The 57541-nt window shown below is 42.5% G+C and carries 59 protein-coding genes and 1 rRNA gene (1 of these 60 cut by a window edge); 23 read left to right on the top strand and 37 right to left on the bottom strand.

All coding sequences use genetic code 11. The features are described from left to right. Positions 1 to 44: 44 nt before the first annotated feature. From AC5YCI_RS09670 to AC5YCI_RS09685, 4 genes are all read right to left on the bottom strand, one after another. Positions 45 to 1581: ribosomal RNA gene (locus tag AC5YCI_RS09670) — 16S ribosomal RNA — on the bottom strand. 338 nt (positions 1582 to 1919) lie between these two features. Next, complete coding sequence (locus AC5YCI_RS09675) at positions 1920 to 2996, bottom strand: DUF6670 family protein (RefSeq protein ID WP_496175497.1); 1077 nt, start codon at positions 2994 to 2996, stop codon at positions 1920 to 1922. An 18-nt stretch (positions 2997 to 3014) separates the two neighbouring features. Next, on the bottom strand, positions 3015 to 3839 hold the full coding sequence (gene pssA, locus AC5YCI_RS09680; RefSeq protein WP_496129836.1) for a CDP-diacylglycerol--serine O-phosphatidyltransferase: 825 nt from the start codon (positions 3837 to 3839) through the stop codon (positions 3015 to 3017). Positions 3840 to 3893: 54 nt separating this feature from the next. Continuing rightward, positions 3894 to 4751 (bottom strand): 23S rRNA (adenine(2030)-N(6))-methyltransferase RlmJ, encoded by an 858-nt coding sequence (locus AC5YCI_RS09685; protein ID WP_496129835.1) that lies wholly within the window; start codon positions 4749 to 4751, stop codon positions 3894 to 3896. Between the two features lie 116 nt (positions 4752 to 4867). Between AC5YCI_RS09685 and AC5YCI_RS09690 the strand changes: the two genes are divergently transcribed. Further along, positions 4868 to 5470, top strand: coding sequence for a 2OG-Fe(II) oxygenase (locus AC5YCI_RS09690; RefSeq protein ID WP_496129834.1), 603 nt, complete (start codon positions 4868 to 4870; stop codon positions 5468 to 5470). A 66-nt stretch (positions 5471 to 5536) separates the two neighbouring features. Beyond that, positions 5537 to 6064, top strand: a complete 528-nt coding sequence (locus AC5YCI_RS09695) for a hypothetical protein (RefSeq protein WP_496129833.1) — start codon at positions 5537 to 5539, stop codon at positions 6062 to 6064. Between the two features lie 26 nt (positions 6065 to 6090). On the opposite strand, the gene AC5YCI_RS09700 is transcribed toward AC5YCI_RS09695, so the two are convergent. From AC5YCI_RS09700 to AC5YCI_RS09720, 5 genes are all read right to left on the bottom strand, one after another. Beyond that, positions 6091 to 6342 carry a DUF2789 family protein gene (locus AC5YCI_RS09700; protein WP_496129832.1) on the bottom strand — a complete coding sequence of 84 codons (252 nt, stop codon included), beginning with the start codon at positions 6340 to 6342 and terminating at the stop codon, positions 6091 to 6093. A 119-nt stretch (positions 6343 to 6461) separates the two neighbouring features. Further along, positions 6462 to 6710, bottom strand: coding sequence for a DUF2789 family protein (locus AC5YCI_RS09705; RefSeq protein ID WP_496129831.1), 249 nt, complete (start codon positions 6708 to 6710; stop codon positions 6462 to 6464). Positions 6711 to 6859: 149 nt separating this feature from the next. Further along, the gene (locus tag AC5YCI_RS09710; protein ID WP_496129830.1) at positions 6860 to 7846 is read right to left on the bottom strand and encodes a malate dehydrogenase; all 987 of its coding nucleotides are present in this window, start codon (positions 7844 to 7846) and stop codon (positions 6860 to 6862) included. A gap of 169 nt (positions 7847 to 8015) precedes the next feature. Next, positions 8016 to 8654 (bottom strand): ribonuclease T2 family protein, encoded by a 639-nt coding sequence (locus AC5YCI_RS09715; RefSeq protein WP_496129829.1) that lies wholly within the window; start codon positions 8652 to 8654, stop codon positions 8016 to 8018. A gap of 4 nt (positions 8655 to 8658) precedes the next feature. Then, positions 8659 to 10623 carry a lytic transglycosylase domain-containing protein gene (locus AC5YCI_RS09720; protein WP_496129839.1) on the bottom strand — a complete coding sequence of 655 codons (1965 nt, stop codon included), beginning with the start codon at positions 10621 to 10623 and terminating at the stop codon, positions 8659 to 8661. A gap of 312 nt (positions 10624 to 10935) precedes the next feature. Here AC5YCI_RS09720 and miaB point away from each other — a divergent pair, with 312 nt between their 5' ends. Genes miaB through ybeY form a run of 3 tightly spaced genes read left to right on the top strand, consistent with a single transcriptional unit; the run spans position 10936 to position 14013 of the window. Next, the gene (gene miaB / locus AC5YCI_RS09725; protein ID WP_496129828.1) at positions 10936 to 12390 is read left to right on the top strand and encodes a tRNA (N6-isopentenyl adenosine(37)-C2)-methylthiotransferase MiaB; all 1455 of its coding nucleotides are present in this window, start codon (positions 10936 to 10938) and stop codon (positions 12388 to 12390) included. Between the two features lie 41 nt (positions 12391 to 12431). Beyond that, on the top strand, positions 12432 to 13514 hold the full coding sequence (locus tag AC5YCI_RS09730) for a PhoH family protein (protein WP_496129827.1): 1083 nt from the start codon (positions 12432 to 12434) through the stop codon (positions 13512 to 13514). A 16-nt stretch (positions 13515 to 13530) separates the two neighbouring features. Next, entirely contained in the window at positions 13531 to 14013 is a 483-nt protein-coding gene (ybeY, locus tag AC5YCI_RS09735) for an rRNA maturation RNase YbeY (protein WP_496129826.1), read from the top strand. Positions 14014 to 14055: 42 nt separating this feature from the next. Here ybeY and AC5YCI_RS09740 read toward each other — a convergent pair whose 3' ends face one another. Beyond that, positions 14056 to 14931: an energy transducer TonB gene (locus tag AC5YCI_RS09740; RefSeq protein WP_496129825.1), complete on the bottom strand. Its 876-nt coding sequence runs from the start codon at positions 14929 to 14931 to the stop codon at positions 14056 to 14058. A gap of 188 nt (positions 14932 to 15119) precedes the next feature. On the opposite strand from AC5YCI_RS09740, the gene AC5YCI_RS09745 reads away from it, so the two are divergent. The 4 genes from AC5YCI_RS09745 (at position 15120) to AC5YCI_RS09760 (ending at position 17879) form a co-directional block, all read left to right on the top strand. Further along, complete coding sequence (locus AC5YCI_RS09745) at positions 15120 to 15800, top strand: hypothetical protein (RefSeq protein WP_496129824.1); 681 nt, start codon at positions 15120 to 15122, stop codon at positions 15798 to 15800. Between the two features lie 131 nt (positions 15801 to 15931). Continuing rightward, complete coding sequence (locus AC5YCI_RS09750) at positions 15932 to 16639, top strand: DUF3108 domain-containing protein (protein ID WP_496129823.1); 708 nt, start codon at positions 15932 to 15934, stop codon at positions 16637 to 16639. A 75-nt stretch (positions 16640 to 16714) separates the two neighbouring features. Then, a complete protein-coding gene (locus tag AC5YCI_RS09755; protein ID WP_496129822.1) occupies positions 16715 to 17290 on the top strand; it encodes a xanthine phosphoribosyltransferase in 576 nt (191 codons plus the stop codon). A 199-nt stretch (positions 17291 to 17489) separates the two neighbouring features. Continuing rightward, positions 17490 to 17879 carry a hypothetical protein gene (locus AC5YCI_RS09760; protein ID WP_496129821.1) on the top strand — a complete coding sequence of 130 codons (390 nt, stop codon included), beginning with the start codon at positions 17490 to 17492 and terminating at the stop codon, positions 17877 to 17879. A 9-nt stretch (positions 17880 to 17888) separates the two neighbouring features. Here AC5YCI_RS09760 and wrbA read toward each other — a convergent pair whose 3' ends face one another. After that, positions 17889 to 18494 (bottom strand): NAD(P)H:quinone oxidoreductase, encoded by a 606-nt coding sequence (gene wrbA, locus AC5YCI_RS09765; protein WP_496175498.1) that lies wholly within the window; start codon positions 18492 to 18494, stop codon positions 17889 to 17891. Positions 18495 to 18604: 110 nt separating this feature from the next. On the opposite strand from wrbA, the gene AC5YCI_RS09770 reads away from it, so the two are divergent. Continuing rightward, a complete protein-coding gene (locus AC5YCI_RS09770; protein WP_496129819.1) occupies positions 18605 to 19852 on the top strand; it encodes a YihY family inner membrane protein in 1248 nt (415 codons plus the stop codon). Positions 19853 to 19898: 46 nt separating this feature from the next. Here the strand turns inward: AC5YCI_RS09770 and AC5YCI_RS09775 are convergent, their stop codons facing one another. The 5 genes from AC5YCI_RS09775 to AC5YCI_RS09795 form a co-directional block, all read right to left on the bottom strand. After that, a complete protein-coding gene (locus AC5YCI_RS09775) occupies positions 19899 to 20303 on the bottom strand; it encodes an ExbD/TolR family protein (protein ID WP_496129818.1) in 405 nt (134 codons plus the stop codon). Next, entirely contained in the window at positions 20303 to 20923 is a 621-nt protein-coding gene (locus AC5YCI_RS09780; RefSeq protein ID WP_496129817.1) for a MotA/TolQ/ExbB proton channel family protein, read from the bottom strand. The genes AC5YCI_RS09775 and AC5YCI_RS09780 overlap by 1 nt, the downstream gene beginning before the upstream one ends. Positions 20924 to 20943: 20 nt before the next feature. Next, positions 20944 to 21768, bottom strand: coding sequence for a TonB family protein (locus AC5YCI_RS09785; protein WP_496129816.1), 825 nt, complete (start codon positions 21766 to 21768; stop codon positions 20944 to 20946). 210 nt (positions 21769 to 21978) lie between these two features. Beyond that, complete coding sequence (gene purU / locus AC5YCI_RS09790; protein ID WP_496129815.1) at positions 21979 to 22845, bottom strand: formyltetrahydrofolate deformylase; 867 nt, start codon at positions 22843 to 22845, stop codon at positions 21979 to 21981. Between the two features lie 80 nt (positions 22846 to 22925). After that, positions 22926 to 23624 (bottom strand): TetR/AcrR family transcriptional regulator, encoded by a 699-nt coding sequence (locus AC5YCI_RS09795; RefSeq protein ID WP_496175499.1) that lies wholly within the window; start codon positions 23622 to 23624, stop codon positions 22926 to 22928. A gap of 105 nt (positions 23625 to 23729) precedes the next feature. Between AC5YCI_RS09795 and AC5YCI_RS09800 the strand changes: the two genes are divergently transcribed. The 4 genes from AC5YCI_RS09800 to AC5YCI_RS09815 all read left to right on the top strand — a co-directional run bounded on the left by AC5YCI_RS09800 (position 23730) and on the right by AC5YCI_RS09815 (position 27605). Next, on the top strand, positions 23730 to 25178 hold the full coding sequence (locus AC5YCI_RS09800) for a coniferyl aldehyde dehydrogenase (protein WP_496129813.1): 1449 nt from the start codon (positions 23730 to 23732) through the stop codon (positions 25176 to 25178). A 163-nt stretch (positions 25179 to 25341) separates the two neighbouring features. Continuing rightward, entirely contained in the window at positions 25342 to 25578 is a 237-nt protein-coding gene (gene rpmB / locus AC5YCI_RS09805) for a 50S ribosomal protein L28 (protein ID WP_000048256.1), read from the top strand. 12 nt (positions 25579 to 25590) lie between these two features. Beyond that, complete coding sequence (gene rpmG / locus AC5YCI_RS09810; RefSeq protein WP_003654787.1) at positions 25591 to 25746, top strand: 50S ribosomal protein L33; 156 nt, start codon at positions 25591 to 25593, stop codon at positions 25744 to 25746. Positions 25747 to 25889: 143 nt separating this feature from the next. Then, positions 25890 to 27605, top strand: coding sequence for a cation:proton antiporter (locus AC5YCI_RS09815; protein WP_496129812.1), 1716 nt, complete (start codon positions 25890 to 25892; stop codon positions 27603 to 27605). Positions 27606 to 27643: 38 nt separating this feature from the next. On the opposite strand, the gene AC5YCI_RS09820 is transcribed toward AC5YCI_RS09815, so the two are convergent. The 10 genes from AC5YCI_RS09820 to AC5YCI_RS09865 form a co-directional block, all read right to left on the bottom strand. Then, a complete protein-coding gene (locus AC5YCI_RS09820; protein ID WP_496129811.1) occupies positions 27644 to 27922 on the bottom strand; it encodes a hypothetical protein in 279 nt (92 codons plus the stop codon). A 97-nt stretch (positions 27923 to 28019) separates the two neighbouring features. Next, positions 28020 to 28523: a DUF6586 family protein gene (locus tag AC5YCI_RS09825; RefSeq protein WP_168401930.1), complete on the bottom strand. Its 504-nt coding sequence runs from the start codon at positions 28521 to 28523 to the stop codon at positions 28020 to 28022. Between the two features lie 182 nt (positions 28524 to 28705). Further along, complete coding sequence (locus AC5YCI_RS09830; protein WP_496175500.1) at positions 28706 to 28960, bottom strand: RNA recognition motif domain-containing protein; 255 nt, start codon at positions 28958 to 28960, stop codon at positions 28706 to 28708. A gap of 77 nt (positions 28961 to 29037) precedes the next feature. Then, entirely contained in the window at positions 29038 to 31026 is a 1989-nt protein-coding gene (locus AC5YCI_RS09835) for an ATP-dependent helicase (protein ID WP_496129809.1), read from the bottom strand. 50 nt (positions 31027 to 31076) lie between these two features. Beyond that, positions 31077 to 32207: a glycerate kinase family protein gene (locus tag AC5YCI_RS09840; protein WP_496129808.1), complete on the bottom strand. Its 1131-nt coding sequence runs from the start codon at positions 32205 to 32207 to the stop codon at positions 31077 to 31079. A gap of 43 nt (positions 32208 to 32250) precedes the next feature. Continuing rightward, positions 32251 to 33009 (bottom strand): hypothetical protein, encoded by a 759-nt coding sequence (locus AC5YCI_RS09845; RefSeq protein ID WP_496129807.1) that lies wholly within the window; start codon positions 33007 to 33009, stop codon positions 32251 to 32253. 96 nt (positions 33010 to 33105) lie between these two features. Continuing rightward, complete coding sequence (gene topA / locus AC5YCI_RS09850) at positions 33106 to 35745, bottom strand: type I DNA topoisomerase (RefSeq protein ID WP_496129806.1); 2640 nt, start codon at positions 35743 to 35745, stop codon at positions 33106 to 33108. A 31-nt stretch (positions 35746 to 35776) separates the two neighbouring features. After that, positions 35777 to 36226 carry an ammonium transporter gene (locus AC5YCI_RS09855; protein ID WP_496129805.1) on the bottom strand — a complete coding sequence of 150 codons (450 nt, stop codon included), beginning with the start codon at positions 36224 to 36226 and terminating at the stop codon, positions 35777 to 35779. Positions 36227 to 36366: 140 nt separating this feature from the next. Beyond that, complete coding sequence (locus AC5YCI_RS09860; RefSeq protein ID WP_496129804.1) at positions 36367 to 37380, bottom strand: hypothetical protein; 1014 nt, start codon at positions 37378 to 37380, stop codon at positions 36367 to 36369. Between the two features lie 117 nt (positions 37381 to 37497). Further along, positions 37498 to 37743: a SlyX family protein gene (locus tag AC5YCI_RS09865; RefSeq protein WP_496129803.1), complete on the bottom strand. Its 246-nt coding sequence runs from the start codon at positions 37741 to 37743 to the stop codon at positions 37498 to 37500. 33 nt (positions 37744 to 37776) lie between these two features. Between AC5YCI_RS09865 and AC5YCI_RS09870 the strand changes: the two genes are divergently transcribed. Further along, positions 37777 to 39675 carry an ATP-binding cassette domain-containing protein gene (locus tag AC5YCI_RS09870; RefSeq protein WP_496129802.1) on the top strand — a complete coding sequence of 633 codons (1899 nt, stop codon included), beginning with the start codon at positions 37777 to 37779 and terminating at the stop codon, positions 39673 to 39675. A gap of 53 nt (positions 39676 to 39728) precedes the next feature. Here AC5YCI_RS09870 and ureG read toward each other — a convergent pair whose 3' ends face one another. The 8 genes from ureG to AC5YCI_RS09910 all read right to left on the bottom strand — a co-directional run bounded on the left by ureG (position 39729) and on the right by AC5YCI_RS09910 (position 46007). Further along, on the bottom strand, positions 39729 to 40343 hold the full coding sequence (gene ureG, locus AC5YCI_RS09875; RefSeq protein ID WP_496129801.1) for an urease accessory protein UreG: 615 nt from the start codon (positions 40341 to 40343) through the stop codon (positions 39729 to 39731). 131 nt (positions 40344 to 40474) lie between these two features. Beyond that, positions 40475 to 41140 carry an urease accessory protein UreF gene (locus AC5YCI_RS09880; RefSeq protein ID WP_496129800.1) on the bottom strand — a complete coding sequence of 222 codons (666 nt, stop codon included), beginning with the start codon at positions 41138 to 41140 and terminating at the stop codon, positions 40475 to 40477. Further along, the gene (ureE, locus tag AC5YCI_RS09885; RefSeq protein WP_496175501.1) at positions 41127 to 41609 is read right to left on the bottom strand and encodes an urease accessory protein UreE; all 483 of its coding nucleotides are present in this window, start codon (positions 41607 to 41609) and stop codon (positions 41127 to 41129) included. Before ureE ends, AC5YCI_RS09880 begins: the two co-directional genes overlap by 14 nt. 110 nt (positions 41610 to 41719) lie before the next feature. Beyond that, on the bottom strand, positions 41720 to 42430 hold the full coding sequence (locus AC5YCI_RS09890) for a hypothetical protein (RefSeq protein ID WP_496129798.1): 711 nt from the start codon (positions 42428 to 42430) through the stop codon (positions 41720 to 41722). Between the two features lie 203 nt (positions 42431 to 42633). Continuing rightward, positions 42634 to 44334 (bottom strand): urease subunit alpha, encoded by a 1701-nt coding sequence (gene ureC / locus AC5YCI_RS09895; RefSeq protein ID WP_496129797.1) that lies wholly within the window; start codon positions 44332 to 44334, stop codon positions 42634 to 42636. Between the two features lie 10 nt (positions 44335 to 44344). Next, positions 44345 to 44653 (bottom strand): urease subunit beta, encoded by a 309-nt coding sequence (locus AC5YCI_RS09900; protein WP_122901019.1) that lies wholly within the window; start codon positions 44651 to 44653, stop codon positions 44345 to 44347. Positions 44654 to 44662: 9 nt separating this feature from the next. Further along, positions 44663 to 44965: an urease subunit gamma gene (gene ureA / locus AC5YCI_RS09905; RefSeq protein WP_496129796.1), complete on the bottom strand. Its 303-nt coding sequence runs from the start codon at positions 44963 to 44965 to the stop codon at positions 44663 to 44665. 166 nt (positions 44966 to 45131) lie between these two features. Next, positions 45132 to 46007 carry an urease accessory protein UreD gene (locus AC5YCI_RS09910; protein ID WP_496129795.1) on the bottom strand — a complete coding sequence of 292 codons (876 nt, stop codon included), beginning with the start codon at positions 46005 to 46007 and terminating at the stop codon, positions 45132 to 45134. 148 nt (positions 46008 to 46155) lie between these two features. On the opposite strand from AC5YCI_RS09910, the gene lpxL reads away from it, so the two are divergent. After that, positions 46156 to 47091, top strand: coding sequence for an LpxL/LpxP family Kdo(2)-lipid IV(A) lauroyl/palmitoleoyl acyltransferase (gene lpxL / locus AC5YCI_RS09915; protein ID WP_496129794.1), 936 nt, complete (start codon positions 46156 to 46158; stop codon positions 47089 to 47091). Positions 47092 to 47105: 14 nt separating this feature from the next. Continuing rightward, positions 47106 to 48212, top strand: a complete 1107-nt coding sequence (locus AC5YCI_RS09920) for a glycosyltransferase family 4 protein (RefSeq protein ID WP_496129793.1) — start codon at positions 47106 to 47108, stop codon at positions 48210 to 48212. 265 nt (positions 48213 to 48477) lie between these two features. On the opposite strand, the gene AC5YCI_RS09925 is transcribed toward AC5YCI_RS09920, so the two are convergent. After that, entirely contained in the window at positions 48478 to 49605 is a 1128-nt protein-coding gene (locus AC5YCI_RS09925; protein WP_496129792.1) for an endonuclease/exonuclease/phosphatase family protein, read from the bottom strand. Positions 49606 to 49794: 189 nt separating this feature from the next. On the opposite strand from AC5YCI_RS09925, the gene asd reads away from it, so the two are divergent. The 5 genes from asd (at position 49795) to truA (ending at position 55664) form a co-directional block, all read left to right on the top strand. After that, positions 49795 to 50913 carry an aspartate-semialdehyde dehydrogenase gene (gene asd / locus AC5YCI_RS09930; protein ID WP_496129791.1) on the top strand — a complete coding sequence of 373 codons (1119 nt, stop codon included), beginning with the start codon at positions 49795 to 49797 and terminating at the stop codon, positions 50911 to 50913. A 140-nt stretch (positions 50914 to 51053) separates the two neighbouring features. Further along, the gene (locus AC5YCI_RS09935; RefSeq protein ID WP_496175502.1) at positions 51054 to 52361 is read left to right on the top strand and encodes a type IV pilus assembly protein FimV; all 1308 of its coding nucleotides are present in this window, start codon (positions 51054 to 51056) and stop codon (positions 52359 to 52361) included. Between the two features lie 78 nt (positions 52362 to 52439). After that, a complete protein-coding gene (gene fimV / locus AC5YCI_RS09940; RefSeq protein ID WP_496129789.1) occupies positions 52440 to 53828 on the top strand; it encodes a T4P machinery localization factor FimV in 1389 nt (462 codons plus the stop codon). Positions 53829 to 53884: 56 nt separating this feature from the next. Further along, positions 53885 to 54859 (top strand): asparaginase, encoded by a 975-nt coding sequence (locus AC5YCI_RS09945; protein WP_496129788.1) that lies wholly within the window; start codon positions 53885 to 53887, stop codon positions 54857 to 54859. Positions 54860 to 54866: 7 nt separating this feature from the next. Continuing rightward, positions 54867 to 55664: a tRNA pseudouridine(38-40) synthase TruA gene (truA, locus tag AC5YCI_RS09950; protein ID WP_496129787.1), complete on the top strand. Its 798-nt coding sequence runs from the start codon at positions 54867 to 54869 to the stop codon at positions 55662 to 55664. Positions 55665 to 55746: 82 nt separating this feature from the next. Here the strand turns inward: truA and AC5YCI_RS09955 are convergent, their stop codons facing one another. Continuing rightward, positions 55747 to 56754, bottom strand: a complete 1008-nt coding sequence (locus AC5YCI_RS09955) for an AraC family transcriptional regulator (protein ID WP_496129838.1) — start codon at positions 56752 to 56754, stop codon at positions 55747 to 55749. Positions 56755 to 56975: 221 nt separating this feature from the next. Here AC5YCI_RS09955 and infA point away from each other — a divergent pair, with 221 nt between their 5' ends. After that, positions 56976 to 57197, top strand: a complete 222-nt coding sequence (gene infA, locus AC5YCI_RS09960) for a translation initiation factor IF-1 (RefSeq protein ID WP_001284370.1) — start codon at positions 56976 to 56978, stop codon at positions 57195 to 57197. A gap of 50 nt (positions 57198 to 57247) precedes the next feature. On the opposite strand, the gene AC5YCI_RS09965 is transcribed toward infA, so the two are convergent. Continuing rightward, positions 57248 to 57541, bottom strand: the 3' portion of a protein-coding gene (locus tag AC5YCI_RS09965; protein WP_496129786.1) for a lysozyme inhibitor LprI family protein. Its footprint extends 75 nt past the window's final position; the window shows 294 of its 369 coding nt (coding positions 76-369); its start codon lies off the right edge, out of view — the gene reads right to left on this strand; the stop codon is at positions 57248 to 57250.

The raw sequence follows: 57541 nt of genomic DNA on the forward strand, positions 1-57541 counted from the left end.
AAGAACAACTTGTTGTGGATTCTTACCGGTCGCCAATCTTTCGTTAAGGAGGTGATCCAGCCGCAGGTTCCCCTACGGCTACCTTGTTACGACTTCACCCCAGTCATCGGCCACACCGTGGTAAGCGTCCTCCTTACGGTTAGACTACCTACTTCTGGTGCAACAAACTCCCATGGTGTGACGGGCGGTGTGTACAAGGCCCGGGAACGTATTCACCGCGGCATTCTGATCCGCGATTACTAGCGATTCCGACTTCATGGAGTCGAGTTGCAGACTCCAATCCGGACTACGATCGGCTTTTTGAGATTAGCATCCTCTCGCGAGGTAGCAACCCTTTGTACCGACCATTGTAGCACGTGTGTAGCCCTGGTCGTAAGGGCCATGATGACTTGACGTCGTCCCCGCCTTCCTCCAGTTTGTCACTGGCAGTATCCTTAAAGTTCCCACCCGAAGTGCTGGCAAATAAGGAAAAGGGTTGCGCTCGTTGCGGGACTTAACCCAACATCTCACGACACGAGCTGACGACAGCCATGCAGCACCTGTATCAGAGTTCCCGAAGGCACCAATCCATCTCTGGAAAGTTCTCTGTATGTCAAGACCAGGTAAGGTTCTTCGCGTTGCATCGAATTAAACCACATGCTCCACCGCTTGTGCGGGCCCCCGTCAATTCATTTGAGTTTTAGTCTTGCGACCGTACTCCCCAGGCGGTCTACTTATCGCGTTAGCTGCGCCACTAAAGCCTCAAAGGCCCCAACGGCTAGTAGACATCGTTTACGGCATGGACTACCAGGGTATCTAATCCTGTTTGCTCCCCATGCTTTCGTACCTCAGCGTCAGTATTAGGCCAGATGGCTGCCTTCGCCATCGGTATTCCTCCAGATCTCTACGCATTTCACCGCTACACCTGGAATTCTACCATCCTCTCCCATACTCTAGCTTCCCAGTATCGAATGCAATTCCTAAGTTAAGCTCAGGGATTTCACATCCGACTTAAAAAGCCGCCTACGCACGCTTTACGCCCAGTAAATCCGATTAACGCTCGCACCCTCTGTATTACCGCGGCTGCTGGCACAGAGTTAGCCGGTGCTTATTCTGCGAGTAACGTCCACTATCCTAGAGTATTAATCTAAGTAGCCTCCTCCTCGCTTAAAGTGCTTTACAACCAAAAGGCCTTCTTCACACACGCGGCATGGCTGGATCAGGCTTTCGCCCATTGTCCAATATTCCCCACTGCTGCCTCCCGTAGGAGTCTGGGCCGTGTCTCAGTCCCAGTGTGGCGGATCATCCTCTCAGACCCGCTACAGATCGTCGCCTTGGTAGGCCTTTACCCCACCAACTAGCTAATCCGACTTAGGCTCATCCATTAACGCAAGGTCCGAAGATCCCCTGCTTTCCCCCGTAGGGCGTATGCGGTATTAGCAGTCGTTTCCAACTGTTGTCCCCCATTAATGGGCAGATTCCTAAGCATTACTCACCCGTCCGCCGCTGAATCCAGTAGCAAGCTACCTTCATCCGCTCGACTTGCATGTGTTAAGCCTGCCGCCAGCGTTCAATCTGAGCCATGATCAAACTCTTCAGTTTAAAATCAATAGTGCCTATAGGGCACCAATCTTGGCTCATCAATTACTGACAAAAAATTTGCTCAAATAAACTTCGAGAAATTCTTACCAATTATCAATGAAAATATATTCGATTGATCAACCAGTAAAAATCCACACAAGTTGTTCTTCATAATCTCTTAATGATTTTCTTGCATCTTCGTCAGAAGCAAGTAGTCGGCTATAATACTCTTATTCTCACAAGAGTCAAGCGATTTATTTCAATCACCGCCGATGGATGGGCATTATAGAGAGATTTAATCGTCTTGCAAGTGATTTAAGTTAAAAAGATAAATTTTGAGTTGTTGATTGTATATTAAATCACCAACCATCTTCTTTAGCGATAATCACCATAGGACTAAAAGCCAAATCACACTGTGTTTGATCTTGTTTTAGCTCTTGGTATTTTAAACTGCGACAATCTACATATTCACAATAGCCATGCTCACCTTCAAATTTTTGGCCATTAATGACGACTTGATAGGAGAAGCTACCGACAAAACCTGCTGCTAAGCCAAATTTAAAATCACCACGACTTTGTCCACAAATGTCTATCTTAATGTCATGTTGTTGCAATGACCAACAAAACACTCGTGGTAAATACATAGATTGATCATTAGGGGTTCTTACACATGGATATAATCTTTGAATCTCTAAACACAAATTTTTATCAAAGATCTGTACTTGTCCGGTCGCAATATTTTTTAGATACAAGCGTGAGTAGAGAACTAAATTAAACTGATCCCGCAATTGCAGCACAATCAATTGTTGGGTATCACTGAGCGGAATCAGTTGATAAATATAAAAAGCTAAAGGTAGCCAACTAAAGTCGATAGCCCGACCATATTCCACCACACCCAATTGATCAATAGCATAAACTTGATCTTTATAAATCACTTGTCCCTGACACTGACAAGGGAGCGACCAATACTGACCTAATGACCAACGTAGCTGACAAAAATAACTGACCAGATCTAAGCTTTGGATGTTCAGCTTAAAACTCAGCTCTGGATCCCGCCTCTCTAATTTTAAATAAGGCAATTTCCCTGAAAGCTGTTCACGCTCAGCAAATTGAAATTGTTGCTCTTGAAATGAACAGTCTTGAGCAATGTCATAGGCATGAAAATGCCCCACACTATGCATACTACTGCTCGCGAGTACAGTTGCCACTTGTAAAGGCTTCTGGATATTAAGATGCGGCTGTTGAAAAATTGGCGCCCGAGGCTGACCAATTAAGCTGTAGAAATTAAGATAATGTAGTGGTGCAGGTAAATTTGGAATTTTTATTGCTTGGTGAATAATTTTATAACGCCCTTGTTGGGCATGCAGCGCTACGGGCTGAGGTGGAGCCTGATAAAATTGTTTAGAACGATCGATTAAATCCTGAAACAACTGCATATCAAGCTCCTTATCTTGTTATGCGTGGTGATTCTTTCTCGCCATAAATGTTGTTACAAAACCAGATAATGCATAAATGACCGAGATCACCAAAATACCTACTGGAATGTTATACGTTACCGCAGCAAGAATAAACACTGCAAGAGGTAGCACGGCAAATGGTACCCGCTTACGGTCAACAGTCTTAAATGAATAATATTTAATATTGGATATCATCAAAAGACCCGCAACCACAATCGAGACTGCATTAACAATTTGAACACCCAAATCACTTAAATCAAAGATTTCTGGCGTATTTAAGCCCACCCAAACCAAGGTCACCATCATGATGGCTGCTAAAGGACTGGCAACCCCAATAAAGTAACGTTTATCCACTACACCAATTTGAACATTAAAACGGGCTAAGCGAAAAGCAGCACAAGCCGTATAGACAAAGCAAGCTGCTAAACCTAAACGACCTAAGTCATTTAAACTCCAGCTATACATTAAAATTGCGGGGGCAACACCAAAGGCCAGTAAATCTGACAATGAGTCAAACTGCTCACCAAAGGCACTTTGTGCCCCTATAGCACGTGCCACACGACCATCTAAACCATCAAGCAATGCAGCCACAAAAATTGCATAAATGGCTTGTTGAAACTCCCCATTCATACTGGCAATAATCGAATAAAAGCCTGATAACAACGCTGCGGTTGTTATCAGATTTGGCCACAGATAGATACCACGACGCTTCACCTTACGCCCTTCATGAGTTTGTTCTTCTTCCACCACTTCAAACGTAATCCCATCATGATCGTGATCTTGAGAACTATATTCTCCCTCAGGCTTCGATTGATTTGTCATTATTTTCTATCCTAACTGTAACCATTTTTCTCTAACTAAATCTTGAGTCAGTGCTTATTCGCCGACTAACCAACGCACCGCAGCATGACCACCATTTTCGCTCATGCGTAAATGTGGGAATAACCATTGTAAAGCTTCATCTGCATCTTGAGAGAATTTCCAAGGTGGATTGATCACCAGTAAACCACAGCCGTTTAAGCCCACAGGGGTGTCATCTGGCCACACACAGACTTCACAGACCAATTGACGACGAATGCCTGTTTTGTACATTTTCTTTTCAAAGCGCTCAATCATGGCACGGTCTTTAATTGGGTACCAAATTGCAAATACGCCTGTTGGCCATTTTTTGTAAGCGGCAACAATCAGCTCAACCAATTGTGGGAAGTCCTTACGCTCTAATTCGTAAGGTGGATCAATCATCACCAAGCCGCGTTTTTCTTTCGGTGGAATCACCCCTAATAAACCTTCGTAAGCGTCACGCTCATGTAAACCTGCGCGCTTGTCACGAATGTTCATATATAGCTGTTGAAATACATCACGCTGCATTTCAAAAATAGTGGCTTTATCGGTGTCGCGCATGCCTTCTAAAGCAAACCACGGCGAACCAGGGTAAGCACCTTTACCTGAACCCTCACGCATTTTTTCAACAATATCTAAATACTGTTTTACACCCTCAGGTGCATTACGTTTAATCGAGTCATCAAGCTTGACTAAACGGTGAATACCATTTAAAAATTCGCCTGATTTTTGTGCTGCTGAAGTTGATAAATCATATTTACCCGCACCACCATGTGTATCGATATAGCGATATGGCTTATCTTTTTGATTAAGGCGAGTCAAAATCTGAAGCAATAAAACGTGCTTCATGACATCGGCAAAGTTGCCTGCATGGAAATGGTGTCGGTAATTCATGTTTCATTCAATTCCTAAGATCAACACGTATTTTAGCATGAAAAAGTGTTTCTTTCCGAGCCGATTCTTGCTCTAGAATAGCTGACCTTTTTTCGTGATGTATAGAGAGTTTGTATATGGACGCAGCCACAATCCCTTTAGGTTGGAACATTGATCAAATCCTCGATGATTTAGATCAACACGGATTGAGTATTATTGATGCCGCCTACCCTCAACACTATCAGCAAGCAGTCGTACAAGAATGCTTATTACATTTAGATGAGTTTCGCAACGCCGCCATTCAAAATGGTGTAGTCAGTGATATTAGAAGCGACCATATTTTATGGCTTAAACCAGAACTTCAAGTCTCCGATCAACATAGCCAGACTCTAGCTGCCTTAGCACATCATTTAAACCGCGCCTTTTATTTGGGCATTAAAGATGTAGAAGCACATTTTGCCTGCTATAACGCTGGCGAGTTTTATGCGCTGCACCGTGATAATCCGCAAGGCAAAAATGGTCGTATGATTTCAAGCGTGTATTATTTGCATGAACATTGGCAAAATGATTGGGGCGGTGAATTACGCTTGCAAGATAAACACGGTGCTTGGCATATTATCAAGCCTCAACCTAACCGTATTGCACTGTTCCAAAGTGATTTACTACATGAAGTTTTAGCTTCCAAACAACAACGCCTCTCCATTACTGCTTGGTTACGTAGTGACAACTCGATCTTTTAAGCCTTTAAATTTTTAGAATCAGCCTCATAATAGGCTGCATATTGTAAGCAATTGAGGATAAAGCCAATGCGTATGACCACCAAACAAATTATTCAACGTATTGGTGAAACAGATCAATTATTTTTGCAGGGCAATACCCCAGAACTTGCGTTAGAGCGTGGTGATCTACGTTTGCAATTGGTCACTCTTAGCCAAGTACGTCAAGAACAGGTGCATTTTTTACAAGAAGCCATTGTGCTATTAGAGCAAGGCCGCATTGAGTTTGAAGAAATTGAGATGATTTTGTATATCAAGCTATCTTTGCATTTGGCCAAAGCCTATATGTTGTTCTTTGAGCTAACGCGCGAAAAGCATTATGCGCTGATTACACAGCAAATTATGAAAGCCTTGACCCAAGCCGAACATAGCGATGTATTCTTCTTCTTGGCTTATGCTTCAGCAGCCAAAGAAGAGCCAGCAATGACCCGTTATTGGTTAAAGAAATATAGTCAAAGCAAAGATTTTGATTTTGATTTGGTACATCAGCACCCGTGTTTTAATGCTTACCGTGAACAAGAGTGGTTTCATCAAATTTTAAAAGCCAAAATGCATTAAAAAAACGCCTCTAATGAGGCGTTTTTTTATGCAGTTTGTAAGCGGTAGGCATCTAGATGTAATTGTTGATTCAATTCATCCACCCAAATTGCCCAATCATCATCTTGTACCAAATGACTAATGAGCAATGAGCGCTGACCTTTATTCCAAAAAGGCGCATCGTGTAGAGAAACTGCCGCAGGCAATTGGTGAGTGCGCACGTAAAGTTCAATAGCTGCAGGACTGTTAGCAAGACCCAATTGTGAAAATAACAGCTCTAAAGATGGTTTATGTTGCATAATTAGCGCCTCTTATCAATTTATTTGTCATTTATTATGTGTATAACTTATAAGAAAGCGTAAAAAAAACCTAGTCATTTTGACTAGGTTTGTTGTTTCAATTTGTACAACCATAGCATCTATACATCTTTACCATCATTTTGGTGCAACAAAGCATTGAGTTCATCTACTACAATCGCCCAATCGTCGTCTTTTTTCCAGTGACTAATAATAAAGTCACGTTGCGACGGACTCCAAAATGGCGCTTTATGTAAGGGCATGTTCTGATCTAATTGATGATCACTAATAAATGCATCAATGTCAGCTTGATTGCTGTCTAAGCCAAGTTGCTGAAACAATAATTCTAAAGTGGGTTGTTCATCAAACATATTCTGATCCTGTCAAGTCATCACTTGCTTCTACACTAACGGGCTTTGGATTTAAGATCAGCTACAACACGTTTGCAGGGTGTTATTTTTTGTACATAAAAAAAGCACCCCAACAGGAGTGCTCTTTTTTAATTTAGTTAAAAACTAAATTATTTAAGCATGTCAGCAATTGCTGCGCGCTCGCCTTCTAACTCGTCAAGCGTGAATTGGATACGCTCACGGCTGAATTCGTCGATTTCAAGACCTTGAACGATCTTGTATTCGCCATTTTCGCAAGTTACAGGGAAACCGAACATTACGCCTTCAGGGATACCATAAGAACCGTCAGAAGGAATACCCATCGTTACCCATTCGCCGTTTGTGCCAAGCGCCCAATCACGCATATGGTCAATTGCAGCGTTTGCAGCAGATGCAGCAGAAGATAAACCACGCGCTTCGATGATCGCAGCACCACGTTTACCAACAGTTGGAAGGAACACATCTTTGTTCCATTCAGCATCGTTGATTTTGTCTTTTAAGCTTTCGCCGTTTACTGTAGCAAAACGGTAGTCAGCATACATTGTTGGAGAGTGGTTACCCCAAACAGTCATTGTTTTGATATCAGAAACTGCAACATTTGCTTTTTGAGCAAGTTGGCTTAACGCACGGTTGTGGTCAAGACGTAACATTGCTGTGAAGTTTTTCGCTGGAAGATCTGGAGCAGATTTCATTGCGATGTAAGCATTCGTGTTCGCAGGGTTACCTACAACAAGAACTTTAACGTCACGGCTTGCAACTTCGTTCAGTGCTTGGCCTTGACCGATAAAGATCTTACCATTTTCAGTAAGTAATTCAGCACGTTCCATACCTGGACCACGTGGACGTGAACCAACAAGAAGCGCGTAATCAGCATCTTTAAATGCAACTTTAGGATCATCAGTACCGATCATGCCAGCCAATAATGGGAAAGCACAGTCGTCAAGTTCCATCATTACGCCTTTAAGCGCAGCTTGAGCTTTCTCAAAAGGAACTTCTAATAATTGAAGGATAACTGGTTGGTCTTTACCCAACATTTCACCGCTAGCAATACGGAATAATAAGCTGTAACCGATTTGACCAGCAGCGCCAGTAACGGCAACGCGAACAGGTTGCTTCATGTAATTATCTCCAATCGAGGATCGTCATAATGATTAAATAGCTGTTCTATTTAATCTTAATAAGCATAAACGGCAAAGATTGTACTCCAATCCTTCGCCAGATGCATGTAAAACAGAATGCATTTCCACAAAAGTATGATAGAAAATATAAATAAATTTTCAAAAAAACTTAGTACGCCCCTTTTATGTAATAGCGTGTTGGGCAATTCGATTGAACCGGTTGTGGACAGGCTTTGTACTGTCCTTTGGCGTTATAACACACTCGAACTTCGGTCAGATAGCTCATATGACGTTGACTTTGACAGTGAAAATGCAGTGCTTTGCTAGTGAGCTGCGGATTTAATCTTAAAAATTCTTGCTGAATATGACTGGCTGAGACTTGATAGGTTTCAGCCCGCGAAAGATCAGTCGGAACTTTTAAACGATCCGCATAATTAATAATGGCACGGAAATACTGACTGGCATTCATAGGGACACAGCCCCCCACACTGTTCCAAAGTTGCAAGCGTGCGGGTTCATCGGGCATGACCCGTGCTACCACTTTGGCTTGTAAGGGGGGTAAGGTGGCCGATGATGTGGTCCGACAACGCGCTGACATGTGTTCAGGATATAAACCCACAATATTTAAAGAATACCCCTCTAAACATTTGCGCTTCTTACTTTGACTACTGTTGAGATGACACATCGCAGGTGTCATCTGAATTTGCATTACATAACCCGTGACAGGCGTGCCTGCATTAACCTGAGAAGCTAAGCCCCAAGTCAATAATGCCAAGCTAAAACCTGTCCAATAGTTCAAATCATTCATCCTCTTAAGGAGTACTCATACGCATTGGGATGCTAGTCATACGTTGACTGATGGGTTTAGCACCCTGCCCCAACAACATGCCGTAATGCGTGGCATTGGTCATGACATGTTTGACATAGTCACGTGTTTCTAGCAAAGGAATTGATTCTGTATATTGATCTGCAGCTAAAGATTGTGTCTCTGGTTGCCAACGACGGGCACGGTTAGGTCCAGCATTGTAACCTGCTGTGGCCAGTACCGCATTTTGACTCAATTGCTGATGAATCATCGATAAATAAAACGTGCCATAACGTAAATTGGTGTTTGGATCCGTTAAGGCCGCAGGGTTATAGGCTTCACCCATATTTTTAGCCACCAATTTGGCCGTATCTGGCATAATTTGCATTAACCCCCCAGCCCCAACATGTGAACGTGCGCCTGTATTAAAACGACTTTCTTGACGCATGAGTCCATAAGCCCATGCAGGATCTATACCAGCACGGTAGCTATGATTGACCACTAAATCTTTATGCGGTGTAGCAAAACGATAATTATAGTTATGTTTTTTAACAGTACGGTCAGCCGCATAGATTGCACGGTCGTACCAGCCCATATCGGTGGCGCGTTTGGCAGCGGCCAACAATAAGCCATCGTCATGTTTTAGGTACGCTTGGCGAACCGCCCAATTCCACTCACGATTAACATAACTATCTGCTGCACCCACGCTACGCAAGGCAAAAGCTCGATTAAAATGAATGTCTTGGCTTAAACGCACCACATCACTTTGACTTGGCTCACTACTTAACGGTAGTTTGGGTGCTTCACCAACGCGCGCTTTGGCCAACAAATTATGATAATCATCGCCTTGCGCTAGGCGCTTATAAATCTCTTGAGCAGTGCGTTTGGATTTACTGTCACCACGTTGCTCAGATGCACGCGCTAACCAATATTGCCAACGATCTTCTTGACGCTGCGTTGGGCTCATAGCATCAATCGCGCGGATTAAAGCTTCCCAATGGCTAAAACGAATGGCTTGACGGGCATAAATTTCAGCCTCTTCTGCACTAAATGGCAAACCATAACTGGCGTCTAAATATTTAATCACATCGGCTTTAAAGTTATTTTTCATCACCGTTGTACCGCCAATATAGCCCACGGCGCGGTACAGTGCGCGTTGTACATCTTGCGGTGTACCTTCTGCAGCACGTGGTACTGAGGCAATCGCAGTATCTAAATCGCTATCGGCTAAACGTCCCATGGCATAAATTAAATAGGCGTGATCAATATTGCTGGCTTTAGGGGCTGACCATAAATAATTCAGTGGATTAGCCTGAATTTGATTGAGCTGCGCTAGTGATAAATTCATGCCCATGGTTTGTGCTGTTGCAATCGCTTGCCCAGCTTGACCGGCGCGCAGCTGCACCCACACTCGCTGCTGCCGATCTTGTGTGGTCATCAGCGGACTTGATAACATCATACGACCTAAACCGGTACAGGATTCAGGTTGCGTATTGGTGGCCAACCAGACATCTTTATATTCAGCAAATACTAAGGGATCACCCATTTTGGCTCTGACTTGCGCGATGGCACAACTTTCTGCTTGATCGGCATTATGCACATACTGCAATACAGGCTGGGCCGGGGCAAAATCGGCCATTTTGACTTTTTCTTCCACATAGTCCGCACTTAATTTTTCTGCCATGGCTGAGTTTGGATAGCGCTGTGCGAAACTCATAATTGCTTGAGGACTTTGTGAGGCTAAATTACGGTTGAGTAACCAATATTCAGGATAGTAGCCCAGCACATCATTTTGCATCGAGACCTGATATTGGCGTAATAATTCGGTGTTACCCGCATTAGCGGCACGTAAGGCATCATTGAATTGTTGTTCTGCTGCTGTTGCACAGCCCGCAACGGCAATTGATGCGACCCCCAATGCCAGTTTTAAATGCTTTTTATGTTGGATCATGATGTTACTGAAGGTAGACATACGCTGCTGTTTCGTCATTTGGGTTTCGCCTGAGTCGTTTCACTCACCATTTTCGGCTAGTTTAAATACTCTGAGTTAAGTCGTGTGTTGAGTTGTGTAACCTTATGATTACACAATATTAATTTTCAGACATTTTTTATCCATAAATCAATCTGATGCCTGCACCAATTAGCGCTGTCCGTTTGCTAAAATTTCCTGCTAAAATGTGCCCCTTTCATTTCTCATGCGCGCTATGGCAATTTTGCCACATTCAAGGTCTATTTTTCCCAGAATGTCGCGTGCTTTATCCCGTTTTATCGTTTAGGAGCTTACATGACGGTTCAAACCTTCACTCCTTCTGCTGCCCCAGCTGCCTCAGAAAACACTGTTACCCAGCCACAGCACACCCCAGTCGATGGATCAGTTAAAAAACTGTATATCGAAACCCAAGGGTGTCAGATGAATGAGTACGACAGTCATCGTATGGCAGACTTGTTAGGCGATTCACATGGTTATGTGCTAACAACCGATCCTAAAGATGCCGATATTCTACTGATGAATACCTGCTCAATTCGTGAAAAAGCCCAAGAAAAAGTATTCTCAGAACTCGGTCGTTGGCGCAAGCTTAAAGAGAAAAATCCAGATCTTATTATTGGTGTAGGTGGCTGTGTCGCGTCGCAAGAAGGGGACAACATCCAAAAACGCGCTCAATACGTAGATATGGTTTTTGGTCCACAAACACTACACCGTTTACCACAAATGCTGGATCAGCATTTTGACCAGATCGAAAAACCCAAGAAAGAAAAAATCAAACTGGTGGATATTTCTTTCCCAGACATCGAAAAATTTGACTTCTTACCAGAACCACGCGTGGAAGGTTATAAAGCCTTCGTTTCGATCATGGAAGGCTGTTCAAAATACTGCTCTTTCTGTGTCGTACCGTATACCCGCGGTGAAGAAGTATCACGTCCTTTAGATGACGTTTTAGCCGAAATTGCAGGACTTGCTGAAAAAGGCGTGCGTGAAATTTCGCTCTTAGGTCAAAACGTGAATGGCTATCGCGGTGAAACCTTCGATGGTCAAATCTGTACCTTTGCAGATTTGTTACGTCTTGTTGCAGAAATTCCAGGCATTGGTCGTTTGCGTTATACCACATCGCATCCACTTGAATTTAATGATGACCTGATTCAGTGCTACCGTGACTTACCACAAATGGTTTCGCACCTGCATTTACCTGTACAAAGCGGTTCTAATGCAGTGTTACAAGCCATGAAACGTAACCATACTATTGACGTGTATATCGAAAAAATTAAAAAGTTACGTGCTGTGCGTCCTGATATGCATTTATCCAGTGACTTTATTATTGGCTTCCCAGGTGAAACCGACGAGCATTTTGAGGAAACATTCCAATTTATCAAAGATTTAGACTTTGATCACTCATACAGCTTTATCTATTCAAAACGTCCAGGTACACCTGCGGCTGAACTTGAAGATACAACGCCTGAAGATGTCAAAAAAGAACGCTTAGCCAAAGTACAACAATGGATTAAACGCTCAAGTATTGATAAAACTGATGCCATGCTCGGCACGATTCAACGTGTGCTGATTGAAAAAGTCTCTGATAAAGATCCAAACATGCTCGTTGGTACAGCAGACAACACCCGTTATGTGACCTTTATTGGTGATGCCGCTTGGGTGGGTCGCTTTGCTGAGATTGAAATTACCGAAATTAAAACTTTGAATTTAGTTTACGGTGAGCTATTGAATCTTGAGCCTGACGTGGCGTAATGTAAGGATATTGCCAAAACAACTATTTCAAAGGAATTCTCTTGACTGCAACGATTCGACGTACAGTAAATTTTCCCGGCATTTCAATGGACCGTTTACAAAATATGCTTGGTGCATATAACGGTCACTTGAAGCAAATTGAACAACGCTTAGAGGTAGAAATTTCCCATCGTGGCGACACATTCTTTATTGATGGTGAAATTGAAGCAGTCGAGAGAGCCGAAGTGCTCTTGCAAAGCCTGCATGAAGAGTCTGAAAATGCCAAACAAATTAGTGCAGATACCTTGCATATGATGATTCAAGGCAGTCAGACCGATCGTGAGCTGCAAGAGGACTTATCCGAGCAAGAACATACAGGTTTAGACAACGTATGGCTTCAAACCCGCAAAGGGCGAATTAACCCACGCGGTGCCAATCAAAAACGTTATGTACAACGTATTTTACAAAGTGATATTTCTTTTGGTATTGGCCCTGCGGGTACAGGTAAAACCTACCTTGCAGTTGCTGCTGCGGTAGATATGCTTGAGCGCAATGAAATTCAACGTATTTTATTGGTACGCCCTGCGGTAGAGGCAGGCGAAAAGCTGGGTTTTTTACCGGGTGATTTAACCCAAAAAATTGACCCTTATTTACGCCCGCTGTATGACGCTTTATATGAAATGCTGGGCTTTGAAAAAGTGGCAAAACTGATTGAACGTCAAGTCATTGAAGTTGCCCCGCTGGCCTACATGCGCGGACGTACTCTAAACCATTCTTTTGTGATTTTAGATGAAGCGCAAAACACCACACCTGAACAAATGAAAATGTTCTTAACCCGTTTAGGTTTTGGTTCGCGTGCGGTGATTACCGGTGACGTGACACAGGTCGATTTACCGCGTGGTCAACAATCTGGCTTATCGCATGCACTACGCATCATCGAAAATATTAAAGAAATTCACATTACCCGATTCCACTCTCGTGATGTCGTGCGTCACCAATTGGTACAAAAAATTGTTGAAGCCTACGAGGGTTGGGACTCTGAGCAACAACGCCTAACCCGCGCTGAACGTGAACAACGTAAAGCCCTGCAACAGGCGTTGGTGGCCGAAAATGATGCTAAAGCTGATCAGCAGCATCAAGTTTAAATTTTAAGGATCTGTTTTGAAAATCAGTCTTTCCCTACAGCAAGAAATAAGCGCGCCAGAGTTAAACTTAAAACGCGCTTATATTAAAAAAGTTGTAGAAACCACGCTACGCCACATTGAAACGCAAAGTAACTGCGAAATGGGTATTGCCTGTGTTGATAATGATGCCAGTCATCAACTCAATCTAGAATATCGTCAAAAAGACAAACCAACCAATGTGTTATCTTTTCCAAGCGATTTACCTGATGAAATGGCTGCTGTCTTAGACAGTTTCCCAATTGGCGATTTAGTGATTTGTATTCCTGTGGTACTACGCGAAGCCATTGAGCAACATAAAACGCCGCTTGAGCATTTCACGCATATGTTGGTGCATGGCACATTACATCTAATGGGCTATGACCATGAAACCTCAGATGAAGATGCTGAAGAAATGGAAGCGCTTGAAATTGAGATTTTAGCTAAATTAGGTCTAGCCAATCCTTATTTAGAACAAGATTAATTCAGCAAGCATTTTAAACAAAGCGAGCTTCGGCTCGCTTTTTTATTTGACTTCAAATTCAGCATCAGCCGGATCAAAACGCCAAGTCCGTACAATACGTAACTCTTGCGTGTCGCCTAAGGCACGGTCAAAACGTGGAAAAGGCGCCGCCTTACGCACTGATGCCTTAGCCGCTTCATCTAAAATGGCAGAGCCTGAGCTGTCTAATAAACGCAGCGCTATCACCTGTCCATTGGCTGCCAAAATCACCATTAAACGCACCTCGCCGGCTAAGCCCAATTGCTGTGCTTCTAAGGGATAATCACGATTGCCATAGAACTCCACCTTTTTACGAAATTTTTCTAAATAGCTCGCTGCAGGATCAGCTTTGGCATGAACACCATTTACAGTTTTAATCTGCTGCTGACGACTAAAATTTTGCTGTTGCTGTAAATATTCCGCCTCAAGTCCAGCAATTAAAGCAGCTTGCTGCTGATACTGACTGTGCAACGGCTTGATTTCTTCCTGACGTTGATCTTGGCTATGCTGCTTTTGCCAACTTAAAATAGTGGTTAATATCTGCGCATCATTGCTTGAAATAGGCTGTGCATGTTGTTGTATGTTTTGTTCAGGCACCACATGCTGCCCTTGACTGCTTTGTGCTTGCCATGCATGACTTTGCGTTGAAATTCGATGCGCTTCTCGAAAGGTTCCTGCTCCTTGTTGATCCGCTTGCGCTAAAAAATCAGGGCTTTCAATTTTATCTGCGCTAGGTCGAATGCTAATCGCAATTTCTTTGACGGCTTGATCTTTCTCTACTGGCATCGCAAATTCAATAGATAAAACTGCCCCATGCAGCAACACGGCGCAGCCAATCATCAGCAAAAATAGTCGGTCCTGCCACCACACGTGCTGCACTGCTGTAAGATGTTTAAACATACATTAAACCGACAAAAAGCCTGATTCCACAAATCTAAGAAATACAGTATAAGGGATGGTAACTACTGATATTTTTCTGTATAACAGCCCATTATTGTAGCGCTATACTTGCCAAGAATACCTGATTGATTTTAACTATTATGGCAAACATCATCCGACAATAACCAGCTCAAGCTAGGAAGCCCATCATGCAATCACTCATAAGCAATATTTCTAACCGCCTTCGCCAAGTGTACCAAAAGGCAGAAGGATTTATTGAAGATGAACGTGAATTTGCCTTGTCACAAGTCTTCTTAAACGCCACTTTCCAACGTTTTGTAACTGATAACGTGGGTTTACTTAAAGACTTACATGCAGATTTACATGATGATTGGTTACGTTTGTATGCCTCAATTGATGTCAAAGGGATGCAACTGACGCTCTCGGTTGATTTAAAACTACTACAAATGGAGCTCAATAAAGATAAGCAACTCATTGTCTTTGAACAACTAAGTAATACACAAATTTTAGATGCCCAATATCCAAGTGCCCTATACAAATGGGGCGTGCAAAGTGCCTTATTCTTCTATCACAAAGTATTAAAAAAAGATCCTTTAGGGCCAATTTTACAAAAATTTGATGTTATTGAAGTTAAAGATGATTTGCTCTATTTAGATCTTAATCGTTGGTTAGGTAAAAATCGCTCGATTATAGACACTTTAAGTAAAGTGAATATTAACCACGCCGAATTACGTGAATCACAGCTGATGGTCATGGGTAATGTGAATTTGATGGCACTTATGAACAAAATGTCGGAAGATGATGATAAAAAATCGTCGCAAAGTAGCAATCAAGACAGCGATACTGTGACGCCAATTAAGCAAAAGTAAATTTTAATGGTGTGCAATCGCTATGCAAAAAAACACATAAAACTACAGTTTAGTCTTAAATTTAAATTTTTTATTCATGATCTAAGTGCATAATATCTATATACAAATATTGTGCATAGGACTTTCAACTTATGGCTATTTCATTTAAAAAATCTGCGCTTGCGACTATTAGTGTTGCCGCTGTGCTTTTGGCATCGGCAAGTCAAGCCTTTGCCATGAGTCCATTCCAAGCCAATTATCAGTTTAGCTATAACGGTAAAAATATGGGCTCTGCGACCCGAAGCTTAAGTCAAGCTGGCAACAACTGGACTTATGTATTTAGTGCCAAAGCAGGTGGTATTGCATCCGCCTCGGAAACCAGCCGTTTTACGTTTAGTCATGGCAAAATTTCGTCATCAAGCTTTAGCCGTACCAGTAAAATATTGATACACAATAACAGCATGAATATTAAATTTAATCCAAGCAGCAAAACCATTAACACCAAAAAAGACGATAAAGCGCGTTCTTTTGCATGGCAAGCCGGTGTCTTGGATGAACTCAATGCTGAATTACAACTACGTGAAGATTTAAAGGCAGGTGGTTTAAAATCCACTTACTTGATTGCTGATGCAAAAGAGGTTGAAGCACGTCGCTTTGTTAAACAAGGTACAGAACGTGTGAGCACCAATTACGGTACCTTTGATACAGTAAAAGTCATTTTAAAACCAAGTAAGCCAAACCGTAGTACGATTTTCTGGCTAGCACCTAAATTAGACTACTTACCCGTTAAGGTTACTCATCAAGATGGTAACACTTCTTATGGCTTATCTTTAACTGGATATAAAGGCAAAACCAATTAAGACTTGCATTTTTTTGGGTGCTTTTTAAAATACGCATTTGCTGAATTAGCACTCACCCCTTAGAGGATCCTCCCCGTGCATGCACTAGAACAGAAAATCTTGGCTGAAGGTATCGTTCTATCTGATCAGGTTTTAAAAGTTGATTCTTTCTTAAACCACCAGATCGATCCACAATTGATGCAACAAATTGGTCAAGAGTTTGCCCGTTTGTTTAAAGACGCTGGTATCACCAAAATCATTACCATCGAAGCATCTGGTATCGCGCCGGCGGTGATGGCGGGTTTAGAGCTTGGCGTGCCAGTTATTTTTGCGCGTAAATATCAATCTTTAACCTTAAAAGATGATTTATATCGTTCTAAAGTATTTTCGTTTACCAAACAAACTGAAAGCACCATCGCAATTTCAAACAAACACATCAGCGCAAGCGATAAAGTGTTAGTGATTGATGACTTTTTAGCCAATGGTCAAGCAGCTCTTGGCTTAGCGGATTTAATTCACCAAGCTGAAGCTGAAGTTGTGGGTATTGGGATTGTAATTGAAAAATCATTCCAACCAGGTCGTGATATTTTGCTCGAAAAAGGTTACCGCGTAGAATCACTTGCCCGTGTGAAGTCTTTAGCAAACGGTACTGTAGAGTTCGTTCGTGATTAATCCTTAGGTTTAAACGAAAGAGCGCTGATGCGCTCTTTTTTATGCTCTAAATTTAAATCAAGCAGATACCTGATCTTAGCCCAAACAGCCGTGATTTTTTAGCGCCACCTCAAAACATCAAATGAGGTTTTTGACAAATAAGCATACACTTTTTATGCATTGTTCTTTATGATCAAAAGCATTATGTCGTAACAAGTTTATGGAAAAACCTATGCAGTGTCCAAAGTGTGGCAGCGATCAAATTGAACAACGTGACCATGAAGGCGGTTTAAAAACCGCGGGTAGTTGGCTAATGACATCAGCAGGTGCAACTGCGGGTACCGTCGGTGGCGCAGCTACAGGCGCATCAACAGGTGCGGCTATTGGCGCAATTGCCGCAGGCCCCCTAGGTGTCATTGTCGGTGGCACCATTGGTACTTTTGTTGGTGCAATTACTGTAGGTGTCACTGGTGGCGTGTTAGGCAATATATTGGGCAAAAAAGCAGGTGTCATGGTAGACAAAAATCTATTTGCAGATTTTCGTTGCTTAAAATGCAAAAAGCGTTTTAAAGCACACATCCCACCTAGCGACACCCATCAGGAAAAGTGAGTCTCAAACTTACTTAGATGACACTTGTAATTGCTGAGCAACCGTGGCTAAACGTTTACCTTGCTCAATACATAACGCTTTTTCATCACTGCTAATGCTCTGTTCATGGCGCGCACCACTGACGTGACTCACCCCATAAGGCGTGCCGCCTGTTTTAGTATTCGATAAAGCAGGGTGTGCATTGCTTAAGCCCATGATTAACATTCCATGATGGAATAAAGGCGGTAACATACTGAGCAAGGTAGTTTCTTGACCACCATGCATAGAACCTGATGAGGTAAAGACACAAGCAGGTTTATGGTGTAATGCACCACTTAACCACAAACTGGTGGTTTGATCCCAAAAATACTTCATTTCAGCTGCCATATTACCAAAACGTGTTGGTGAGCCTAAAGCTAAGGCTGAACAGTGGGCTAAATCTTCTAAGCTACAGTAAATATCACCATCCTCTGGAATACTCGGTTGCGCCTCAGTCACTACCGTCGCAAGATTGGGCACAGTACGAATTTTTACCGCCATACCCGCCGCCTCAACCCCATCGGCAATGAAATGTGCCAACTGCTTTGTGGCACCATATTTGCTGTAATACAGCACAAGAACATAAGCTTCGGTCATGATTGTAAACGTCATAAAAAAGAAAACTATACGGTATTGTGCTGCTTTTTTGGTTAAGCTTAAAGCTGAAAAATCGACAAACACATTAAAAAAATTGAGATGTTGCGCGTATGTTAGAAAATTTACTCAAAAAGATTCCCTTTTATGACCACACTTGGTTTCAGTTTATCTTGTTTGTGATTCGTCGTTTTGAAGCAGATAAATGTCGTGATCAAGCAGGCTCGCTCACCTACACCACACTGTTTGCTGTGGTGCCTATGCTGACCGTGTTTTTAGTGATTATTTCTTCTATTAAAGCCTTGGAGCCTGCGCGACAACAAATTCAACAACTCATTTACAGTAATTTCTTACCTAAAACCACCATTGCTTTTGACAAAGCCTTAAGTGCCTTTGCTGATAAATCGAGTAATTTGACAGTCATTGGTATTTTATTTCTATTTATTACCACCGTGATGATGCTGACCAGTATTGAAACTGCGTTCAACCGTATTTGGCGAGTGAAAGAAACTCGCGGTGGGATCATGGGTTTTATGCGCTATTGGACCATTATTTCGCTAGGTCCTATTTTGCTCGGTAGTGCCTTTGTGATTTCATCGGCCTTGGCATCACTGAATGTCTTAAGTAATAATTTTACAGGTTATGAGCTCAATGGTGCCTTTGTACTGTGGGCGATTTCCTTTGGTCTGACTTTCTTAGGTTTCTTCATTTTGTATTGGACTATTCCCAACCGCAATGTACCGATTAAATCAGCTTTAGTGGCTGGTATTTTTAGTGCTAGCGTCTTTGAAGCCTTAAAAAACTTATTTGGTTTTGTCATGTCTAACTTTACCAGCTATGAGATTGTGTATGGTGCCTTTGCTGCCGTGCCTATTTTTCTACTCTGGATTTATTTATCTTGGAATATTATTTTATTAGGCGTCGAAATTAGCTTTGCTATGACAGCATTTAATTCAGAAAAAGAACAAAAACGTCATCCTTTAATTATGTTGCTTGATCTGCTGGAATTATTTTATCAAAAACAAAAACTCGGTAAACCAGTAACTGAGGCACAAGCTTTAGACGTACTAGGACGGGAGGAAATTGGCTGTTGGCCTACCTATGTTGATTTACTTGAACAACAACATTTAATTCAGCGCACCGACAATAATGACTATGTTTTATCTAGAAACCTGAACGAAGTCGATTTTTGGCAATTTTATAGCCAACTACCCTATACCCTGCCGCAGCGTAAAGATGTGGGGAATATTCATCCTGATGATGAATGGATGCAGAAACTTGGTCCTGCTCTCATTGATGCTGATGATTATTTGGCAGCAAAACTTTCTATTCCTTTATCTAAAATTTTAGATCGTCACTAAAAGTTAAAATCACCCAGCTAAAAAAAGCGCCTCATGGGCGCTATTTTTAGTTATCGGTTGCAAAGGCAATATCGGTGAGTCCGGCTCCACTCGCCCGAGACATCACTTGTGCAACAGTGTCATAACGTGCCTCTTTATCAGCTTTTAAAATTAAGGTCGGCTGACGTTCAGCTTGTCCAGCATCTGTTAAGCGCTGCTCTAGCTCTGCAATTGTGATCACTTGATCATCCCAAGCCACATCGCCATTGGCATTAATGCTGACTTGAATTTGCTCTGGCGGTAGATCAACAACTTCCGCTGTGGTTTGTGGCAAGGTTAATGGAATTGATGGGTTAGCAACAGTGGCTGTCACCAAAAAGATGATCATCAATACCAACATAATATCGATAAGCGGAATGAGGTTCATCTCATTCATGCCTGCATCGTTGTCTTCACCCAATTGAAAAGCCATTAAGCTTGACCTCCAACTAAACCTTTTTGTGCTGTAGTTGCTTCAGCTTTGACGCTGCTGTCTTGTTGCAACATGGTATCAATCAGCAAGCTATGTGCATGATCTTGTAATTCATTGCTTAATGTCTTGTTAAAGCGCGTGCAAATGTTATAAGCAATTACCGCAGGAATCGCCACAGCCAAACCAAAGCCCGTCATAATCAAAGCTTCACCAACTGGCGTTGCTACTTGCGCTAAACCTGCTTGACCACTTTTACCCACAGCAACCAACGCATGGAAAATTCCCCATACTGTACCAAATAGACCCACGAATGGTGCAAGTGAGGCAATGGTCCCTAATACTGAAACACCTTTTTCAGCAGATGCTTTTTCTGATGCAATTTGGCGCAGTAAAGCTTGCTCTGCCACAGCTTTACGCTGCTCAAAATTAAGCGGTGCAAATTTGGCTTTTAAACCGGTTAAGGCGGTAGACAGTTGAGCATAAGCGATCTGTTTAAGCTGACGTGTACCTAATAGACGTAGCACAAAGATGGTCCACGTTGCGATTGACATCGCCAATAACACGAAATACAGCGTCTTACTTACCGCATCTGCATGTTCCCAGTAAACTGAAAAGTTCATACTCGAACTCCTAATAAATGTTAGCCGTTAGGATTCAACGTTAATTCAAATGGTTGCGAAGCCGAAATCGGATAAGCGACACCATTTTCCTTATATGGTTTGAATTTTGCACTCATCACAGCGCGACGAATTTTTTCATCTAAAGCAGGTACACCACTCGATTGGGTAATACGCGCCACTTTAATATTGCCTTTTTCATCCGCTTCAATATGTACCACAACACGGCGGGTTTCACCTTGTAAATCTTTGTTGCTATATTGCGGCTTAGGTGAACGACTCCATTGTACGCCCGAACCCCCAATTGATACAGATTTAGGTGATGGCGGCGCAGCAGGTGCAGGTGGTGCTGGTTCAGCCTTAGGCGCTGGTGGTGTTGGCTCTACTTTAGGCGCAGGTGGTGTAACCACAACAGATTCTGCTTTAGTCACTACTTTAGTTTCAACCACAGGGCTTGGCTTAGCCACTGGCTGTGGTTTCGCTTCAACTGGTTGAGCCACTGGTTTTGGTGCTTCCGCTTTTTTCACCTGTTCCACTTTTTCTACTTTTTTAGGTGGTGGCGGTGGTGTGTCTTTTGGAACAATCTTCACTTCTTTTGGCGGCGGCGGTGGTGTTTCTTTTTTCGGTTCCGCTTTAGGCTTTGGTGGCTCAGGTTTAACCTGTTCTTGAATTTTGACAAAACGAACCTTGAGCGGCTCTTTTTCAACGGGTTTGAGTTCAGGTGTCTTCATATGTGCCACGCCCCATAATACAGCTGCATGACCAAGGGCCACAGCCACAAGTGCCGTGATTAATTTCTTCTTCATCGGGTGTGGCGTTTGAGGGCTTAGTGGAGACATCTGACTCATTAGAATCTGTTACCTTGTAAAAGCAAAATTTATTGCATGTCCTGAATACATCAAGCTTATCGGTTCATACAATCAAAGTGGCAACATGATAAATGAGAAGTGTTTTCATTTGCAACCATTAATTTGACAATCTTGATGACTTTTTCAAATGATGCAGATAAAAAAAGGGCATACAGCCTGTATCCCCTTTTTCTGGCTTAAATTCTCAGATTATTGGAAAACAACTGTTTTGTTGCCATCCACAATAATACGATCTTCTAAATGCCATTTGACCGCACGTGCTAGTACATTACGCTCTACATCTTGCCCGAGCTCACGTAATTGTTCAACGGTAAAGTCATGGTTTACACGCTCTACATCTTGTTCAATAATTGGGCCTTGGTCAAGGTCAGCAGTCACGTAATGTGCTGTTGCACCAATCAATTTCACACCTTTTTCGTGCGCTTGTTTGTATGGGTTAGCCCCCACAAACGCAGGCAAGAATGAGTGATGAATGTTGATCACTTTCATTTGCCATTTTTCAACAAATTCTTCATCGAGAATTTGCATATAACGCGCCAAGACCAATAAATCGTTGCCTTGCATCAATTCATCAATTTTTGCATATGCTTCGCGTTTATTGTCTTTATTGACCGGTACCACTTCAAACGGAATGCCAAAGTTTTCTACCGAATCACGTAAAGTTTCATGGTTAGAGACGACTTTGGTAATTTCGCATGGTAAACCGCCACGTGCATGACGCCATAGCAGCTCAAGCAAAGCATGATCTACTTTAGAGACCAAAATACCTACTTTCTTAATATCGCTCACTAAAGCCAAACGCCATTGCATGTCATAACGCTCAGCAACATTGACTGCAAACGTTTGGATAATGCTTTCTTTACGACTTTGTAAGTTGTCTAACTCAAACTCAACACGCATGAAATAACGTCCGCCTTGAGCTTCAGTCGCGTATTGATCAAGTGCGGTAATGTTTGCTCCCTGATGATACAAAAAGCTCGATACAGCCTGCACGATTCCTGGCTTATCTTCACAAGTAATCAGTAAACGTGCTGTGTTAGCAGTACTCATATTCATGTTGGTTGATCGCACTCGTAAACTAATAAAAAAATAAGCCGAGTATTCTAACGTGTTTCTAAACCTTTCTAAATAGCAGATTACATTTCTGAATTGTCAGTTGTCGCTAGATGAGTAAATAATTCAGATGGGCCTAGCGTTTGTAACAAGTTTTCATAAGTGGCACGACTTTCACCCCGTAAATAAGCTCCTTCCAAAAACAGCATTTGACGTAGCGCTTGTAACACCCACTTTTCTTCTAAGTGATTAGAGTCACTAATATGCCCTGACATATATAAAAAGTTGGTCCAGTTGGTCAGCACAATCCATAAATTAATGGTCAACGCCTCAATTTCTGAATCTGTCATTGCCATTAAGCCCGCATTAACAAAGGCTTTATAAATTTTCTGCCCTTGCTGCATCACTTGATTGGCAAATCGCGGATACATTTGTCTAAAATCTTCATGATTTTCCACCAAGTGATAAACATCACGATGCAAAAAACGATACGCCCACAATTGACTACTTAAAACTTGAAAGTAGCGAATTTTATCGTTGGCATCTAAAACCCGATCATCAGGTAAAGCCAGCATTTCCAAAGTTTGCTGCTGATATTGCGCCATCAGCTCTTTAATAATTTCGTTTTTATTGCGAAAGTGATAATACAGATTGCCGGGACTCATGTTCAGTTCAGCCGCAATATGATTGGTGGTGACCGAACGTTCGCCACGCTCATTAAACAATTGCAGACTCAACTGCAAAATTCGTTCTTTGGTCTTCAAAGTTTTGGAATGAGACATGCGTTTTTCCGAAAAATAACCAGACAGGCAACATAAAGTTGCTTGACAATTAGAGCAAATACTCTAAAAATTTTATACATCGCTTTCGTTTTATGGTATCACGTCATGAACAGTCAAACAAAAACAACTTCTATGACCGCTCAGCGTTTTAATCTGCAAGATTTACAAGATATTTTAGATTTACAAAAGACGGCTTATTTACGTCATCCTCTCTCAACTGCCCATGAACGAATTGAACGCTTAAATCGTCTAAAACGTATTTTAATTAAATACCAAGATCAATTTGCTGATGCCATTAACAAAGATTATGGCAACCGTTCTATTAGTGAAACCAAGATTGGCGAACTACTAACCTGTTTAGAGCAAATCAAATATTACGCTAAACATATCCATCAATGGATGAAACCCTCCAAACGCCGTATCGCTTTGATTCATCAACCGGCTAAAGCTTGGGTCGAATATCAACCTTTAGGTGTGGTGGGAATTATTGCGCCGTGGAATTATCCCCTTTTACTGTCGGTTGGCCCTTTAATCTGTGCTTTAGCGGCTGGCAATCACGCCATGATTAAGGTATCAAGTGCTTCAAGTCATTTTGGCCGTGTGTTGGAAATGGCACTCTCTGAAGCATTTCCGCAAGATTTAGTGTCCGTGATTAATGGTGGTGGTCCAATTTCAGATGCTTTTTGTCATTTGGCCTTTGATAAAATGATTTTTACCGGCTCAACTGCAGTGGGTAAAACTGTCATGAAAGCTGCCTCTGACAACTTAGTGCCCGTTATTTTAGAGTTGGGCGGTAAATCACCCGTCTTGGTGCATCCGTCTATGCATATGCAAGATGTGGCCGAGCGTATTGCCGCAGGAAAACTTTGGAATGCAGGACAAACCTGTGTTGCCCCAGACTATATGTTCTTACCAAAAGGCAAAACTGAGGAATTTATTCAGTACTTCACAGCTTATGTGAGCAAAATGTATCCAGTCTTTAAAGATAACCAAGACTACACTGCGATCATTAATGATAAACAGTATACGCGCCTGCAAAAATGTCTAGATGATGCTAAAATAAAAGGCGCTAATATCATTGAAATTTATAAAGAAAAAGAGGATTTATTGGGTACACGAAAAATCGTTCCAACCCTGCTCACCAATGTCTCAACAGACATGCAAATTATGCAAGAAGAGATCTTTGGTCCCCTACTTCCAATACTAGAATATGATCAAATTGACGATGTAATCGACTTTATTAATAGCCGTCCGCGTCCACTTGCTTTATACTACTTCGACTTTAACCGCGCACGTGCGAATTATGTCGCACAGCGTACCCATTCAGGGCACTTTGGACAGAATACGGTTATTACCCATGTCGCACAGGACGATCTACCTTTTGGTGGCGTTGGTGCATCAGGTATGGGCAAATATCACGGTCCTGAGGGTTTCTTCAGTTTGTCGCATGAACGGTCGGTAATGTCGAATCCTAAGCTGTATAGCCTAAAATTCATTCTGCCGCCCTTTAATAAGCCGATTCACAGACTGATTTCGAAGCTGCTACTGCGTTAACTGATTAAGGCATAACCTATCAGACAGGGTCATGCCTTGTTTCAGAGAAAATCGCTTGTCTTTTAAGCGCATTTTTGGTATAAAACGCCCCTTGAATGAATTCATCCTTTATTTTTGACTGGCCAAACAGGTTTGCTGTTGGCTAAATCATTGGAGTTACACCATGTCTAAGGTTTGCCAAGTTACCGGCAAGCGTCCAGTCGTTGGTAACAACGTCTCACACGCCAACAACAAAACTAAACGCCGGTTCGAGCCGAACCTGCATCACCACCGTTTCTGGTTAGAAAGCGAAAAACGTTTCGTACGTCTTCGTTTAACCACTAAAGGTATGCGTATCATTGATAAATTGGGCATTGAAAAGGTTGTTGCTGATCTTCGTGCTCAAGGCCAAAAGATCTAAGGAGTCCTTACAATGCGTGATAAGATTCGCCTAGTTTCTACAGCTGGTACAGGTTACTTCTATACCACGACTAAGAACAAACGTACTATGCCGGAAAAAATGGAAATCAAAAAATTTGATCCAAAAATCCGTCAACACGTAATCTTCAAAGAAGCTAAAATTAAATAATTTTAGGGTTCTTGCAAAAAAACGACTCCTTGTGGGTCGTTTTTTTTTGCACTTTTTTTACTCAGCTTGTTACACTTTTAGTGATTTTTCTGGCATTTTTCATGCTTTTATTTTTACCCCTATGCAGCTGAAAGGAGTTTTTAGTGCCTCATGACGTAGATCTGATTATTTTACTTGCTGTTGGCTTTGGCCTAGCACTGCTATTTGGCTATCTTGCCGCACGTTTACGCTTACCCCCCTTAATTGGTTATTTAGTGGCTGGTATTTTAATTAGCCCCAATACCCCAGGAGTCGTGGGTGATTTGGCCCTAGCCAACCAATTGGCTGAATTAGGCGTCATGTTCTTAATGTTTGGCGTGGGGATGCATTTTTCTTTAAACGATTTAATGCAAGTCAAACGCATTGCCCTGCCCGGCGCCATCTTACAAATTGCAGTCGCTACTCTGTTAGGGATTGGCGTTTCCATGATGTGGGGCTGGAGTTTTGGTGCTGCACTGATCTTTGGCTTGAGTCTTTCTTGTGCCAGTACCGTGGTACTGCTTAAAGCCTTAGGCGACCGTGGCTTACTTGAATCCGTCAATGGTAAAATTGCCGTTGGTTGGCTCTTGGTTGAAGATTTAGTCATGGTCTTGGCCTTAGTGCTACTTCCTGCTACGGCAGTATTACTGGGTGGTCAGGCAGTTGAAGGGGCAAGTGATGAAAATATTTGGCTCACACTAGGCATTACTTTACTCAAAGTTACTGGCTTTATTGCCTTTATGCTGATTATTGGTAAACGTGTCGTACCGATGATTATGCAAGTGGTGGCACGTTTAGGCTCACGTGAGTTATTTACTTTGACTGTAGTCGCAGCTGCGATTTCGATTGCCTTTGGTGCCTATAAAGTCTTTGGTGTCTCTATGGCATTGGGTGCTTTCTTTGCTGGCATGGTGGTCAAAGAGTCCGATTTTAGCCATCGCGCAGAAGAAGAAACACTGCCACTGCGTGAAATTTTTGCCATTTTATTCTTTGTGGCAGTCGGCATGCTGTTTGACCCCCGTATTTTACTCGAACAGCCCTTACATGTTTTAGCCGTTGTTGCCATCATCATGGTGGGTAAAACCCTCGCTGCAATGGCCTTGGTGCTATTTTTCCGCTATCCGATTAATACCGCCTTAACTGTGGGTGCATCGCTCGCGCAGATTGGCGAATTTTCATTTATTTTAGCCGCCTTAGGTGTATCGCTAAACTTATTGTCACTTGAGGGTCAAAACTTAATTTTAGCCGGTGCTTTAATTTCCATTACCCTAAATAGTTTTATCTTCTCAGCAATTGAACCTGTACAACGTTGGATCCGTGAACGCTCATCCCTAGCACGTTTATTAGAGCGTAGTGGTGACCCATTAGCCATGCTACCTGATGAAGTTTCACAGGATTACCTACGCGATCAGGTGGTCTTAGTTGGTCATGGTGAAGTGGGGCGTCGTATTACCCAAACTCTCATGCAAAACAATATTAAAGTGGTCATTGCCGAAGAAAACCGTGAAATTGTGGAAAAATTACGTGAAAAAGGCATTGCAGCTGTATCTGGCGTTGCCACCGAACCGAGCGTATTAATCCAAGCACATATTCAACATGCGCGTCTGTTGGTGCTATCACCTATGGATATTATTGATATTCATAAGATCGTGGATATTGCCAAAACATTAAATCCACAGATTCAAGTGTTGCTATGTGCTGAAAGCAAAGAAGAAGCTGAGGTGATTCGTCGTGATAATATTGGTGATGTGTATTATGCCAAAGAAGAAATGGCCACCAATATGAGTAATCATATTTTAAACCAAATTGAGCTAGCGCATCATCAAAGTCCAAGTCATTAATATTTCACTTTAAAAAAACGCGCCTCAAGGCGCGTTTTTTAGCTCATATATTTGGGCTTTTCATCCACCACTTGTGCTTGCATTTCATTCATTTGCTGCTCTAATAAACCAAAAAGTGCAGCTTGAATCATGCTTTGCGCGATCACAGCAGTGTGATCACCCAGTAAAGCTTTCACTTCATCATTAAATTGAATAGTGACTAAGGGCTTCTCTTCTGAACCAGCATTACGCAATGCTAATTCACCACTTTCAAGTTGAACCAATTCTAAAATGGCTTCTTGATTACCAAATAATTGCTTTAATTGTTCAATAGACATAGTTTCTCCATGGTCAACATGGTGGCAAAACAACAATTGCATTGCTGTGACTGTACTGTTGAGATTGGGGCAAGCCTTTAACTTACAAGTAAAACCGTTAAAATTCTACCATTTCGTTACGAAAACCCTCAATCAGCTCAGTCAGTTCACGATGCCATTCGCGCAAAATTTTGCTATCTGGTAACCATGCTTGTGGGCTTTGCGTGACTTTAATAATTAAATTAGATGAAGTTTCACTTTCTGGCTCAGGCGCAGAAGGCTCAGGCGCATATTGGGCTAAGCGATAAGCACGTTTTAACTCAGCAATAAAACCGTCCTTAGCAAGTTTTTGTAATACGTTAATTTCAGGTGATACTTGCCCTTTAGCTGCCATCAGTTCTTCAATGGATTTTAAAGTGGGTTGAGGGTCATTTAAACGGTAATAGCGGCTGAGTTCTTGCAAAAATGCCAGTACAGCGCCATGCAAATGAAAAACTGCAGCTTCGCGCTGTGCTTGCGCTTGTTGAACATGTTCGGTTTGTTCTGCCTGTTGGCAAGCCAAACGGCTAAAATAAAGTTTCTGATTGGTTCGATCAGCATGGAAGCGAGCAACTCGAGACATGTGCTTTTTCCTTAATATGTGTTTGATTTTGGCGCTTCTAACTTAAATCCTGCTTGCTCATTTGACAATCAAATATTTCTTTTAGTGTAACAATATGATTTTAAATCGTTTATTTTTTAATCTCTTTAAAGATAATCTGATTTATCGCAAGCCTAAAAAAGGCGCATCACGCGCCTTTAGGATTACTCTGCTTTTGGCTTCTCTTCAGCAGCCTTAACACGGATACCCATGCCTTTGACCTTTAAAGTATTTAAACCTTTAATTGCTTTAATCGCTTCACGCGGGTTTGGCATTTCAACAAAGCCAAAACCTTTCGATTTACCTGTTGCAGCATCCAGTACCACCACAGTTTCATCGACTTTACCGTATGCTTTAAACAGATCAAGTAATTCAGCATCAGTCACTGAACGTTCTAAATTACGCACTAAAATTTTCATTACATCTTCCAATAGGCAAAATCATCAAAAAGTATTTGCCTAGCTTACTTTTTGAATACGTATCTCTGAGCCCTAGTTTAATCGAGATCAATGCCAAAATCTAAATTAATCGCTTGGCGTTCAATTAAAGCACTTTTCACAGTTTGCTGACGGGTACGGGTATGGGTGTGCATATTGCACAGCAAATGACTGAGTTCATTCAGGAAATAGCTTTCTAACTTGCGCCCTTGTTCATCAACCTTAGTCACTGCCCAATGACTTAAACTTTGTTTGGTTAAAATTAATTCGTTTTGCGCACGGGTTAAAGCCACATATAACACACGGCGTTCTTCCTCAATGGCGTCAAAATCGCCTTGCGCACGTGCGTGTGGATATTGTCCTGCCGAGACATTGGCCACATAACAGACCTTTTGCTCTGTGCCTTTGGCCGAATGAATGGTAATTAAAGTCACTACATCGGTATCAGATTGACGCTCAACTTCTGAGATAGAAACAGGATCCAATACGTATTCTTCTAAAAATTCACTCAGTTGGCTGTGCTTAGTTGCCAATTGTTTGACCAGCTCAAAATCACCTTGGCGTTTATGCCAATCTTTTTTGTAATTGTCACTCAGCTGCTGTTCCAGTGCTTGTATGCCTAAAGTCACGCAATGTTGAACTTCATGACGCAGTTCTTGCATTTGCTTCATAATTAAAATCGCTTGCAAAGGGACTTTGCCAAAGCGTTCTAATTCACTAAACACCTGATCTATATGCGTGGCTTGTAACAGCTTTTGCGCTAAACGACTGGCACCAACATCACCAACACCCGGCCATAGGGTTAAAAAGCGCATCCAGGCAATATCATCCATAGGATTAGCCACTACGCGTAATAAACTAATTAAATCTTTGACATGTGCGGTTTCAAGCAGCTTCATGCCGCCAATAAAACGATACGGTACATTGGCTTGAATACAGGCGGCTTCAATACTACGTGCGGCAAAGCTAGAACGTACCAATACCATATGATCACGCCATGGCGCAGCATTTAAAAAATGCCGTTCTTTAATATCAATGGCAATCCATTTTGCTTCGTCAAACTCATTGGGGAAAATGTGCATCTGTGGCTTGATACCATCACCGCGATGCGCCTCTAAGCGTTTGTCATAAGCAATTGGGCTACCTTCTAATAGCCAATTGGATAAATCTAAAATTTCTTGGGTAGAACGATAATTTTGTTCCAATTTATAAATTTTGGCCTTGGGTATACGTTCTTTAAAGTGATGAATATTTTCAAAATCTGCGCCACGGAAGCCGTAAATAGATTGCGCGTCATCACCTACACAAAACAGCGAAATACGCTCTTTCAAGGGTTCTAACAACGCCCATTGTAAGGGATTGGTGTCTTGCATTTCATCGACCAACATATGCTGACACAAGCCTGCTACGTAATCGACTAAACCCTCAGATTGTGCCAGTGCTGCTGCGACAATCGCCAAAATATCATCATAATCTAAAAAGTGACGTGCCTGTTTACGGCTTTCATATTCTTGCATAATGTCGGCAATTTGCCCGTGATACAGCTCAAATTCTGGCATATTGGCTGCTAAGACTTGTGAAAGTTTTTGTCGTGTATTACGCGCAAAAGAATATAAGTCACACAGATCTTTGGGCGCGGGTAAAGCATTGGGATTTTTCTTATCATCTTTACCACGAATTAAACGAAACATCATCAACTGATCATCACGATCAATAATGGTGAAATTTTCTAAACCAAAGGCTTTGGGCACACGGCGCAATAAATACATACAAAAGGTATGGAAAGTTGAGGCACGTAAACCTTTGGCTTGTTCGCCTAATGCCAATTCTACCCGCGCCACAATTTCACTGGCCGCACGACGGGTAAAGGTTAAAATTTGAATTTGGTTGGCAGGAATGCCTTGTTCAATCAGATAAGCCGCGCGCGCCACAATGGTTTTGGTTTTGCCACAGCCTGCGCCTGCGAGCACTAAACTATGCTGTGCTTGAGTGGTTGCGGCCTGTTTTTGCTGCGGATTCAATTCATTGATTAGGGCGTCTAAACTCATTCTTGGGCATCTATTGGGTTTTTGCCTATTTTAACAGAAAAACAGCCGCCTTAATTTTGCTGCTTAAGCCATGCTAACGTGGCTTGTTGTAAATAGTGACTTGCATTTTGCATAGCTTCTATTTGGCTCACCTGTTTTGGATTAATGCCAATAATTTGGCTAAAACCTTGCTCATATAAACTTTCAATGCCCTCGCCGATGCAACCTGCAAAAGCAATCACAGGTTTATTCAAGCGCTTAGCCAGTTGAGCTACAGCAAATGGGGTTTTACCTAAAGCAGTTTGCCCATCCAGTTTACCCTCGCCTGTGAGCACATAATCAGCTTGCTGAATTTTGGTAACTAAACTAGTGTGCTCCATCACAAGCTCAGCGCCAGATTGCATCTTAGCCCCACAAAATGCCATTAAGGCAAAACCTAAACCACCTGCTGCACCAGCCCCTGCACGATTGGAAAAATCTCTACCCACAACCTGTTTAACCCGTGCTGCATAATGTTGAAGATTGGCATCAAGTTGCTTAACCATCTCAGCATCTGCGCCTTTTTGTGGGGCAAAAATATGCGACGCGCCATTGGCTCCACAGAGCGGATTATTCACATCTGAGGCAATCACAATCTCTATATGTTTTAAGCGCGCATCAAGTTGCGATAAATCTATATAAGCAATTTGATTTAGATTACCGCCACATACCTGTATGTTTTGTTGGTTGTGATCTAAAAACTGAACGCCTAAGGCTTGTGCTAGCCCACTGCCGCCATCATTGGTGATACTGCCGCCCAAACCTAAAATGACTTTCTTTACCCCTAAATCGAGTGCTTGTTGCAGCATTTGCCCCGTACCATACGTAGAAGTCAGCAGTGGATTACGCTGATGAGGTTTAAGCAGATCTATGCCATTGGCTTTGGCCATTTCAATGACTGCTGTTTGACCCGCATCTAGCAGGGCAAAATAAGTGTGGATAGTTTGACTGGCTAAAGGGCCTTGTACCTGACACGCAATTTTTTGCCCTTGGCCAGCAGACAATAAGGCGTCGAGTGTACCTTCACCGCCGTCGGCCATCGGTACTAAAATACAAGTGGCGCTATGATCATGTGCCAAAATTGCACGTTGCATGGCCTGACATGCCTCAACTGCTGTCATACTTTGTTTAAAAGAATCAGGGGCCAGTACAAAAGTAGCCATACCTTTCTCCAGTGATAATGAGTGAATCAGCCATAAATTGTATTTAGTCTTTGATCCAACCCAATTCTTGGGCAGTGCGCATTTGAATCACGGTGGCCTTTAGACTTTGAGCCATTTTTTTGCTTTGTGGCGAGGATGGAATACTGACTGCCATAATTTCTGCTTTTGCCTGCGGATATAAGGGCCGCTGTTCTGGTGTAGCATAGCCATGTGGATAAATCGGCTGACCTGTGGACAAATTATATTTATCGCTGGCACCAAAGGCATGCAATAACTCGTGCATAATCATAATTTGGTTTTGTTCACGTTGTTTAGGTGTAGCAAATAAATGTACCACCCCAATACGGCCTTTTTGCAAAGCGGTCGAGTGTGGCAAGGGCTGCCCTGCTTGAGCTTGTTGATAATTTAAATATAAGGTCACGCTTGGCGAGCCATCAGCACTTTGCTGTTGTTGCCATGCATAAAAACGGAATTTTAAACTCCACAGCATCGTGCGCCAAATACTGGCATCTTGCGGCACCCCAGGTGGCGCCTGTTGTAATTGGCGGCCTAACTGAACATAAACTTGGATCGGCATCCGATAACGTTTGGACATTTCTTGTAAATATGCGGATAACTCCAGGTAATCCTGCATGCTTAACTGCTGTAGATAGGCTGCGGTTTTAGGGTCAGCATCGGCATTAATCGGATGTAATAAAACAAAAATCGGACGTTGCCAGTTTTGGTGATGGTCTTGCCAAGTGGTGACTGCAGCCCAAATTAAAATCAGCAATAAAATACTGATTCGGATATTTTTCCACATAATGCCTGTCAATTGTTTTAATTATGCAAAACAGTGTATAAAAAAATGCTGACCTCAAGTCAGCATTTTTGTTATTTGTCGATTAAATTATCCAGTTTAGCCTTCAACCCATTTGCCATCTTGATAAACCAATGACCATTTAGTCGCTTTACCTTCAGGCGTTTCTGAACCAATGTATTGCGCTTGGTTCTTACGACTAAATTTCACTAAAGTTGGATTCCCTTCAGGGTCAACATCAGGGGCTTGCAAAATAAATTGATACTTTGGATCTAGCTGATCTGCCACAGTGCGGATTTCTGCCACTTTTGGCGCACGGGTTTCACGTACTTTCGGGAACTTACTTGCCGCCAAGAATAAACCTGCGGCACCATCACGTAACACAAAGAAGTCATCATGCTTAGTTGAGCGTAAATGTTCCATTTTAATTGGATCTACACGCGGCGGTGCAGGCTGACCACTCTTTAACACTTTACGGGTATTGTCACAGCTGGTACAGGCAAAGTACGGTCCAAAACGACCCGTTTTAAGCTGCATTTCGCCATCACATTTGTCGCAAGGAATGGTTGGGCCATCGTAGCCTTTAATTTTGAACTCGCCTTCTTCAAGCTCAAAACCGCTACAGTCTGGGTTGTTACCGCAAATATGTAACTTACGACCACCGTCCACCACATAACTGTCCATAGCAGTTGCACATATTGGGCAGCGCTTTTTAGACAGTAAGTCCGCGGTTTCTGCCGCTTCATCATCCGACAGTGCTGCAAGTGACTCTACAGGCGTTAAGTTTAACGTGCCTTTACAACGTTCTTTAGGCGGTAAGTTATAGCCTGAGCAGCCTAAGAATACGCCCGTCGTACCAGTACGAATCTGCATAGGACGTTCACATTCTTTACAATGCACCGCATCCACTTCCACTGGCAAATTACGACGCATGCCATCTTCGCCTTGGGCTTTACCTAAACGCTGTTTAAAGTCACCATAGAATTGATTGAGTAGATCTTTCCAGTTTTGCTCACCATCGGCGACTTTATCTAACTGACCTTCTAAATCTGCAGTAAAAGCGTAATTCATCAGGTTGTTAAAGTTTTCGTCTAAGCGATCGGTAACAATTTCACCCATTTTTTCAGCAAATAAACGACGGTTATCGAGCTTCACATAACCACGATCTTGAATGGTTGAAATAATCGCTGCATAGGTTGATGGACGACCAATACCACGTTTTTCTAATTCTTTGACCAATGACGCTTCGGTGAAACGTGCTGGCGGCTTAGTAAAGTGTTGTGAAGGATCAAGTTTCTCTAACTTTAATACTTCACCTACTTTCACCGCAGGCAATAAAATATCGTCGTCAGCTTTATTCGCTCCGCGTACTTTGGTAAAACCATCAAATACCAGTGTACGGCCTTTGGCTTTAAGTTCTACCCCATTGGCATCCACTAAAATCGTTGATGATAAATATTGTGCTGCTGTCATTTGGCAAGATACAAACTGACGCCAAATCAAGTCATATAAACGCTGTGCATCACGCTCAACACCAGCAAGGCTATCGCCTTTAAGTGCTACATTGGATGGACGAATTGCTTCATGCGCTTCTTGTGCACCGGCTTTGTTGCCATAACGATTTGGCTGCTCTGGCAAGTATTGATTGCCATATTCAGTTTCGATATGACCACGTACCATGCTCACAGCATCATCACTTAAGAACGTCGAGTCGGTACGCATATAAGTGATAAAACCACCTTCATATAAACGCTGTGCCAACATCATAGTTTTCTTTACAGAAAAGCCTAAACGGGTACTGGCAGCTTGTTGTAGCGTTGAGGTGATATAAGGTGCGCTTGGATTCACCTTAGTCGGTTTATCTTCACGGCTAGTCACTTTATATTCAGCATTTTCAATCAGCTTTAACAGCTGTTCTGTGTCTGCTTGATTACGTAGCTTTAAGGTTTTGCCATGATGCTTGACCGCTTCTAAACGAATCTGGTCATTTTCGGCTTTAGTGTCTGCAAAGACTTGCCAATATTCTTCTGGAACAAAAGCACGAATTTCACGTTCGCGTTCTACCACCAGTTTAACTGCAACCGATTGCACCCGACCTGCCGATAAACCACGGGCAATTTTCTCCCATAACAGTGGCGAGATCATAAAGCCCACCACACGGTCTAAGAAACGACGTGCTTGCTGTGCATTGACTTTATTAATGTCTAAACGTGCAGGATGCTTAAAGGCTTCTTGAATGGCATTTTTGGTAATTTCATTAAACACCACACGTTGATAACGTGATTCATCGCCACCAATCACTTCTTTTAAATGCCATGCAATTGCTTCCCCTTCACGGTCCATATCCGTTGCGAGGTAGACTTCATCTACATCGGCAGCTAATTTTTTAAGTTCTGCCACCACATTTTCTTTACCCGGCAAGACTTGGTACTGTGCTTGCCAATCATGCTCAGGGTCTACGCCCATACGCTTAATTAAAGCATTTTGTGCTTTGAGTGCTTTGTCTTCTTCACTCAACTTAGTACGTGTTGCTGGTTTTTTTTCTGTTGTTTTGGCACCACCGCTGGTCGGTAAGTCACGTACATGACCTACAGATGATTTCACGATGTAGTTTGAGCCTAAGTATTTATTGATTGTTTTCGCTTTTGCAGGCGACTCCACAATCACTAATGCACGCTTTTTCGCAGCATCAGGATTTGCTGTCGTGCTTTTGGATGTGGATCGAGGAGCGTTCGCCATAATTAAACCGTCGTTACTGAAATATTAAAAGTTAAAGTTGAGCCAAAGATTCAAGCAAAGCTTTGATATCTTCAAGTTGTGTTGCTTTAAGGTCTGATTCTTCGTCCCAATAGAGTCCTACACAGTTGGCCTGCATATCAATAGCATAAATGCCCTTTAATGCAACCTCTAAGCCTTGGAATTTTTGATCACCTTGCACCACAACAAGCTTGTGATCAACCACACGTGCTCGCATTAAATGTAAGCGTGCATCTGGAATCAAAACACTATAATAGGCCACCATACTGGCACGGTTTTCTGTCGCCATGGGCACATGTGTCCAATCTGGCGCTGCAACAAGTCGCGGATGTAATCCCATATTGCGGGCTTTTTCGCGCATATGACCTAAGGCTTTTTCTCGAGGGCTTACGCGTAGACCAAAAATTGAGCCTACAACAAACACCACAATAAAAACGGCAACCCAAATTCCAACGTTATCCATAGCTCAACCTTTATGTTCTATTATTAGAGTTGCATAAGCCGAATAGAAAAGGCAAGTGGCTAAGTCGAATTTAATGCATAAGCCGCACTTTAAGCACTCGAGCAGCCCCTATTTACTTGGTTTTAATTGTCAAAAAGACTTTAATTTAAAAACATTTCATGGCTATAGACCACTTCGTGTCCATTCCAGTAAATGTAACCTTTTTCAATTAATTCTTTGAGCAATAAACGAATGTCCGCTTTAGGGAACATTTGTTCCAGTAAATCACGTAAGGCGTAAATATCTTTTGGTTTTTGATCTTTTAAATCACGTAAGCGACGCGCAACTTCAAGCTGTACCGGATCAATCTTGGCAAAGTTTTTAAATAGCGCTTGCTGTGCAGTTTGAATATTGCTGCTGTCTGGTGGCAGCACTGGCTGTTGCTCTGATGCTGAACCCTCTAAGTGCTCAATGGCTGCATCTAAGCTCGCCGCTTGAGGAATGGTGGTTTGATCTTGACTTAAATTTAATTGCACCCACTGTTTTAAGACTTTTTTACGAAAATTAATCTGGTCATCATAGCGTTTGACTAATTTTAAATTAATTAACATACCCACTAAGCTATTGGCCTTTTCAGGTACAATTTGTAATACATTTACCAAAGAATTTTTAAGTTTTTCAATGGTGTTAGGCTTACCTGTCATTTTAGCTAAAGCATCACAATACTGTTTAACCAATTGCAATTGCGGGTGCTGTTTAATTTTAGTCACGCTAGGTAAGCTAAATTGAGCACTATGTGAATGATGCGCTTCAGCCTGTTGCACTTGAATCAGATGTGCGCTGATATTAGAGCTTTGTAATAATTCCAGTAATGCCACACTTGAATCCATGGCAGAAATAATTTCGATATGTGTCTCAGGTGGCAATAACGCCATCAATTGCCCCACCAGCATGGCATATTGATATTCTTTATATTCAGCTTTCACGCAATCTAACACCACAACTTGCCCACTCGTGACCCATCCTGCAAACTCAGTGAGATCTTCTAAAGCAAACTCAAATTTTCCAGTGGCATTAAAGATATACACCACAGGATAGTGATGTATCACTTCGCGCAGCAGTTGTAGCGTTGGAGTTTTATTTTCAAGGTCAAGTAAAACAGCTTTATCAGACATAGCGAATTAGGGTGATCAGTAAACTAAAGCATTACAACCATAAGCGAAACAAAGGTCAAATAAAATCTGCGACTTGATCACCCTCTTCAGAGCCAAGGATCTAAAGCGAACAATGCCTTAGTAATGTGGTGGGCGGTTGGTCATCGGATCAAAAGCGGCAATTCCCTCGGACAAATCAGCAGATTCGATGCGACGGTACAAAAGTTGCATTTGTTTTTTTAAATCAGCAATTTCCAGCGCCTGACGTGCCACTTGGTCATTGAGTTGATCAACTAAATCGTCTAAAAATGCAATTCGCACTTGCAAATCTTCAATGGGTGCGGACAATGACGCTTGATCATGTAGATTTTGTTGTTTAGTCATTTAAAGTCCTCGTTTGGGATTTCAGGAAACATTATGGCCTATATTACTTTAAGGGATGTCCAACTTGCGTTTGGTGGACCTGCCTTGCTCGACGGCGCAAATTTCAGTTTAGAACGCGGCGAAAGAGTGTGTTTGATTGGCCGTAACGGTGAGGGTAAGTCTACTTTACTCAAGCTGATTGAGGGAAGTTTATTACCCGATAACGGTGAAGTTTCACTGCAAAATGGGATTACCATTGCCATGCTGGCTCAAGATGTACCGATGGATTCGGGTCGTGTGGCAGATATTGTAGCCGATGGTGCAGGTGAAGCAGCACAAGTGTTACGTGACTATCATGCGGCAAGTGAATCTTGCGTACTCGGTGATATGGATGCTTGCGACCGTATGGGTCACTTGCAACATCAAATGGATCAGCTCGATGGCTGGGCACTTGAAACTAAAGTGAACTCAATTTTAAGCAAGATGGGCTTAGACCCAGAAGCTGATTTAAGCGATTTATCTGGCGGACGTAAACGCCGTGTACTATTGGCACGCGCTTTGTTAACCCAACCCGATGTGTTGTTACTCGATGAACCCACTAACCATTTAGATGTGGAAAGCATTGAATGGTTAGAAAAATTTTTACTCGATCAAAATAATCTGACTTTATTATTTATCTCGCATGACCGTTCATTTGTCGACAATGTCGCAACGCGTATTGTTGAGCTGGATCGTGGTACTTTACGTAGCTATGAAGGTAACTATTCACGTTACTTAGAGCTTAAAGCGCAGCAAATGGAAGCGGAAGAAAAGCAAAACGCTTTATTTGAGAAAAAACTCGCTGAAGAAGAAGTCTGGATTCGCCAAGGTATTAAAGCACGTCGTACCCGTAACGAAGGTCGTGTTCGTGCCTTAAAAGCATTACGTGAAGAATCTAAAGCACGTCGCTTCCAACAAGGCAAAGTGGCGATGGCCACCCAAGATGCACAACGTTCAGGCAAAGTGGTCTTTGAAGTTGAAAATCTAAGCGTTCAATTTGGCAATCAAGAGCCGATTATCAATAACTTCTCTGCGCTGGTATTGCGTGGTGACCGTATTGGCTTAGTGGGTGATAATGGTGTTGGTAAAACCACACTCATTAAAGCGATTTTGGGTGAAATTGCCCATACAGGTACAGTCAAAACTGGTACCCAATTAGAAGTGGCCTACTTTGACCAATTACGTAATGCCTTAGATTTGGAAAAATCAGTTAAAGATAACGTATCTGAAGGTTCAGATCATGTCGATGTGAATGGTCACCGTCGTCATATCTATAGCTATTTACAAGATTTCTTGTTTAGCCCAGAACGTGCGCGTACCCCTGTTAAAGCATTATCAGGTGGTGAACGTAACCGTATTTTATTGGCCAAGTTATTGCTTAAACCATCTAACCTGATTGTGATGGATGAGCCAACTAACGACTTGGACATGGTGACGCTTGAGCTACTCGAAGAAATGCTCGCAGATTATAAAGGCACATTGCTGTTAATTTCGCATGACCGTGCCTTTATGGACAACGTGGTGACTTCGACTTGGGTATTTGATGGTAAAGGCAACATTGATGAATACATCGGTGGTTACCAAGATTACTTACAACAGCGCCCAGACCCCGCTGTTTTAGCAGCGAAAGCAGCTGCCAAAAAAGCCCAAGCCAAAGTGGAAGCTGCTGCCGCAGTACAAACACCAAAGAAAAAACTCAGCTACAAAGAACAGCGTGAGCTTGATCAACTGCCGATTGAAATGGCGGCACTTGAAGCAGAACAAGCTGAACTTTCGGCAAAACTGGCCGATGGCTCTTGGTTTGTGAGTGATATAGATGCTGCAACCAAAGCTTCACAACGTTTAAGCGAAATTGATGATTTGTTGCTTGAAAAATTAGAACGTTGGGAAGAATTGGACAATATGACCAAATAAGCCCAATGAAAAAACGCCGCTGAATGCGGCGTTTTTTTGGCTATTTTGACACCTTAAGATTTAAACAAACCTTGTTTTTCAATAAATTCAATAATCTGATTGAGACCATCTTGGGTTTTCATATTGGAAAATAAAAAGGGTTTATCGCCACGCATACGTTTGGCATCTTGATCCATGACAGATAAATTAGCACCTACCATCGGTGCTAAATCCGTTTTATTGATAATCAATAAATCTGACTTGGTAATCCCTGGCCCACCTTTACGTGGAATTTTCTCGCCACCGGCTACATCAATCACATACAAGGTTAAGTCAGACAGTTCTGGGCTAAACGTTGCTGCTAAGTTATCACCACCACTTTCAATAATAATTAATTCTAAACCATCAAACTTTTCACATAAATCATCAATGGCTGCTAAGTTAATTGAAGCATCTTCACGAATCGCGGTATGCGGACAACCACCTGTTTCTACACCTACGATCCGTTCTGGGCTCATGGCTTCGTTACGGGTTAAAAAGTTGGAATCCTCTTTGGTATAAATGTCATTGGTCACCACCGCCATATTGTATTTTTCACGTAAAGCCTGACATAAATTTAAAGTCAATGCTGTTTTGCCTGAACCCACTGGACCACCAATACCAACGCGAAGTGGAGAACGTTCTGTCATGTTAATTTTCCTTTTTACTTTCTCTAATTCTCTCTTGTAGAGAGCGGGAACTTTTCTTCCCTGTCCTCTTGCAAGACTGTTAGAGAGCTTGATTTAAATTTTTAAAAATCTTCCTTTAGCCAAGTATGACTTTAGGAACGGAATAAGCGTGAATACTGGGTTTCATGTGCCATACTCAGCATGGCATAACTGGGTAAAGCGCTACTTAATTCTTCATCTTTTCGCTGTAAAGCACGCTCAACCACATCAGGCACTAAGGCATGTAAATGCCATAGAATCCGCTGCCCACTCATTTGCCCCAGTGGTACCGTTTTCACTGCACCCAAAACCTGATTTTCAAGTACAGTAAAGGTATAGGCGGTTAAGACATCGGCTGGATTTAACTGTAAACGTCCGCAAAGCTCTGCATAAACAGGCACAAAACCATATTGCTTTTTCACTACCACAGGCAGCTTAATCACATCTCTAATCCATGCATTTAAAGAAAATGCCAGTTGTTTCGATTCTGCTAACAGCTCTTTACTTTCACGGCTGGCACGGTAGACATCTGCCCAATATTGAAATTCATCTTTTTGCTCATAGCTTTGCATTAAGCGTTTTAAAATCGGTAACTCAAAGCGCAGCAACAGCATTTCAAGCACTTCTTCAAAATAAGCAATGCTGGATGCTTCATCAAAAATCAGACTCTGATCAATCGCGCTTTCTACCCCTTGCGAATAGCAATAGGCACCCACAGGCAATGCCGTAGAGGATAAAGTGAGTAGTTTGAGCAATTGCGCGGCATTAGTGATGGGCATGGTGAATGGCTTTAATTGGGCTTAGACGATGTTCATGCGCATGCTGAGCATAGGCACCACTTTCGGGTTCAAATGGATGCTCGACTTCCTTAACGGTTAAACCTAAACCTTCAACCATTTCAGCCAGTACATGATCGGGTTCAAAATATAAAGCGCTTGGGGTAAGCATCAGTGGAACGTGACGATTACCTAAGTGATAAGCAGCTTTGAGTAAATTAAAATCAGTTTTTGCCACGACTTGCATTAAACGCTCAGGTTTAGCATCGATACGTAAAATATCGCCTTGTTGTGTGGCAATAAATGCGCCACTACGCAAAATACCGGTACGTGGTAAGTCTGCACCAATGTCTGTGCCATTATTTAAGGTAGCGCGGAAGCGGCTTTTTTGGCGGGTATCAAATGTGAGTTGCAGCGTGTCGAAGCGTGTGCCCTCTGCAATGCTTTCGATTCTTTGTGTATAGACCTTCATGCTGTTCCTTTTTGTTGCAAAGCAGGCTTTAGCCAAAGTGGCTAAAGCACTGTTATTTTTGCTTCAAAAGTAAGCATTTTTTATGCCAATTATGGGTTTTATTGGTGCAGCTATTTAAGATCGCAATCTGTATTACCAAACTGATCAAAAATCATTCTCATCTGTAAATCTTGAGAATGTGTTACTGAAAATGAGCCTCCACAATCTAGATTTAAGTGAGGGACTACTTGTTGGACTTGTCCATTTGGGTAAACAAAATAACCTTTCACATTATCAAATCTAAATGAATGAGATCCCTCTTTTAGCTTACCTATCATATAAGTCTTATTTGTAGGGAAATTAGTCACATTTGATATAAATTTATCATTAATATACAAATCTAAGCTAACACCAGAAACACTACCTACAATAACAGGAAATGTTTTAGCTCTTACCGTATATGATGAAACTTTAGCAGATGTCTCAAGTTTATCTTTTAAATCTCTCCATACTTCTAATCTACAATTGTCACTTCTTTGAACAATATCAGCAAGATCCTTTTGAAGAAGGCCTTTATATTCAGCCTTCTCGTATTTTGCAGCTCCCTCAACACCTAAATCCAAAACTTGTTTTAATACTTTATTAAGAGATGCTTTTGCATTTCCACTCAAAGCCACTTCTGAAGTAGATCCAGTAAATACTATATCTTTATCCTTACATAAATCGTTAGCAAACTTTGAAATTGTATTTAGAGCCTCTGCTGAAATTTCGGCTTTAGATGATGTTGTACTAAATAAACCAATACAAGACAAAACTATAGTGAATAAATAATTTATTCTCATGTTAACCACCTAAATTAAATCCAGCTTATTACAACTATAATCTCAACTTAGTAAATATTTTATTTTTTAACAAAAACTCAACTATATAAATAGTTGATATTTCAGTTAAAAAAATAGAAAAAATAATCATATCAAACCAATAAAATTATAAAAGCAATAGATTTTTTAGGTGAAATTAACGTGACAAATACACCTATCAATAATCAAAACAAAAAATACCTCTGCGCCATTGGCAACACGTCCGCAGGTTCACAGGTCAACAACTTGCCATCTGCCCGAACCTCATAAATCTCAGGATCGACTTCCATCACAGGACAATAAGTATTGTGCTTCATATCCGCTTTAGAAATATTACGCGTACCTTTACATGGACTAATCAGCTTGTTTAAACCTAAAGTTTTATGCACCCCTGCATCAATCGCCACTTGCGACAAAAAGGTAATACAGGTGTTATGTACACCACGCGCATTGGCACCAAACATCGGCCGATAATGCACAGGCTGCGGGGTTGGAATAGACGCATTAATATCACCCATTGGCGCAGCTGCAATCATTCCACCTTTAATAATCATTGAGGGTTTAACCCCAAAAAAGGCTGGCTTCCATAGCACTAAATCGGCAAGTTTACCTTCTTCAATTGAGCCAATTTCATGACTTAAACCATGGGTAATGGCAGGGTTAATCGTATATTTGGCAATATAACGCTTGACGCGTTCATTATCACGATGCGCAGTATCGCCCTCCAAAGCGCCGCGTTGCACTTTCATTTTATGCGCGGTTTGCCATGTACGAATCACCACTTCACCCACACGCCCCATGGCTTGTGAATCGGATGACATCATGGCAATCGCACCTAAATCCTGCAAAATATCTTCCGCAGCAATGGTTTCACGGCGAATCCGACTTTCCGCAAAGGCAATATCTTCGGCAATCGCTGGGTCTAAATGATGACAGACCATCAGCATATCTAAATGCTCATCAATGGTGTTGATGGTATACGGACGGGTTGGATTGGTGGATGATGGCAAGACATTGGGCTGACCAATGGCTTTTAAAATATCAGGCGCATGTCCACCGCCTGCACCTTCGGTGTGGTAAGTGTGAATAGTACGGTTTTTAAATGCCGCTAAGGTTTCTTCTAAGAAACCACTTTCGTTTAAGGTATCGGTATGAATCGCCACCTGTACATCAAATTCATCCGCTACAGTCAAACAGTTATCAATCGCGGCAGGGGTTGAACCCCAATCTTCATGTAATTTTAAACCCACCACACCTGCACGAATTTGCTCGGCAATCGGTTCAGGTTGGCTAAGATTGCCTTTGCCGAGTAAACCAATATTTATCGGCAAATCATCAATGGCTTGTAGCATGGTGGCAATATGCCATGGGCCGGGCGTCACTGTGGTTGCTGATGTGCCTGCTGCAGGGCCTGTACCACCGCCAATCATGGTGGTCACGCCTGACATCAGTGCCGTTTCCACTTGCTGTGGACAAATCCAATGAATATGGGTATCAACGCCACCTGCCGTTAAAATCTGCCCTTCGCCCGCAATTACTTCAGTTGCCGCACCAAGAGGAATCGTAATATTAGGCTGAATATCTGGATTTCCGGCTTTACCAATTTTCCAAATTCGGCCATTTTTTAAACCCACGTCGGCTTTAATAATGCCCCACCAATCCACAATTAAAGCATTGGTAATCACGGTATCGGCAACGTCTTCAGCCAACAGTTGTGACTGCCCCATCCCATCACGAATGACTTTACCGCCACCAAATTTAACTTCTTCACCATAGGTAGTCAGGTCTTGTTCGACTTCAATAAATAGCTCGGTATCGGCTAAACGAACGCGGTCGCCTACGGTGGGGCCAAACATTTCCGCATAAGCACGGCGTGACATTTTCATCTTGTTTTCCTTAATCCAACTTACCCATTACACGACCCGCAAAGCCATACACTTCACGTTTGCCACTCAGTGCCACCAATTCAATATCGCGGCTTTGTCCCGGCTCAAAACGTACCGCTGTTCCTGCTGCGATATTCAGGCGATAACCTCGCGCTTGTTCGCGGTCAAATTGCAACGCGTCATTGGCCTCAGCAAAATGAAAATGTGAACCGACTTGAATAGGACGATCGCCTGCATTAGCCACACGCATTTTTAAGGTTTCACGACCCACATTCATTTCAATGTCTTGGTTTAAAGTAATGACTTCTCCCGGAATCATAGCCAGCTCCTAAACAATCGGTTGATGCACAGTGACAAGCTTAGAACCATCTGGAAAAGTGGCTTCAACTTGAACTTCAGCAATCATTTCAGGGATGCCATCCATGACATCATCACGACTTAATAAAGTGGTGCCGTAATGCATAAGCTCACTTACGCTCATACCATCCCGTGCGCCCTCTAATAGCGCTGCCGAAATAAATGCAATCGCTTCTGGATAATTGAGTTTTAAACCCCGCGCTTTACGACGCTCTGCGACTAAACCCGCAGTAAAGATCAACATTTTGTCTTTTTCAGTAGGATTAAGTTCCATGTTGCTTTCCTAAATATTTTCTTGGTGTGTTATGCAAAATGTGTGCACGTTATAGAAAGCTGCCCCTAGTCTTCTCCTTATAGGAGAGGGAAATTTACACCTATGTAAAAATGCCTTCTCCTTTTGGGAGATAAGAAGCACTGCTTTGCAAGGCATAAGAGTAAAATTAAGTGCGCCAAATTCTTGGAAATTCTTCATCTAGATCAAACCAATAGCGGCGTAACTTGGCTCGAATCGCGGCAAAGGCATCATGACAATGACGCACATCGTTGCCCAAATAACGCGCTGTAATCACATCATCAAGCAGTGTTAGGCGCACATTAACTTGCATACGCATCATTAATTCACGGATTTGATCAATTTGAGCCTCTAAAGTTGTGCTATTGCGCTGTGCTGGTGGAGCGACAGCCCATAAGCTGCCCATCACTGCCTGACCATGCATGCCTAAACAGGAGCTTAAAAAGCGGTCATTACCACTAAAATTTAAACGATCGGTGACTAATAATCTGTCATCCCGATACAACTGCAAGCTGCTTTGGTAGCTCCCTTGACTAAATTGCTCAGCACAAGCTTGACGACCCAGCACCAACATATCCCACCCCATAAAACTTGCACTTTGATCGAGCATAACTTTGGTGGATGAATTGGCACATGCACCATTAAAGAGCATGGTTTCTTGCGGCAGCCATTCAAAAATAGCGGAGTCTTTCACTGTAATTTCAATATGTTGAAAGGCTTGTTTTTGATTGGTTTTATACCATTTGCCTGCCCCCGGTGTCGTCACTAAGGCATGGGCAGCTTGGCTGGCCTGCATGTGAAAGCTTAAATGATCTCCCCCCGCAATCCCCGCAGGTGGATGCACAATAATGGCATGGCAAACACCGGTTTTTTCTGGCCATAGCATTTTTTGCACTCGAACAGGACCTGTATGTTTTCTGTGCTTTAAAATGGTGCAATTTTGCGCAGCAACAAAGTCAAGCTCCAGTCTAGCAAACCAATATTGCGTGGCATTTGCTTTGGGCGTTACTAAGGCTTGATTCATGATCCCCTCAAATGACAAAGAATTTCCGCAGTGGCTTGCTTAAGCAATAATTGCACCAATTTCTAGCAACGTGGTGTTTGGGGCAAGTTGCGCTTTCATTTGTGCTTCGTGCTAAACTGCTGCGCTCATTTGCTTTAATTCAGTTGTTATGAGTCAAAAACGCACCTATCAGCCCGGTAAATTTGAGTGGTCATTCCTGTTGCCTAAATATTGGGGCATATGGCTGGGTATTGTGTTGTTGATGCTGTTGGCCATGTTACCGTGGGCCATACAACAACGTCTGGCACATATTTTGGGTCGTTTTGCTTTTAAAAAATTAAAATCACGGCGTAAAACCACCCTGCGCAACTTAGAAGTCTGTTTCCCAGAATGGTCAGCGCAACAATTACAAGACAACGCGCGCCAGGTGTTTATTGACCAAATGCTGGGGATTTTTGAAACCCTTAATGCATGGTATACGCCAAAATGGTTTCAAGGTCGGGTGACAATTGAAGGTTTAGAGCATATTCAACATGCGCAAGCCCAAGGTCAAGGTATTCTACTGTTAGGTACACATTCCACTTTGCTAGATGCTGGTGGTTATGCCTGCGCGCAGTTCTTTGATCCCGATGTCGTCTATCGTCCGCAAAATAATCCACTCCTCGATATGCTGATTTATCGCTGCCGACACACCATTTATCAAAACCAAATTGACCATGATGATATGCGGGGTTTAATCCGTCATTTAAAAAATGGCCGTCCAATTTGGTACAGTCCAGATCAAGATTTTGGCTTAAAACAAGGCGTGATGGCGCCATTCTTTGGCGTGTCTGCGGCAACCGTAACCGCACATCGTCGTTTACTCAAAATGACCAAAGCTGCCGCAATTCCTTTGTATTTCTATCGTCATGGTGATATTAAAGATCCCAAATATCACATTATGATTGAGCCCGCACTCGACCACTTCCCAAGCCAAGATGAACTTGCCGATGCCACGCGTACCAATCAAATCATTGAAGCGCAGTTACGCATCGCACCCACCCAATATATGTGGTTCCATCGTCGTTTTAAAACCCGCCCACAAGGCTATGACAAAATTTACTAAGGCAGGAATTTGATATGAAAGTCATGCAGTTATTGCCCGAACTTAATAGTGGCGGTGTAGAACGCGGTACTCTAGAAATCGCGCATGCTTTAGTGCAAGCGGGTCATGAATCTGTAGTGGTGTCTAACGGTGGCCGTTTAGTCGTTGAATTAGAAGCACAAGGCTCTAAACATTGTACCCTTGCCATTCATAAAAAAGCCTTATCGAGCTTATGGCAGATTGGTCCGCTGCGTGATTTGATCGAGCAAGAGCAACCCGATATTGTACATGTGCGTTCGCGCGTCCCCGCTTGGCTGACCCATTTTGCGTTAAAAGGTATCTCTAAAGACAAGCGTCCACATTTAATTTCGACAGTACATGGTTTTTACTCCATTAACCGTTATAGCCAAATTATGACTCAAGCAGAAAAAGTCATTGCGGTATCGGATAGCGTGATGGATTACATCACCCAAAATTATAAAAACTGCCCACCACAAGATATTGTACGGATTTACCGTGGCATTGACCCAACAGCATTTCCACATGGTTATCAGCCCTCAGCAGATTGGCAAGCAAAAACTTGGCAGGAATTTCCTGAGCTAAAAGATAAATTTTTGATTTGTTTACCCGGTCGTATTACCCGCCTCAAAGGTCATGAAACTTTGATTACCCTCATGCAGCAGATTAAAGCGGAGTTTCCACAAGCACATGCTGTGGTGGTCGGTGGCGCAGACCCGAAAAAAGCGGCGTATTTAGACGAGCTAAAAAGCAATATTCAGGCGCAAGGTTTAAGCAAGCACATTACCTTTGTCGGTCATCGTTCAGATATTCGCGAATGGTTGGCCTTTTCTGACCTGACTTTATCCTTGTCTAATCAAGCAGAAACCTTTGGCCGTACCGTATTAGAAGCATTGTCAGTGGGCACACCTGTGATTGGTTGGCAACGCGGCGGCGTCGCAGAAATTTTATCTCAGCTTTATCCGCAAGGTTTAGTTGCAGTCGATGATCAAGCGACTTTATTAGCAAAGCTCAAGCAACATATTCAACAACCGCAAGTTGTAGCGCCTGTAAATAGATTTAGTTTAGATGAGATGTGTAATCAGACTTTAGCCTTGTATAACCAAGTTATACACAGCAAATAAGTCAAAACCCGAGTTCTACATCCTGTAAAACTCGGGTCTTATAAGGTTGTGCTTGCAATATTATTGTTGTTTTTTGTTCTGTGGTTTTCCTTGCCAACATCAAATCCGTGATGCTTGATTCCTACAGCTATTTTCGTCCTGAGTGGGATATTCCATTCCCGATTCCATCTGCTGTTAAAGCTAGATTAAGCTAATCAGGTCTAGCTGCCAATTGGCAACATACCTCATTTTATGTACGTAAATGCTTACACCATCACATAACAGCTTAAGGGGTTTTTGTCCCATCTTTATAGTCTTTTGCCATATCATCAGTCACTATTTTTTCCTCTCGTTCCGCCTTAGCAATGCCCTCTTGGATGGCTTGTTGTGCCTCCTCTTCATCAGCATCGGTTTGTTCAAGCTCTTCTTGAATTTGCTCAAAGACGCGCCCTGTTTGTAGCACCACAAATACTGGAAAATGGTCTGAACCCATATGTGGCAGCCGTTGCATATCCACTAAGGCAAAGTCAGTGCTGTGAAAAATATGATCCAGCGACCAGCGTAGCAAAGGATAATTGGCATGGAAAGTATTGACATATTTACGCCCCACCCGTGGATCAAGCAGGCCACTAATGCGTTGAAACAGTCGCGTCGTTCGCGACCAAGCCACGTCATTTAAATCACCCATCACAATGCAGCTTTCATCAAGATCTTTAATTTGATCACCCACAATCAGCAATTCAGCATCACGTAAAGTTGAGTCTTTGGCTTCAGTAGGGCTTGGCGGTTTAGGATGTAAGCAATAGAGCTGTACCTCATGACCTGAACGTAAGGTGACGGTGGTATGAATGGAAGGAATCTCATCACTTAAGATAAATTTCACTTCGGTGTCTTTGAGCGGCAACTTACTATACAGATGCATACCATATAAGTTGTCTAAAGGCACAGGCACACGGTAAGGATAGGTTTTTTCGATGCATGCCAACTCATTTTGCCAAGTCTGATCAGTTTCTAAAGTAAGAACAATATCAGGTTGATATTTCTCAATTTCTGCAATCAAGAGATAGTATTTTTTATTGGGTGTTAATACATTTGATACCAATAACGAAATCTGTTTATCAGGATCAAGTTGTTCAGGTCGCACACTGGCTACCTGTTTTTTCCAGATAAAGGTATATGGTAAAACCATTTTGAGTTGGTAAGCGAGCGCTGCAATTAACAGGGTCAAAAATACATAACGACGTGTATCCCACTCGCCCGACCAAAATAGCAAGGCCAAAAAAGCCACGAAGCCTAAACACAAAATTTGTAAGCGCGGGAAGTCAGCGCCACGAAACCACCATTCATCACGAGGGATCAACGACCAGAAGCTCAGCCAAATCACCAAACCTGCCACAATTTCAATCCACAGCATCTACCCCTCTCCTTCTTGATATTCTTAATTTTTTAGCCACTTATAAATTTATATCAATTTTGCATCTAACATAAACAAGATATATTGGACAATATTGTTGCTGTTTTGCTGATCTAAGGCTTGCAGTTCAACAGCCTTTTGATACACTCGAATCCCTTTTTATTTTTTTACGCACCGAGGCAAAGTGACATGAAAGTAGGTCTGGTCGGTTGGCGCGGGATGGTTGGTTCCGTCCTTATGCAACGTATGGTTGAAGAAAACGATTTCGCTCATTTCGAACCGTTTTATTTCTCTACCAGTAATGCAGGTGGTGAAGCGCCTGCGTTTGGCGGTAAAACTGCCCCAGCACTTATGGATGCAACAGACATTGAAAGTCTGAAGCAAATGGATGTCATTATTACCTGTCAAGGTGGTGACTATACCACAGCTGTTTTTGCCAAGTTAAAAGCAACAGGTTGGAATGGTTATTGGATTGATGCCGCATCTACCTTACGTATGGATGACGAAGCGATCATCGTACTTGATCCAGTCAACATGAATGTCATTAAAGACGGCTTAGTAAAAGGCACAAAAACTTTCGTGGGCGGTAACTGTACCGTTTCTTTAATGCTGATGGGCTTAGGTTCACTATTCCAAAACAATTTGGTGGAATGGGCAACCTCTATGACATACCAAGCCGCTTCTGGTGCTGGCGCGCAAAACATGCGTGAGTTAATCACAGGTATGGGTTATTTATATAACAATACTAAAGATTTGTTAGATGATCCGCGTTCTCCAATTTTAGACATTGACTCTAAAATTGCTGCGCTTCAACGTGGCGAAGAGTTCCCATCAGCAAACTTTGGCGTGCCTTTAGCGGGTTCTTTAATTCCGTATATTGACAAGCAATTAGAGAGCGGTCAGTCAAAAGAAGAATGGAAAGGTCAAGTTGAAACCAATAAGATCCTAGGTAACCAGCAAATCGTACCAATTGATGGCCACTGTGTACGTATTGGTGCGATGCGTTGTCACTCGCAAGCAATCACCTTAAAACTGAAAAAAGACGTACCATTAAACGAAATCGAAGATATGATTCGTCAGTCTAGCCAATGGGCAAAAGTCGTACCAAACACGCGTGAAGCGTCTATGACGGATCTAACGCCTGTTGCGGTAACCGGTACTTTAACTGTACCAGTCGGTCGTCTACGTAAAATGAATATGGGCAAAGAATATCTTGGCGCATTTACTGTAGGTGACCAACTGCTTTGGGGTGCTGCTGAGCCTTTACGCCGTATGTTACGTATCTTAATTGATTATAAAAATGCTTAATTGAGTTTAAGTCAAAACGAGCCGGTCACATAGACCGGCTTTTTTGTGTCTTGTCTATGACTGTTTGGTTTTATTGAGTAAACTAGTTACAGCTCTTTTTATTACCTGCCAAGCTTTTAGAGAACGACGAACTATATAAAATGAATTTTTATAATAAATTTAAATTAACTGTCTTTAGTTGCTTAATTTCACAGCACATTTATGCCTTAAATTTGATGCCAATTGAGGTGCAATCCGCACCCGGCGAGTTATTGTATGCTGAAATTGCCTTTGAACATGCCAACCCCAATCATCCCTTACATGTGGGTCTAGCCACAGCTAAGGATTTAAATGACTTAGGTGTTTATCATCACCCCCCCGGTCATTTAAGCTTCTTTGTGCGCCAGTCAAGTAGTGATACTGGGGTGATTACCATCACCTCTCCACGTCCTGTGATTGAAACCGAACTTAATGTGGTGGTTAAAATTCAACATGCTGGTTCCACTCGTTTACAACATATTCAAACCCGTTTAGCAGATTTAAAAACCCAGCAAGCAACCACTGCAGAAAAAAAATTAGTACCGATTAAAGTACAACGTGAAGAAGAAATTGCCTTAAACCTACCTGTTACTGATCCACATGGCGCTGTTGCACCTGCTGTCAACCGTCAAGAGCAGCCCTTACAACTCAGCACGTCAACACCGCCTTTAATACAAGGCACAGCAGTCACTACAACCTCACCTACTACAGCAGCTCAAGCCGCAGCCATTACCAAAGCATCAGATGCTTCAACAGTTGCAGCAGGTGAAACTGTATTGGTAGTCCAAAAAATCGCTCCGCCACCCCTGCAAACTCAGCAAAATAAGCAGTTGGCTCATGCGCCACAATCTACCTCTGCCCAAACAACGCATAGCCGTTCGATTCAGTCTTCTCCCTCTCAGCAACATATTGTGCAAAGCAATGAATCTCTATGGGGAATTTCAACCCAAATTGCCAAGCAATATCAGCGCTCAACTGCTGAAGTGATGCAGGATATTCAACGCAATAATCCACAGGCATTTATTGGTGGCGATCCCAATAAATTACGTCGCGGTGCCTTACTTAGTTTTAACTTAGAATCAACACCTGTTGGCCAAGAAAAAATTGCCTATCAGGATTTACCTAGGGTGAGCGCTCAGCAATCTGGCAAAGCCAAATATCGTCTCACTGAGGCCAAAATGAGTCTAGTTGCACAGAAACAATCTGATTCTGTACAAGGTTCTGCCAAAAAAAGCACACAAAGTACTAAAAGCTCTGAGCAGTTAGCATTAAAAGTTATGACAGCTCGCGAAAAAAGCGTTAAATTACAGAGAAACGTAACACAGTTGGATCAGACGCTTAAGCAAAAGGATCATAGAATTCAACTACTAAATACTCGTCTTGCGCAATTGCAACAGCAAATCAAAGCGCAGCAAGTACAGAAAAAATGACCAATTTAGGTGTTACAACAACGATTTTTTTGGTGGATTCAGCTGACCTAGACTGCTCTCCACAAGGGGTTAATTAACATGCTGTTATACGTGCTTCCATTTGTTCTGCTATTGGTTGTTGCACTGATTTTAAAAAAACGTGAAGCCAGTAAAGAGGCTGATTCAGTTAAAAAAACAACCTCGACTAAAAGCAAAGCAAAAGCCGCAACTGTAACTAGCGCAGAGATTACAGATCATGTGGCGCAACCCAAGCAAAATACTTTGGTTGCCAACGAACGCTCAACTTTAGCGCCTGAGTTACGTCGCCATATTGAAAATCAAATACGTGAGGGCAACTATTTTGCTGCTGAAGCACAAATTAACCAAGCATTAAATCGTGATAATGGTCAGCATGAGCTGTATTTGATGTTGCTAGATTTGCATTTACTGCAAAATGATGAGTTCGCGATTAATCAGCTGTTCACACATTTACGTTCTTTACAGCTCGATGATGTTTTGGCCCAAGCACAAGCGCAACGTGAAGCACATGAACAAAAATTAGCCCAACAAGCCAAGGCCAAAGCAGAAGCACAAGCAGCGCAATTTGCACAAAATTCAGTCTCTTTTGATCAATTACAAGAGCAAGTCACTACGGCTAAATCTCAAGCGCCACTTGAGTTTACACAGCCAGAACCGCGGACGTCAGATGCTGAAGTCAAAGCACCTGTTGCAGTTCAAGCTCAGCCTCAAGAACCCCAAGCACTTGAGTTTAGTTTTAGTCAGCCACAAAAAGTAGCACAACCTGCGCAGCCTTTAGAATTTAGCCCTGCTCCAGCTGCGGCGACTGAAAGCAAAACTGAAGAAAAATCTCTAGATTTTGCTTTTAATTTAGATCAAACTGCCGCAGCACCCGCAGCTCAAGTGCAAGCGCCTCCTGCCGACAATAGCCTTGAGTTTAGCTTTAGTCCAAATAAAGCAGCTCAAACTTCTGAATTAGAATTTAATTTAGATTCAGCATCCGCGCCTAGTAGTCAACCAAGCAATTTTAATCTAGCCGATGCCGCTGTTGCTAAAGCACCTGCAAAAACAGAGCTGGAATTTAATCTTGATCAACCAGCTACAGCAAAACCTAAGCTAGAAGTTAGTCTTGATCCTGTGCCAACGCCTCAGGCATCTACACAACCTCAAGCAGCAGCTGATCGCAAACTTAACCCGCAAGATTTCGAGTTTAAGATTGAAGCACCAGCTGCTACTACAAGCGCAGATAAGTCACCTACTCAGCCTACAGTCGAAGCCAATGATCCGCTGTTGCAATTATTCCCAGCACTCGGTCAAATTGACGAGGCAGACTTAAACTTACGTCTAGCGGCTGAGTATATTCGTGTTGGCTCTTACCAACATGCACAAAGCCTGTTAGCCGAGCAAGAAGCCAATTACAATGCACAACAACGCCAAATAGCCACAGCGTTACGAAATAAAATCGCCTAAAGCTGGCATTTCGCTCTAAGATAAAGCAGTCATCCTTGGCTGCTTTTTTATTTTATATGAAAAAAATCGCGTTAATTTATATGGGCGGTACTTTTGGTTGTGTAGGCGAACCCTTAAGCCCAATGCCTGCAGCTCAATTTATTCCTGAGCTTGAAAAAATTTTATCTAAAGAATTAGCCATTGAGTGTTTTATTGCACCTTGCATTAAAGACAGTAGTGCCTGTACTCCGCGTGATTGGTTAGCGCTAATCCAACAAATTCAAACGTTGCAGCAGCAAAACTATCAACACTTTGTCATTCTGCATGGCACAGACACCCTAAGCTATGCGGCAGCATTACTGGCGCGCTTTTTGGGTCAATCAGCGCACGTGGTGGTCACAGGCAGTCAATATCCGCTGTTAAATGTGCAAGGCAATGATCTGCGCCAATTTACAGATGCTCTCGATAATTTAAACAATGCTTTGTATGCGGTACTCAAATATCTAAGTGGCGTTTATGTGGCATTTCATCATCAACTGTTCCATGCACAAACTGTACTCAAACAGCACAGTATTGAGCTTGATGCCTTTGCAGGTTTAGCAGCCAATGAAGCCTTTGACTCCCATGCGCAGCACTATCAGGTCAGTGAACGTGACTTACAACGTGCTGATGATTTCCGCTGCCTCAATTTAATGTGGCAACCACTCAGCCTAAAACAGCATATCAAACAGTTACAGCAGCTCTGCCAAGACCCACCCGATATCTTAATTTTACAAGGCTTTGGAATTGGCAATTTACATGCCGATAGCCTCATGCTAGAGCTATTCAATGATCTCTATGCAGCAGGTTGCTTAACCCTACTCACCAGCCAAGTGCCGTTTGGTGGTCTAGATCAACGTTATGCGGTTTCAGCATGGTTACAGCATGCCAAGATTTTAAGCAGTGATTGTGCCAGCCATGCAGATCTTTATGCAAAAGCCTTTAAAATCTATTTACAATACCCGACCGTGGATGAGCGCCGTGCTCATTGGCATGAACAATTAAATTCTTGAGGTCACTATGCAACGTTTTGCCATTGGTATTGAATTTTGTGGGATGCAGTATCGCGGCTGGCAAACCCAGCAAGCAGGTGTGATCAGTCTGCAAGAAACCATTGAGCAAGTGTTAAGCAAAATCGCCAATGAGCCGATTATATTACATGGCGCAGGTCGTACGGATGCCGGAGTACATGCCACCAATATGGTGGCACATTTTGATACCCATGCCATCCGCCCTGTGCGTGGTTGGCTCATGGGTGCCAATAGCCAGTTACCCAAAGACATCTCGATCCAATGGATTAAAGAGATGGATGATAGCTTCCACGCGCGCTTTAAAGCCAAGGCTCGTCGCTATCGCTATGTGGTATATAACAACCCTATGCGCCCTGCCTTATTGTATAAGCAAGTTACGCATGTTTATCAGCCACTCAATGTCACCAAAATGATGCAGGCAGCGCAAAAGTTTGAAGGTACGCATAACTTTGAAAGTTTCCGCGCAGCTGCTTGTCAGTCTAATCAACCTGTACGCCATGTCAGCCATTGCCGCCTCATTCAGCATGGTTGCTACTTAGTTTTAGATATTCAAGCCGATGGCTTTTTACACCATATGGTACGTAATATCATGGGCTGTTTATTGGAAATTGGCCAAGGCATGTATGAGGTAGATCATATTGATACCATCTTTGCCGCCGAAGACCGTTCTGCAGCAGGCATTACCGCCCCCCCAGATGGCCTGTACTTTATTCACGCCGATTATCCAAGTGAGTTTGAACTGCCGAAAATGCCACTTGGCCCGCATTGGCTCAATATGCCTGAATAAATTATTAAATAGTCCCTCCTCTTGCGAAGTAGTGCTTCTCTTCGCTTAACCTCCCTTTTGTAAAGAGAGCTAAGGAGGGATTCTAACGCTGCTTACGTTTACGATATTCCACCGGCGTCTCATCACTCCAGCGTTTAAAAGCCCGATAAAACGTGCTCGGTTCAGAAAAACCCGTGAGATATACAATCTTTTCAATACTTTCATTGGTACCTGCCAATAAACGCTTGGCTAAGCGACACCGATAATCTGATAAGATTTGCTGAAAACTAGTATCTGCATCACTGAGCTGGGTACGTAAGCGCCGTGGCGTAATTTTAAGCTGAGCAGCCACGGTTTCTAAGGTGGTTTCTCCGCTCTCTAAGGTCGCACCAATGGCACGGCGCACCTCACCCACTAAATCATAACGCGCCAGCTCTTGTAGCTTCTCTAAGGCCAATTGTTCATGCAACTGTAGCAGTTCAGGTTCAGCTTGCCATAAAGGATAATCCAACACACCAGCATCAAAATATAAACGCGTTTCTTTTTGCTCTAAACTGACTGGACAGCCATAAACCCGTAAATATTCTTCATCCGCTGCACCTTGCTCAAAATTAAAATCAATATATAAGGGCTCAAAACGTCCTTCAGTCATAAACTTAAAAAAGCGAATCACGCCAGCCATAGCACACTCGGTAAAGTGTCGATTGACAAAATTATCTGCTTTGCCACGCGTGCCGTTACTTAAATAACAACGTCCCTCTTCAATGACCAATACCGCATGAAAGGCATCACTGATCAGACGCTGATAAGCCAAAGCACGTTTTAAACCTTCGCCAAAATTTTCACTACTTAAAAATAAATGCTCGATCACCTGACCACGATATAAAGGCAAATGTTCACCTAAATGTAAGCCAATATCGCAATCCCCTGAAACCTCTTCTGCCGCACTCCAAAAGGCATGTTGTGCACTTAAAGGGGTACGTTTATTGGTTTGTATTTGATTGAGTGCCACACCCGCTTTGCCAAGAATCTTCTCTGTTGGTAATCCCGCACGGCGTAGTGCTTGATAGCCCAAGCGTAATATCACTGATGCATCCGTTAGCTGAGCCACGCCTAGACCTTCCTTGTATTGCCATAAAACCATAAGATTGAGCTTAACTTTGATTGTCACAACTCACAACTACTGTGCATTTGATTTTAAGCACAATCTGTATACTGTGCATTCGCTTATTTTACTCTCACCTAGGCGACCAGTGCCGCCTTGCTGCCTTGTATTTGAGAAAAAAATTGACTATAATTTGCACCTTTCCAATTTATTCATTCAGGTAGGCTATGGCCAATAAAGAGGAACTCATCGAGTTCGAAGGCGTTGTCACCGAGACGCTTCCTAATACTATGTTCCGTGTACGTTTAGAGAACGGTCACGAAGTGATTGCTCACATTTCTGGTAAAATGCGTAAACACTATATCCGCATTTTGACTGGCGACAGTGTAAAAGTTGAAATGACACCTTATGATTTGACTAAGGGTCGTATCACGTACCGTGCACGCTAAGTTTTAGTGTAAGCAAAAAAGCCACTGTTTTAAGTGGCTTTTTTTATGCTCTAGCGAAGCTGTTTAGTTTGGCAACCAATGGTTTTACATTCACGAATCCGCTCACGTAACCATGCATTGCGCGTGGTGGTTTCATCTAAATTACATTGTACAAAGACCTGTCTGTGTTCTTCACTCGAACAGGTTGCATCGCGTTGTTTAATCCAGGCCAGTTGCGCTGTTCTTAAACTGACTTTTTGCGCTGGTGTGAGATGTTTTCTCAGTTCTGCATAACTTTTGTTGAGTTCTGCATCTGCATCATGAAAAACTTTATTGGTGCAATAGACATCATCATAGGTATTACG

The organism is Acinetobacter sp. CY17 (assembly GCF_059515825.1).

What these genes read in the sequence shown, in the direction of transcription:
- AC5YCI_RS09675 (WP_496175497.1), bottom strand. Translation starts at nt 2,996, where the DNA reads ATGCAGTTGTTTCAGGATTTAATCGATCGTTCTAAACAATTTTATCAG.
- pssA (WP_496129836.1), bottom strand. Translation starts at nt 3,839, where the DNA reads ATGACAAATCAATCGAAGCCTGAGGGAGAATATAGTTCTCAAGATCAC.
- AC5YCI_RS09685 (WP_496129835.1), bottom strand. Translation starts at nt 4,751, where the DNA reads ATGAATTACCGACACCATTTCCATGCAGGCAACTTTGCCGATGTCATG.
- AC5YCI_RS09690 (WP_496129834.1), top strand. Translation starts at nt 4,868, where the DNA reads ATGGACGCAGCCACAATCCCTTTAGGTTGGAACATTGATCAAATCCTC.
- AC5YCI_RS09695 (WP_496129833.1), top strand. Translation starts at nt 5,537, where the DNA reads ATGCGTATGACCACCAAACAAATTATTCAACGTATTGGTGAAACAGAT.
- AC5YCI_RS09700 (WP_496129832.1), bottom strand. Translation starts at nt 6,342, where the DNA reads ATGCAACATAAACCATCTTTAGAGCTGTTATTTTCACAATTGGGTCTT.
- AC5YCI_RS09705 (WP_496129831.1), bottom strand. Translation starts at nt 6,710, where the DNA reads ATGTTTGATGAACAACCCACTTTAGAATTATTGTTTCAGCAACTTGGC.
- AC5YCI_RS09710 (WP_496129830.1), bottom strand. Translation starts at nt 7,846, where the DNA reads ATGAAGCAACCTGTTCGCGTTGCCGTTACTGGCGCTGCTGGTCAAATC.
- AC5YCI_RS09715 (WP_496129829.1), bottom strand. Translation starts at nt 8,654, where the DNA reads ATGAATGATTTGAACTATTGGACAGGTTTTAGCTTGGCATTATTGACT.
- AC5YCI_RS09720 (WP_496129839.1), bottom strand. Translation starts at nt 10,623, where the DNA reads ATGTCTACCTTCAGTAACATCATGATCCAACATAAAAAGCATTTAAAA.
- miaB (WP_496129828.1), top strand. Translation starts at nt 10,936, where the DNA reads ATGACGGTTCAAACCTTCACTCCTTCTGCTGCCCCAGCTGCCTCAGAA.
- AC5YCI_RS09740 (WP_496129825.1), bottom strand. Translation starts at nt 14,931, where the DNA reads ATGTTTAAACATCTTACAGCAGTGCAGCACGTGTGGTGGCAGGACCGA.
- AC5YCI_RS09745 (WP_496129824.1), top strand. Translation starts at nt 15,120, where the DNA reads ATGCAATCACTCATAAGCAATATTTCTAACCGCCTTCGCCAAGTGTAC.
- AC5YCI_RS09750 (WP_496129823.1), top strand. Translation starts at nt 15,932, where the DNA reads ATGGCTATTTCATTTAAAAAATCTGCGCTTGCGACTATTAGTGTTGCC.
- AC5YCI_RS09760 (WP_496129821.1), top strand. Translation starts at nt 17,490, where the DNA reads ATGGAAAAACCTATGCAGTGTCCAAAGTGTGGCAGCGATCAAATTGAA.
- wrbA (WP_496175498.1), bottom strand. Translation starts at nt 18,494, where the DNA reads ATGACCGAAGCTTATGTTCTTGTGCTGTATTACAGCAAATATGGTGCC.
- AC5YCI_RS09770 (WP_496129819.1), top strand. Translation starts at nt 18,605, where the DNA reads ATGTTAGAAAATTTACTCAAAAAGATTCCCTTTTATGACCACACTTGG.
- AC5YCI_RS09775 (WP_496129818.1), bottom strand. Translation starts at nt 20,303, where the DNA reads ATGGCTTTTCAATTGGGTGAAGACAACGATGCAGGCATGAATGAGATG.
- AC5YCI_RS09780 (WP_496129817.1), bottom strand. Translation starts at nt 20,923, where the DNA reads ATGAACTTTTCAGTTTACTGGGAACATGCAGATGCGGTAAGTAAGACG.
- AC5YCI_RS09785 (WP_496129816.1), bottom strand. Translation starts at nt 21,768, where the DNA reads ATGAGTCAGATGTCTCCACTAAGCCCTCAAACGCCACACCCGATGAAG.
- purU (WP_496129815.1), bottom strand. Translation starts at nt 22,845, where the DNA reads ATGAATATGAGTACTGCTAACACAGCACGTTTACTGATTACTTGTGAA.
- AC5YCI_RS09795 (WP_496175499.1), bottom strand. Translation starts at nt 23,624, where the DNA reads ATGTCTCATTCCAAAACTTTGAAGACCAAAGAACGAATTTTGCAGTTG.
- AC5YCI_RS09800 (WP_496129813.1), top strand. Translation starts at nt 23,730, where the DNA reads ATGAACAGTCAAACAAAAACAACTTCTATGACCGCTCAGCGTTTTAAT.
- rpmB (WP_000048256.1), top strand. Translation starts at nt 25,342, where the DNA reads ATGTCTAAGGTTTGCCAAGTTACCGGCAAGCGTCCAGTCGTTGGTAAC.
- rpmG (WP_003654787.1), top strand. Translation starts at nt 25,591, where the DNA reads ATGCGTGATAAGATTCGCCTAGTTTCTACAGCTGGTACAGGTTACTTC.
- AC5YCI_RS09820 (WP_496129811.1), bottom strand. Translation starts at nt 27,922, where the DNA reads ATGTCTATTGAACAATTAAAGCAATTATTTGGTAATCAAGAAGCCATT.
- AC5YCI_RS09825 (WP_168401930.1), bottom strand. Translation starts at nt 28,523, where the DNA reads ATGTCTCGAGTTGCTCGCTTCCATGCTGATCGAACCAATCAGAAACTT.
- AC5YCI_RS09830 (WP_496175500.1), bottom strand. Translation starts at nt 28,960, where the DNA reads ATGAAAATTTTAGTGCGTAATTTAGAACGTTCAGTGACTGATGCTGAA.
- AC5YCI_RS09835 (WP_496129809.1), bottom strand. Translation starts at nt 31,026, where the DNA reads ATGAGTTTAGACGCCCTAATCAATGAATTGAATCCGCAGCAAAAACAG.
- AC5YCI_RS09840 (WP_496129808.1), bottom strand. Translation starts at nt 32,207, where the DNA reads ATGGCTACTTTTGTACTGGCCCCTGATTCTTTTAAACAAAGTATGACA.
- AC5YCI_RS09845 (WP_496129807.1), bottom strand. Translation starts at nt 33,009, where the DNA reads ATGTGGAAAAATATCCGAATCAGTATTTTATTGCTGATTTTAATTTGG.
- topA (WP_496129806.1), bottom strand. Translation starts at nt 35,745, where the DNA reads ATGGCGAACGCTCCTCGATCCACATCCAAAAGCACGACAGCAAATCCT.
- AC5YCI_RS09855 (WP_496129805.1), bottom strand. Translation starts at nt 36,226, where the DNA reads ATGGATAACGTTGGAATTTGGGTTGCCGTTTTTATTGTGGTGTTTGTT.
- AC5YCI_RS09860 (WP_496129804.1), bottom strand. Translation starts at nt 37,380, where the DNA reads ATGTCTGATAAAGCTGTTTTACTTGACCTTGAAAATAAAACTCCAACG.
- AC5YCI_RS09865 (WP_496129803.1), bottom strand. Translation starts at nt 37,743, where the DNA reads ATGACTAAACAACAAAATCTACATGATCAAGCGTCATTGTCCGCACCC.
- AC5YCI_RS09870 (WP_496129802.1), top strand. Translation starts at nt 37,777, where the DNA reads ATGGCCTATATTACTTTAAGGGATGTCCAACTTGCGTTTGGTGGACCT.
- ureG (WP_496129801.1), bottom strand. Translation starts at nt 40,343, where the DNA reads ATGACAGAACGTTCTCCACTTCGCGTTGGTATTGGTGGTCCAGTGGGT.
- AC5YCI_RS09880 (WP_496129800.1), bottom strand. Translation starts at nt 41,140, where the DNA reads ATGCCCATCACTAATGCCGCGCAATTGCTCAAACTACTCACTTTATCC.
- ureE (WP_496175501.1), bottom strand. Translation starts at nt 41,609, where the DNA reads ATGAAGGTCTATACACAAAGAATCGAAAGCATTGCAGAGGGCACACGC.
- AC5YCI_RS09890 (WP_496129798.1), bottom strand. Translation starts at nt 42,430, where the DNA reads ATGAGAATAAATTATTTATTCACTATAGTTTTGTCTTGTATTGGTTTA.
- ureC (WP_496129797.1), bottom strand. Translation starts at nt 44,334, where the DNA reads ATGAAAATGTCACGCCGTGCTTATGCGGAAATGTTTGGCCCCACCGTA.
- AC5YCI_RS09900 (WP_122901019.1), bottom strand. Translation starts at nt 44,653, where the DNA reads ATGATTCCGGGAGAAGTCATTACTTTAAACCAAGACATTGAAATGAAT.
- ureA (WP_496129796.1), bottom strand. Translation starts at nt 44,965, where the DNA reads ATGGAACTTAATCCTACTGAAAAAGACAAAATGTTGATCTTTACTGCG.
- AC5YCI_RS09910 (WP_496129795.1), bottom strand. Translation starts at nt 46,007, where the DNA reads ATGAATCAAGCCTTAGTAACGCCCAAAGCAAATGCCACGCAATATTGG.
- lpxL (WP_496129794.1), top strand. Translation starts at nt 46,156, where the DNA reads ATGAGTCAAAAACGCACCTATCAGCCCGGTAAATTTGAGTGGTCATTC.
- AC5YCI_RS09920 (WP_496129793.1), top strand. Translation starts at nt 47,106, where the DNA reads ATGAAAGTCATGCAGTTATTGCCCGAACTTAATAGTGGCGGTGTAGAA.
- AC5YCI_RS09925 (WP_496129792.1), bottom strand. Translation starts at nt 49,605, where the DNA reads ATGCTGTGGATTGAAATTGTGGCAGGTTTGGTGATTTGGCTGAGCTTC.
- asd (WP_496129791.1), top strand. Translation starts at nt 49,795, where the DNA reads ATGAAAGTAGGTCTGGTCGGTTGGCGCGGGATGGTTGGTTCCGTCCTT.
- AC5YCI_RS09935 (WP_496175502.1), top strand. Translation starts at nt 51,054, where the DNA reads ATGAATTTTTATAATAAATTTAAATTAACTGTCTTTAGTTGCTTAATT.
- fimV (WP_496129789.1), top strand. Translation starts at nt 52,440, where the DNA reads ATGCTGTTATACGTGCTTCCATTTGTTCTGCTATTGGTTGTTGCACTG.
- AC5YCI_RS09945 (WP_496129788.1), top strand. Translation starts at nt 53,885, where the DNA reads ATGAAAAAAATCGCGTTAATTTATATGGGCGGTACTTTTGGTTGTGTA.
- truA (WP_496129787.1), top strand. Translation starts at nt 54,867, where the DNA reads ATGCAACGTTTTGCCATTGGTATTGAATTTTGTGGGATGCAGTATCGC.
- infA (WP_001284370.1), top strand. Translation starts at nt 56,976, where the DNA reads ATGGCCAATAAAGAGGAACTCATCGAGTTCGAAGGCGTTGTCACCGAG.